The sequence below is a fragment of the Pseudomonas sp. F1_0610 genome (assembly GCF_047470865.1).
In the GTDB taxonomy this organism is placed as follows: domain Bacteria; phylum Pseudomonadota; class Gammaproteobacteria; order Pseudomonadales; family Pseudomonadaceae; genus JAZDRH01.
Genome location: NZ_JAZDRH010000002.1, coordinates 173,015 through 222,980 on the forward strand (window position 1 = coordinate 173,015; position 49,966 = coordinate 222,980).

The following is a 49,966-nucleotide window of genomic DNA, read 5'->3' on the forward strand; positions in this document are numbered from 1 at the left end:
ATGAGTCTTTTACCGAAGAAGAAGCAAGCGCAACGGGGTAAACCACACCGCTACCTGCTTGCTGTAGGAGTGCTGCGATGACCGTCAGCGTCCAGCCTGAATCCACTATGTCATCCACTAACAAAACCGGTTGCCCCTGATAAAGCTGAGTCACAGCAAACGCACCATCCAGATTGCGACATTGGTGGAAGCGATTCTGCTGGCATTTTTGCGGCTGGTTATCTTTGACTTTGCTAACTGCATCCACAAACGGTAGATCTAATCGTGCAGCCAGCCGGCGAGCAAAATCAGGTACCAGTTCAGAATGATTACGCGATGGCACGCAGCACACCCACTGCGGTGCAGGATTGGGTTGCCAACGCCGCTGAATCATTTCCGCCATGGCTTCGACCAATTCATCACTGAAACGCCCTGCATGTTTGTTATCAGCAACCGTTCGCCCCCAACCGGCATCGCCCCAGCGAGATAAAACACGGCCCTCCCGTGCGCGAAGTTGCTGGGGTAGATTGCCGCGAAAGCCGTATTCCAGAAACGCATTGGCCGCCACCTGTGCTTTTGGGGCGATTACCATTTCCGCATGTTTGAGGAAGGTGCCTGCGCGATGCGCCAATGCAGGATCAACTGGTTCATTGATCACCGGCCGCCCCAGGCAAGACGAACATTTACCGCAAGGCGTAGGATCGAGATCATCCAGCGCACGCCTCAGAAAGGTCATTTTGCAGCCAGCACCTTCCAGATAAGCTTGAACCTCTTGCCATTCCTGCACACGTTGTCCGGTTAAGTGAGCAATTCGGGCATGATCCATCTGGTAGCGAACAGGGGTTCTGACCCAGCGACTTCCGTCTTTGATGACAGGAGCCGGATTCTCCACGCTCAGCAGCTTTAATACTTTTTCTATTTGCCCATGACGCAGGTTGGTTTGCTCTTCAATACTGCGAATCGACAACCCATCACTCTGTTCCAGAACCCACAAGATCTCATTCACGTGAGCTTCTGAAGGAAAAGCCGAATCTCGAAAAAAACCGTGAATGTCCTGATCTTCCACACCCGACATCAGCACGCCCACAGCATGATCGATACCGCGCCCAGCCCGGCCCACCTGTTGGTAGTAGGCAACGATAGAGCCTGGCGCTTGATAGTGGATTACAAAGCTTAAATCCGGCTTGTCGTACCCCATACCCAACGCTGTGGTGGCCACCAATACTTTTAATTGGTTGTTGAGTAGCAATTCTTCCAGATGTTGACGGTAGGCGTTGCTGTTTTCAAAACCCTCAGCTTCAACGCTGCCATGATAGGCCCTGGCGTCTATGCCATTAGCACTTAACCACTTAGCAACCTGTTCTGCATCTCGCACCGTCAGGGTGTAGACAATGCCAGTACCTGGCAGCGTGGGTATCACCTGCGCTAGCCAAGCTAAACGAGATGCCTGATCCGGTAACACCATGGTCTGCAAGGCGAGGCTTTCGCGAATCAACGGGCCACGATGGATTTGGATATCTCCTAACTGGGTTTGAATATCTGCAACGACACGGTTATTCGCCGTTGCCGTAGTGCCCAGCACTGGTGTATTGGCAGGCAGCTGACGAAGAATATTCACAATACGGCGATAATCCGGCCTAAAGTCATGGCCCCAGTCAGAAATACAGTGTGCTTCATCGATCACCATCAGGCCGATACGATCAGCAATCGGCTGTAACACAGTTTCGATAAAACTATCGTTGGCCAAGCGCTCAGGGGAAATCAACAAGCAGTCGATTTGATTATTCAGAATCCGCTGAGTTACCGAACGCCAATCATCAGTATTGGTTGAATTCATCGTCTCGGCGACTATGCCAAGTCGAGCAGCAGATTCAATTTGGTTACGCATCAAGGCCAGCAAAGGCGATACGATAATGGTTGGCCCCATACCACGATCGCGGAAAATTTTGGTACTGATAAAGTAAACCGAGCTTTTACCCCAACCGGTTCGCTGCACCACTAACAGCTTCTGCCGATGATTCACCAGTGCATCAATGGCCTCCCACTGTCCATCTCGGAATTCGGCGGCGGGATTAGCTAGCGCGGTTTGTAATAATTGTTGGGCTTGGGAACGGTTCATGATCACTCCTTGATTTACACGGTTAGCTCGCCGCTCATAAGTTTGGGTAGTAGCAGGTCACGTGCTTGGGCTAGCTTCTCGTTATATTCTTTTAGTTTGTCTATCTGTTTGAAAATGTTTTCTACCTGAACTTCGAATTCATTCATTAATTTCGATTCAGGGCACAGAACATCGACCTTATGAACGTCATTTCGATTTAATGTGGGAACAGCCGCACCGCCGTTATAGCCTTCAAGCTTCATTGCTCTTAGCAAATATGTTGCGAATATGGGTGACGCTTTTTTGAATTCCTTCACCCACAATGTCGTATTGAGTGGCCAATAGTCTTTAGCAACATACATTACCGTTCCCAGTGAACCAGATCTTCCCGTGACGACACCAGGGCCTTTTACCTTCGCCACATTATGGAATCCATTAATACCTGTGGATGCATAGATGGGAACGCTTCCTTCTATACGTTTGGAAACAGGCAAGTCGAACCCACGCTGAAGAACCAGTAAGTTCTCTAAAGGTTCCTTTGACCACCCTTCCGGCACATCATCAGTAATCTTAACTTGCTTATGTCCGGGGAAGCGTAGGTGAACAAACCATTCCTGATACAGCAGGCGAGCGGATTCTTCCAGCAACTGAATACGGCGGCGGTTGTTTTCGATGAGGTCGTCGTAGCTCCTTAAAAATTTAACTATATGACTTTGTTGATCTGAGCTAGGTAACCTAATGGGTAGCGAGTAAGCCCTATCACGATTTAAACCAGGTACAGCAGCATCTGAATTTAAACTCGCAAGTGGCAAATTCTTTAAAAGGTAATATGAATACTCTAAAGAAATTTTGTCTAAAAATGGTCGAACGAAATACACTGTATCAATCGGAAAAAAGTCATTCTTCTCAAAATACACCGACCCAACAGTACCCTTTCGTCCAACAATAACTCCTGGACCTTCCACTAAAGGAACACTGTGATAGCCCCCTATGCCGCCTGAGCCATAAACCGGCACTATGCCTTCTTTTCGGTTACGTTCCGGCAGGGACTTTCCGTACGCTAACTCCAATGCATCTTTAAGCTGACATTCGATAATGCTCATACCCCCAACTCCTCAAAGTTACGGGCAATTTTTTCGGCCAGCTCTGCGGCTTCGGCATTTAAACCTTGTAGCTCAATATGAATATCGCGCAGTGCTTCTTCAAAATCGAAGTCTTCATCCACTTCTTCCGGTGCCACACCCACATAGCGGCCGGGCGTTAGGCTCCAGTCGGCGGCTTCAATGTCTTTGATGTCCACCAGTTTGACCAAGCCTTCTACATCACACAGCTTACCTTCCGGGAAGCGGCTTAATAACCAATGGGCTTGCTTGTAGAAGTAACGCACCTGCTTGAGTTGTTCCACCGCCAGCTTGCGCGCTTCATCGGCGGTTTTCTTTAAATTGCTACGGCCACGACCATTTAACAGCGTGTTATCCCAGAGTTCGCTGTCTTTTGCGCCATTGGCTTCGGCCAGTTCAATCACGCGGGTTGCCAACTTATAAGTCAGGTCGATTTCTTTAATCAGGTTGCGGCTTTGTTCGGCCAGGTCTTTTAGGCAGGTATCTTTATCGATGAAGTCCAGCAGGCTGGCAGCATCGTTATAGTCGTATTCGTTCCACCATTTCTGCAGGTCGTTGGTCAGGATTTGAAACGCGGACCAACCGCTTTCGACCGAGCCTTTGGCATTCAGAAAATCGACATAAGGCTCAACACTAACGCCGCCCTGCACCAGTTTGTCCATAAAGGGTTGAAAGGCTTGGCCGAATTTTCCCAACTGAGTGATAAAGTCTGGTATTGGCTCGCAGGCTAACTCTTCAGATTTTTCACCCTGCTTTTCACAGTTATGAGCCTCAAAAATCGACTTGTCGATGTAGTGTTTAACTAATTCAACAAAACGCTCGCCTTCGCCACGGTATAGCCAGACCACGGCAGTCAGGTTCTGTTGCTGCTCTGGGCTGAAGTCGTAAATCTTGCGGGTGACTTTGCGGTAGACGTTGCGGGCATCCAGCATTAGCACCTTGTCTTTCAGATGTGCAGGCTTGTTTTTATTCAGGAACCACAACTGGCAAGGAACTGAACGGGTGTAGAAAAAGTTACCGCGAATATCGACCATGATGTCCACATGACCGGTTTTGACTAGCTGCTCGCGCACCTTAGCTTCATCCCGCCCGGCGCTGGAAGCCTGGGATGACATGACAAAGCCCGCCCGGCCCGTATCATTCAGGTAACTGTAGAAATACTGAATCCACAGATAGTTAGCATTGGAAACTTTATTACTTTTGTTCACGCCTGGCAAACCGAAAGGCAGGCGGCGCTTATCGCCTTTGATTTTATCGGCGTCGACTTCATCCACGTTGAAGGGCGGGTTGGCCATTAGGTAATCGACTGTACCGAACAGGCCTTCGTGGGGATCGTTATAGTAGGTAATGGCGGCTTCACCACCTTCTACATTGCCTTCGAGTCCATGTACGGCCAGGTTCATTTTAGCTAAGCGGGTTGTAACGCGGTTTTTCTCGTGGCCGTAAAAGGTGAGTTCATGTGGGTCTTGCGCGTGACGCTCCATAAAGTGGGCGCTTTGTACAAACATGCCTCCGGAACCGCAAGCCGGGTCAAAAATTTTGCCGTGATCTGGCTCCAACACATTCACAATCAACTGCACTAACGATACCGGCGTGAAAAATTCACCACCATCGTGCGCACCTTGATCGGCAAACTGGGTGAGAAAATATTCGTAAATACGGCCAAAGATATCACCCGTGGCTTTTTTAAGCTCTTCTGGGTTGAGCGTACGCAGCAACATACCTAATACATCATTGGGAATGTTGTTGTATTCCTGTTTTGGTAGTTGATTGCGCAGGTTGGTGTAATCGGCCTCGATGGAGTCCATGGCATGAATAATGGCTTCGGCGCGATTATCAGCATCCGTCAGAGCAATGAGGTAGTCGAACTGTGCTTCTGGCTTGAGATAGATGGCGCTCTTTTTAGAGAAATCTTCTTTTGTAAGCTCGCGGGTTTTACCGCCACGGCTGGGCAGGTTTGCGACAACCTCGTCTTTCACCGCCAGATAGCGGCTGTAGGCATGGCGCAGAAAGATCAGCCCCATCACCGGCAAAAAGTATTCGTTACTGGCCAGCTCGGAGTTGGCGCGTAGGGTATCAGCCGATTTCCACAGGCGTTTTTCAATTGCTTCGATGTTTTCCAGTTGTGCCATGGGGCCAGATTCCTAGTTATCTTCTGATTTACTGTTTGCTGATTTCATTGCTTCGCTGACACCAGCGCGGTTGTGCTGGGCGGCGATGTATTGCTCCAGCTCTCTCTGTTTGAATCGCCAGGAGTTACCCACTTTAAAGCCCGGTAGTTCACCACTTGCGGCCAGTCGATAAATGGTCCGTTCATTCACCTTGAGGTAATCGGCCACGTCTTTGATGGTCAATATAGGGTCACTCATGACGAGATTTCTCAGCTATGTCGAAGGTGTCGAAAAAGTACAAGAATGTCAATATATAGGATCTGGGAGAGAGGTCAAGCAAGAACGGTTTTCAGGCTTATTGATCGCCAAACAGGCGCTGGTAGTCGGCCTTGAAGTTGGCAGGCATGTCTGAAAAGTACTTCCAGAACTCGACCAGGCCATTGATGGTCTTCATGTCTGCATGACCACAGTCCAGCATGATTTTGAGCAGCTCTAAGGTTGGCATGACCTGCGCATCGAAGGCTTTGGCCAAATCAGTCATATCCTGATCGTCCGTCACAACAGGAACACTCAACTCCAATGCATAGGCGATATACCAGGCATCTACGCGGGATGGCCCAGGCAGTTCAGTTTGCACATGATCCCAGACGTATTCGAAGGTTTGCTGAATGGACTTCTTTTGTTTTTTGCTGATTTTGGGGAAATGTTTGCGATTCTCGGCGAATTCCTCGTTATCCACCCAGGGGAACTTGCTTTGTAGTTTTCTGCCAGCCAGCTCTTCATTGAGCTCAGGCAGAATGTACAGGCAATACTCGTTGTCCCCAAAGGGCACGAACAGTAAGGGGCGTATGGTTTTAGCCAACCTTAGGTAGGCGTTGGTATCCACGAGGATTTTCGATTGCGGCATCAGGTCAACTCTGCGTGGATACTCCGTGCATCGAGGAGTGGCATATCCAGCACAGTTTGAACATAACCTGGCCCTTTATCGTGCTCTTTCAGATATTGTCGGAGCAGGTCGAAGAAAGGAGTTTCAAATGCGCCTTCTACTTTTTCGATGTAGTCGCGCGCGCTTGGCTTGCCGTATTCGTCCAGCTCATTATCACCGAACAGGGCTTCGCTGATATTTAGGAATTGCTGGTTAAATTTGGTTACCGCACCAAAGAAGGAATTACCCATTATAATTTCAGCTCTACCAAGCCGCTTTGCGTACTTGTTAACTTGCTGAAGGATAGTATTTGGGGAAATTACCTGCTGCTCTGCCATCTGCTTTAACGTATTGATCTTTGCAGCAGTCGACGGCTTTTTAACCAACACTTCGTAGGTCTGCTCCGCTAATTCATGAGGGTAAAGCAAGCTCGCGGCAAAAGCATCGGCGAAGTCTTCCGCGTCATCACCCTCAAGGCTTGGCGAAAGACAGTGCCCCAACTCATGTGCCATCCAGAACTTGAAGTCATGGGTATTGGTATCCAGATTCAGGTATACCCATGTGCTGCCCGAGTCAGGAAGGTGTATGTGTACTGCATTTTCATGACGCTGCTTTGCTCCCCACATAACTGGGACCACAACGGCCTGTAGTTCGCTGAAGCGGCGAATCAAATGCGTGAAATCCACACACTCCACCGGGCCAAGATTAATATCTTCTCTGACTTTCGCTGTTACCGTTCGAAGATAGTCATAATCACAGCTCGGCGACTTGAGTACCGGCGGCATTTCAAAGGTGTCAAACGGCAAATAGGGCACGAGGTGACGCAAAAAGCGACCAATCTCTTGCGCTTTTTCGATATGGTAATCCTTGGTTTTGGTACCGCGCATTTTGCGGAATGCCACTTTCGGGGCGTGCGGATCTTCCTTGATGACCAAATCATCAAAAGAGAGATTTAACAACTTGCCTAACTGAAGTAGCTTGTTAGGTCGGGGAAAAGACTTGTGCAAAAGCCACTGGGAAACGGCTTCTTTGGTTACGCCTAGAGCATCCGCGACGGCAGTTTGGGTTAACCCTACCTTATCGATCGCCTGCTGTGCTTTATCTGTATTTAGTCTTTTTTGCATGCGCGAAGTATATGCCGCAGTCAAGTTTTGTCAAGTTTAAAATCTCCAGACTAGTGCCTACTAAACCCTCCCTGAAGGTGGAACTTCCTTATCAAACGGCCGGAGTATCTGCGCGGTTTCAGTGTTTGAGGGCAGCTCAGCCCCTTCTGGTGGGGCCTTATCAACGCTAGCCATCTGTATCCCTTTCTGCCGCACATGAAAGGCGATTTGCTGCCAGCGGCGCAGCCATAGCTCTTCTTTTCGCTTGTAGGCATCTAGCTCCGCTTTGAGGCGATCTACCTCTACCTGAAGCTCTTCGGCCTCTTTAGTGGCCTGCTCTTTGGTTTTCACCAATCCGCCCGACAATGCTCGCTTGGCGTTGTCATAGGCGGCCTTGATCTCAGATTTAGCTTGGAGCGACTGGCGACTAAAGCCAAAGCGCTCTTCTAGCACAGCCCAAGTTAGTTTGGAACCAAGTTCTCCCATAGCCCAACGATCTAAATCCGCCACAATGGTATTGATTTCACTATCCGACATACGTCTGAAACGCTTAGCCATGTTTCACCTCGATTAGATATTGCTCAGGGTCAAAATGCTCAACCCCATTGTCCGCTAATTGGGTTTTTAGGGTTTTAAGTTCTTTATCATTGTGCGCAAGCCAGTCGGCACTTTTCTTTGGCTTTTGACTACTCATTTTCTGCTCAGCGTTTTTTCGAGCAATTGCCGTGAGTGCATATTGCCGTTTTAAGTCTTCTAATCGTCCAGCATCGCCTTTTGCCCACACATAGTCCTTGCAGTCTGCTGAACATTGCAAATGGCGCTCACAAGGTGTTTGCGAGAAATTATGGATACAAATACCAGTACCGACATCATGCACCGCCTGAACCCTTGCTTTGAGGAAAGCGTCCTGAACGTCAACCGGAATTGCTTGAATCTGTTCTGCTATTTGTCCGCCGACGAGCCCTTTCTTGATGTCTTGGCGCAGCATAAGCGCTCGCTTTTCTCGTGAGGTATGCTGATACGCTTTTGTGTCGCGTGGATTCGTTCTACCAAACCATTCCGTCTGCAGTAGATCACTCAAACCGCCTTCATCAAGCAAAGTATTGAGAGTGTGTCGAAAATGATGACTGGTGAAATCCACCTCAACGCTAGCAGAGGCATATTCTGCAGCGAGGTCTGGAAAATAACGAAGGAATGTCGAAAACATTGACTGACTGCAGCTGGTCGCCAACCAATGAGCATAAGTGCCACTCGAAAGACCGAGCGGCCGGAGGAATAGTAAATCCTTCAGATAATATTCTTTACCAAATTGATCTGTGTGAATGGCTGATAGATAGGCGTCTGAAAAATCACGAGCGCAGTATTTTCTCAAACCCTCCTTAGTTGTGAAATGAATTGGATTTCGTGAACGTTTTCCTTGTTTGTTTGACGCATCGGCGTCTGCCCAAGCTAGGTTTTGTTTGCGAAGCCAACCCGTTGAAATTAATGCTGTATTACTAATCCCCAGTTCCCTTAGATCGCTAGCATAGAACCGCTGTTCACGCGGAAATCGCTCCAAAAAGCGTAAGTCCGGTCCACGGGTTTTATGCATCTCTTCTGCCGTCTCGCGAGCAGCGTTGGTGAGCTCCGCTAATTCGTTAAGCACTTCTTCAACAATAGGTTTAACCTCTGAAGGTAGGTACAATTTGCGTTTCGGAGTGAATACGTCTCCTCGACTTGCTTTGCGCGGGAGGTACTCGATATAACCGTTCCCTTCGTCATCAACAGACAGTGTTTGATTTGGTAAAAGTGAAACCTCACTAAACCGTCGCCCCGTGCACGCAAGCAAAGTCAATAACAAAACATACAGCCGGTATTTATGACTTTTCGGTACATTTTGATAAAGCTCTCCAATTACACGGAATACTTTTGGCTCAACCAATTTGTCCGATTTAGTCTCAAGAACCTCTGGATCATCAAGCCGCTTGTGGCTTAAACCGCCCGTGCTCGCTGGGCGCTTCATTCGCGCGTATTTAAATTGCAACAGAGCCCGGCACAAACCGTTGGCATCGCAATGTGCTGCGAACTCTGCAATATGTTTATGGAGGTTATATGCCGTCGTCTCGCGGTAATGTTTTGAAATTAACGCGCATGCATTATCAAGTGCTTCGGGAGTCAGGTTGAGTAGTTTCTGGCCCAATTGAGTTGCGGCCGCAGCAACATAACCGACTGCTGTTATGAAGTTACGCTGATTGGGCGTTGACTGATGCTTTCTATGAAATCTTAAAACGAATAATGCCTTACAAACTTCACTCCAACTATCCACTAGAGGCTCGGCGCCTAATTTTGGTGATAAGGTAAAGGCAAAAGACGCAGCTTTGATATTTTTTCCTGTCAGCTTCACAAGTCTGCCAGATGTTATATTCCAATTCGATTCATGCCATTTAACCGACCCGAAACCATCTAACTTCAAAAGCTGTGCTTTGCTGACTAGGGCTTGTAAACTCGCATTCCGATCGCGTTCTAAACGATCAATAAAGGGTATAACTTTAGCTTTGCGTTGCGAGCGACCATCAGACATTCTCTTGACCCTCTTCGCAGATTTTCACAACTTGTGCTACCGCTGATATCACTTCGTCGAGTTGAATCCCTAGGCGAGCGTTCTCGTATTTTTCAAGTCGCTCTTTCCGACTCGCCAATAGGCAATCCAACACCTGCTCATGATCAGCATGTCGGTAGGGCTGAAATTTAGGGCACAAATAACAAGAATATGGCGGGTCGAGGTGGCAAACGCTAGATTCGCCACAAACTCCGATATCGGATTGTACCGTCGGATTTTGTTCGTCAACAAAGATTAGGTGCTTGTCGTCACGATCACCATTGACCGCCTCAATATCGCTATCGACGACTTTACCTTTGAAAAAGTTTAGGTAATTCGAAAAGGCTTTTGTGGTTGCCTTATCAAGGTGCTCGACAATTCTGCCAGCCATTTCAAAATAAACCTGCACATGCTGGGTATCGGTATGATCCAGTATTCTGGCCAGCTCACGCTTACTGATTCCCTCAGCTGCTAAACCAGTTGCCAAGGTATAACGTAGCCGCCTTGGCGTAACGCGCAGTAGCTCGCCAGTAAGCGGCGAGATAATGTTATGACGTTTCACGAACGCACTAAGCAAACGAGCTATATCGCTGCTTGTCAGATTAAATACGTTATCAATGTCTTTGGATAAAATGGCGGCTTTGTTTCCATTCCTGTTAATAAGCAATGGTCGCTCTTCCGGATTCACAAAGGCCCTCTCTGCAAAGCTCAGCGGAACTAACTTACTGACTTCAATCAACTGCTCAATCATGGCACCAAAATGCGGATCGAGATATTCATCCAAAAGATCGTCTCTTGGATTTACAAATCGCTTTTTAATTCTCGGCATGCGAATGATGTAGCAGGGGTCCTCACCTCCGGGAACCAGACATTCAAAATCAGACTCACGCAGAAAAGTTAAGTTAGCTGGATTGCGTCCAAATGCTATTGAGAGCGCAACCACAACCCTCTGCTGCAAATACTCTAATGATCGCCCCTCATCCGATTTAAGTGCATTGATTAACAGAGGTAGCTCAAGAGACTTGTGCAGAGGACCACTTTCGGAATCTTCCATCCGAACAGCCTCTCCTTTCGGATTCCCTGGCAACTCTAATGCCTCAAGTTCTTGCGCATAAATTTCCGAAAAGCCACATTCTGACTTGTTGTCCGCACTCCAAATGTACCACTGTACGGGCCTATACATTGCCCACAACCTTTTTCGTGAGCGGGCGCGATTGATAGCGGTTTCAAACAGACCAATTAAGTGCGACTCAGTATCAACTTGAGATACTGGGCTCCCCCAATGTCTCAGAACTTCTCTCCAAACATCCTGATACGCAGCATAACCCGCATGGGTGGATATTCGTTTAAGTCGGTCAGCAACATGGTCTTTGAACGCTTCTCTGATTTCAGAGTTAGTTATCTTTGTGAAATTCAGGGTTGAATTATCCCTCGCAGAATAGGGCAATCTCCAAGTATCACCGGATATATCAACTTCCTTTCCTTCACGGGTAATTAGCTTCTCTATCTCAGGTCAAGACTGCTCGACGGCCTGAGGTTTCGATAATCTAGTATTCAATCCGGCGTCCTCCCTGACACTATTTCAGCCTGGTACCGCTTCAGTGACTTGATTGCCTGTTCTTCCACTTCCTGGGCTATGTAAGTATCTTGTGAATCCAAACTACTATCGCCGCGAAGCAAGGCTAAGGCTTCCCTTCTGCGCTGCTCATCCATTCCTGAAGCACGCAACACCCGTTCAAGACGGGATGAGAATGTATGCCTGAGAGACTTGGCCGTTAAGTTTTCAGGAAGATCGTCTGCGTATTGCGATCGCAACAATTGAAAGAACTGTGTAATTGAGGATTGCGACAAAGGCGAACCCTCATCACTCAAGATTAAATAGTCTGATTCGTCTTGGCTTTTACTTTCAAGTACTTCACGCCAAGTAACAATGTACTCATTCAAAGCAAATGCAAGCTGCTTATTCTCAATCGGGATGACTCGACCATTGCGCTTTATTTGAGGCCTCGGTCGTCTTACATCTAGTGGGTCCGCAGGTCTACGCTCAACCTTTATCGCCGAAATCGCACCAACCTGGACATCCTCTACCCTGAGGCTAAGCAGCTCACCTGGCCTTAAACCACAAAATAGCATCAGCCCAACAGATACATAATTTCTAAATTTTACAGCAGAATCTCGCCCATAACCCTGCTCAGCATTGGGGTGCAATACCGCAAACAAGAAATCAACTTCTGACTCATTTAGGCCCTTTCGAAGACTCTTTCTCATTGGTGTGGCAGACATAAAGCTACCACCGAGCGTTTTAAGCAAAAATGATTTTCTCTCCCTTAAACGCTCATAGTCCAAGGAAGATAGGGGCAGCTGACTAGTCAGGACGTCCATGCACCAACTGAAAAATTGTCGGATAGTTGTTAACCGTTGATTGAAGGTATTAGGCGCTACTGCACTTATACGCCCTTTTTCCTGATCAATTCTTAACACTTCGATCAAACCACCTTTTAATTCCGCTTCGTTAAATGAGTTTTGAGCCAGCAATTTCGTAGATAGGTCACAATTCGATTTATCCAGCCAGCGATAGAGCACTGAAAGCTCTCTCAAATTCCGAACCAATGTATTTGTACTGAGGGAGCGTCTGGCAAGAATAAACTCATTAGGTAAGACAACAGGCATACCAGAATCATCCAGCATCATTGGTATTTGTTCACCCGTTTTGTGTGTGACTAGCTCTATTTTCATTACACCACCCTTATTGACAAAAAAAGGATAGCCATAAAACTCTATTTTTATAATATTAATTATTATGCGATTTTATAAAGAGACAAAACTATCTAAAACAAAAAAGCCCTTCAAATGTTTACACACTCAAAGGGCTTTATTTTTCACTTATTGCCTGTAAAACCAATCTATTAAACAAACCTGATTATGAATTACTTAACAATAATTACTTTATGTCATTCAGAACGGAATATCGTCATCAAAGCTATCATAATCTGGAGCTGGTTGAGCCGCAGGGCGTGATGACGCTGGCTGTTGTGGTTGCGCAGCAGTAGGTTGTGGTGCTGGGCGTGATGCCGCAGGGCGTGAGCCAGCCTCTTGGTTATCATTACGACCATCCAGCATTTGCATGGTACCGCCCATATCTACCACGATTTCTGTGGTGTAACGTTTCACACCGTCTTTTTCCCACTCACGTGTTTGCAGACGGCCTTCGACATAAACTTTTGAACCTTTACGTAGGTATTCCCCAGCAATTTCTGCTAATTTGCCGAAAAACACTACACGGTGCCATTCAGTACGGTCGACCATCTGTCCTGTTTGCTTATCGCGCCAGCTATCACTAGTGGCTAAGGTAATGTTAGCGACAGCGTTACCATTGGGCATATAACGCACTTCAGGATCATTACCTAAATTACCAATTAAAATTACTTTGTTAATTCCACGCGCCATCTTGCTCTCCTCAGTTACGCTTGCACACAAGGCACAATACGCTCTAGCGATTCTCGATTTACTAATTGTGTATCAAATTTAATATAGACAGCAGATTCTTCTTCAACCCAGCTCACATCTGCTACGCCTTCCTGGGCATTTAGTTCCTTTAGCCAAGCAGCAGTATCCTTTGTATCCACCACATTAAGACGCATGCTAGTTACATACGGTGGTTCTTGCATTGTACATACCAGCAACAGCCAAATAACTGCCAGTACTGCACAGCCAATAAATACCAGCTCAGTTCCACCTATGGCTAAAAGCTTGCCACCTAAAATACCACCTAAGGCCGCACCTAAAAACTGGCTAGTTGAATAAATACCCATTGCAGTACCTTTATTACCTGCTGGTGCCTGCTTACTTATTAAAGAAGGTAATGAAGCTTCTAACAAATTAAATGCACAAAAAAACAGGATAAACCCTATAACCAACAATACTAGATTAATCCCCAGCCAAGCAAAGTAGAGTTCTATCAATAACAGCGCAGTGACTGCTCCAATCAATACTTTCTTCATTTGGCGCTTTTTTTCGCCAATAATAATGAAGGGAATCATACTAAAAAAGCCAAGCAAGACAGCCACAAGGTAAACCCACCAATGCTGCTCTTTAGCTAGCCCACCTTGTTCAACAAGCTGCAAAGGTAGTGCTATAAAGCTGGCCATTAATAAGCTATGCAAAATTAAAATACTAAAATCCAAACGCAATAAATGACGATCTTTCAAGGTTTCCATAAAGACTTGAAGGTTAACGCCAGCCTCGCGATTTCTTAGGCGTTGTTGCGGCTTAGGTACTACCAAGGCCGTTATAACAATGCCTACTAACGCCATTATGCCTGTGGCATAGAATAAACCTGACAATGCAAAATGCTTGGTTAGCAAAGGGCCTATCACCATAGCTATAGCAAAGGATAAGCCTATGCTCATGCCTATCATGGCCATCGCTTTGGTGCGGTGCTGTTCTCTTGTTAAGTCCGATAGTAACGCCATTACAGCGGCGGAAATTGCACCTGTACCTTGCAAAATGCGCCCCAAAATAACGCCCCAGATAGAATCAGAATAGCCTGCTACAAGACTACCTAAAGCAAACAACAGCAAACCTAGATAAATAATAGGCATACGCCCAAAGCGATCAGACAGCATACCAAAGGGAATCTGTAATAACGCCTGGGTTAAACCATAGGCTCCAATCGCAAAGCCTAATAGTGCTGGTGTCGCACCTTGCAACGATGTTCCATAGGTCATCATTACAGGCAACACCATAAACATACCTAGCATGCGAAAAGCAAAAACCAGTGATAAACCGCCTGCGGCACGCATCTCCTGTGGAGTGAGCGTATCATTGCTATACTTCTGCATGATTCCCCCTAAAAATAACTTTGCCGATTCTAACAGGGCAAACGTTTTGCCGCAGCATCACATTGCTTTATACTGGTTACTTTTACAGCACTTGTGCGAGATAGGATAGTGGAAAATATTTCAATTCGTGGTGCACGCACTCACAACTTAAAGAACATCGACTTAACGCTTCCTCGCAATAAGCTGATTGTGATCACTGGACTATCAGGTTCAGGAAAGTCCTCGCTGGCCTTTGATACCTTATATGCAGAAGGACAGCGACGCTATGTAGAGTCACTTTCAGCCTATGCCCGCCAATTTTTATCGATGATGGAAAAACCTGAGGTGGATAGCATTGAAGGCTTATCTCCTGCCATTTCTATTGAACAGAAATCAACCTCGCACAACCCTCGCTCAACCGTTGGCACCATTACTGAAATTTATGATTATTTACGCTTACTCTATGCTCGTGTAGGCATACCCCATTGTCCTGATCATGACTTACCATTAGAAGCACAAACCGTAAGCCAAATGGTTGACCAAGTATTAGCTATCGAGGAAGGCACTAAGCTTATGTTGTTAGCGCCTGTTGTTCGCGAGCGTAAGGGTGAACATCTGGTTCTGTTTGAGAACTTACGCGCTCAAGGCTTTGTTCGCGCACGCATTGATGGGCGTCTGTATGAGCTAGATGATATCCCCAGTTTAGATAAACAAAAAAAACACAGCATTGAAGTTGTAATTGACCGCTTTAAAGTGCGCAGCGATTTACAACAACGCCTTGCTGAGTCATTTGAAACAGCACTTAACTTGGCTGACGGTATTGCTCTGATCGCTCCAATGGAAGGGGAAAACTTAGATGAAATAATTTTCTCTGCCCGCTTTGCTTGCCCTCATTGCGGGCATTCCATTAGTGAACTTGAACCTAAGCTGTTTTCTTTTAATAACCCAGCAGGTGCTTGCCCTACCTGCGATGGTTTAGGCGTAAAACAGTTTTTTGATGCTAAGCGCTTAATCAATGCCGAACTTACTTTAGGTGAAGGGGCTATTCGCGGCTGGGATAGACGCAATGCTTACTATTTCCAAATGCTGAGCTCATTAGCTAAGCATTATCAATTTGATATCGATACCGTATTTAAGCAGCTTAGCAAAACGGATCAAACACGGATTCTGTATGGTTCAGGTAAAGAGGATATTCTGTTCCGCTACCTCAATGACCGTGGCGATATAGTACAACGCGCCCATCCATTTGAAGGCATCATCCCTAACTTAGAGCGGCGCTATCGTGAAACAGAATCCACCAGCGTGCGTGAGGAGCTAAGCAAATACCTGAGCACTCAATCCTGCCCTGACTGTGAAGGTAGCCGTTTACGCCGTGATGCACGCTATGTCTGGGTAGGTGAGAAAGTGCTGCCTACAGTGGTACGCATGCCCGTCGGTGAAGCCTGCCACTATTTTGCGCAACTTAACTTAGACGGTCGCCGCGGAGAAATTGCGGGAAAAATTCTTAAAGAAATTTGCGCCCGTCTGCAGTTCTTAGTCAATGTTGGTTTAGATTATCTAACACTGGATCGCAGTGCGGACACCTTATCGGGCGGTGAAGCTCAACGTATTCGCCTAGCCAGCCAAATTGGTGCTGGCTTAGTTGGCGTTATGTATATTTTAGATGAACCTTCCATTGGCTTACATCAACGCGACAATGAACGCTTACTCAGCACACTTACACATCTACGTAACCTAGGCAATACAGTCATTGTAGTGGAGCACGACGAAGATGCGATTCGCTTAGCTGACTATGTTGTCGATATTGGTCCAGGCGCTGGGGTACATGGCGGACAAATTGTAGCGCAAGGAACACCTGAGCAAATTATGCGCAACCCCGCCTCGTTAACAGGGCAATATTTAAGCCGAGAAAAGAAAATTACCTATCCACAGCAGCGTACCGCTTTTGATAAAAAACGCCTGCTCGAACTCAAAGGCGCAACAGGTAACAACTTAAAAAACGTCAACCTAACTATTCCTGTTGGTTTATTCACCTGCATTACAGGGGTTTCAGGTTCAGGAAAATCGACCTTAATTAACAATACATTACGCCCTATTACTGCCACAGAACTCAATGGCGCAACTACCTTAGAAGCTGCACCCTACACCAGCTTTCATGGTATGCAGCATTTAGACAAGGTTGTCGATATTGACCAAAGCCCTATTGGTCGCACGCCACGTTCTAACCCAGCGACCTATACAGGTATTTTCACCCCAGTTCGCGAGCTGTTTTCAGGCGTACCTGAATCGAGAGCGCGCGGTTACTCCCCTGGCCGTTTCTCGTTCAACGTCAAAGGTGGGCGCTGTGAAGCTTGCCAAGGCGATGGCGTAATTAAAGTAGAAATGCACTTTCTGCCTGATATTTATGTACCTTGTGATCTTTGTAAAGGCAAACGCTATAACCGAGAAACATTGGATATTCGCTATAAAGGTAAAAATATTCATGAAGTATTGGATATGACCATTGAAGACGCTCGCGCCTTTTTTGATGCGGTACCAGCGCTCTCTCGAAAACTACAAACACTGATAGATGTAGGGCTTTCCTATATTCGCTTAGGACAAAGTGCTACTACTTTATCTGGTGGCGAAGCCCAACGCGTGAAGTTAGCCCGCGAGCTGTCTAAGCGCGATACAGGAAAAACTCTTTATATTCTAGATGAGCCAACAACAGGGCTACATTTTGCAGATATTCAACAGTTGCTTGATGTACTCCATCAACTGCGTGATCGTGGCAATACCGTTGTTGTTATTGAGCATAATCTTGATGTGATAAAAACGGCTGATTGGATTGTCGATCTCGGCCCTGAAGGTGGCTCAGGTGGTGGAGAAATCATTGCCACGGGCACACCAGAACAAATTGCACAACATAAAAATTCACACACTGGTCGCTTCCTAAAGCCATTACTTGCACAAGAATGATACACTTTAAGGGTTTTAACTCGTGGTTAAGACCCTTTTTATAACGAGTACTAATTATGGTTCGCAAAAAAAACACGGCTAACTTTGAACAGTCATTAACACAGCTTCAGGCTTTAGTAGAGCAACTAGAACAAGGCGATCTATCACTTGAACAAGCCTTGGCTCACTTTGAACAAGGCGTCACCTTAACCCGTGAATGCCAGCAAGCCTTAAGCCAAGCTGAGCAAAAGGTCACACAACTGTTAGAACGTAATGAGCAATTAGTAGAACAGCCTTTTTCTGCGGAGCAAAGTGAGTGATTCAAGCGTATCAAAAATGCTGCCAAGAAAGAGTAGATAGCGTTTTAACCCGCGTCTTACAAGCCAAACAACCAAAGCTAGCGCGCTTATATGAAGCTATGTACTATAGCGTGATGAATGGTGGAAAACGGGTACGTCCCTTGCTAGCTTATGCAGCTTGTGAAGCTGTTGGTGGTGCCATGGCACAAGCTGATGCCGCCGCCAGCGCTATAGAACTAATCCATGCCTACTCATTAGTGCATGACGATCTTCCGGCTATGGACGACGACGACCTACGCCGCGGGAAACCTACAACCCATATTGCCTATGATGAAGCCTGCGCTATTTTAGCAGGTGATGGTTTACAAAGCTTGGCATTTGAAGTGCTAAGCAGTGCTGAATTTAACCCTTGCCAAGCCCAAACACGCCTTAATATGGTACTACAGCTCGCTCAGGCAGCAGGTCCTAACGGCATGGTTGGTGGGCAAGCGATTGACCTTGGCTCTGTAGGTAAGCATTTAACACCGTCTGATTTAGAGCATATGCATCGCCATAAAACCGGCGCGCTCATCTGTGCCGCTACTTACCTAGGTGCACTAGCCAGTGAAAAGGCCAGTCGACAGCAGCTAGAATCGCTACATGCCTATTCGCAGCATATTGGCCTAGCCTTTCAAGTACAGGATGATATTCTTGATGTCATTACAGACACCTCAACACTAGGCAAGCGCCAAGGTAGCGATATCGAGCATAACAAGCCAACTTACCCTGCGCTTATGGGGCTAGACAACGCTAAAGAGTATGCCCAAGAACTCAAACAGCAGGCTATTTCTGCCATTACAAGAGATGACTTAAACGCTGCGCATCTTATTGATTTAGCAGAATATATAGTTAATCGAAACCATTAAAAATTTCTGTTATTTTGAGCCGCCCCCAAAAAGCATGCACCACTTTTTGGGGTAGTTCAATTTTGGCAGTTATGTTTATCATCACTTTTTAGCAGACGAAAAAAAACGCCTAATAAAATATTAGGCGTTTTTAAATATGGTGGGTCGTGTAGGGGTCGAACCTACGACCAATTGGTTAAAAGCCAACTGCTCTACCACTGAGCTAACGACCCAAAAATGGTCGGGGTAGGGGGACTCGAACTCCCGACATCCTGCTCCCAAAGCAGGCGCGCTACCAACTGCGCTATACCCCGAGTGGCTCCGCAACCTGGACTCGAACCAGGGACCAACAGATTAACAGTCTGCTGCTCTACCGACTGAGCTATTGCGGAACAGCTCCTAACTTTAAGCTGCTTAGTGCTGCTCTCGGCTAGTGGCGGTGCATTCTACTAGAAATCCCTTGAGTGTCAACTACTTATTTAAATTATTTTGATTTTTTTTAACTCACTAGGAAAAACACTAGCGTTTACGCTGCTTTGACACAATAAGCTACATAGCAATAACAATTTACTTAACAAAGCCATTACACTATACCCGTAACAAAGCTGCAGGTATTTCTATGCGTCGCACTAAAACCAATGCTGAACAAACCCGTGCTGACATCATTTTAGCAGCCGAACAACTCTTTTTAAAAAATGGTGTAGCTCATACATCATTAGAGCAGGTAGCACGCGAAGCGGGGGTAACTCGTGGCGCTGTCTATTGGCATTTCAATAATAAAGCACATTTATTCAACGAGATTCTAAACCAAATTCGCTTACCTTCTGAACAGCTAGCGGAGCAAATTGGTCTGTGTTCCAATGAAAGCTCGGCCTATGTCTTGCGCAACCAAATTATTGAGGCGCTGCAAGGCCTAGCCTTAAATGAACGTAAACGCCGCATTTTTACTATTTTATTGCGCCGTTGTGAGTTTACGGATGATATACGCGAAGCCGAGGTGCGCCATGAGATATTTATCAATACCTTTATTGATCTTTGTACTCAGCTCTTTGCCAAGTTAGAAGACCAACAACTGCTACGCGAAGGTATTAATGCACGCCGGGCAGCACTTTCTGTGCACTCTATGGTGGTTGGTTTATTACATGATTGGCTTCGCGACCCTAAACTATTCAATCTAGAAGAAGACATAGCACACATGCTAAACGCCCTATTCCGTGGGCTTATTAAAAACTGGGATTAGGTCAATTATCAGCAATCAGCCATTTTAGATTATAGCTACCTTTTGTTTGCGCTAATTTCTCTGCCAGCCACGGTAATAACTGCTTTAGCTCCTGTTCCAACCCCCAAGGTGCATTACAAATAGCCAAACCTGAACCAGTCAAACGGCTCGCATCATCTGGCTGATGTACAAATAACTCTGCTAACAATAATTTAGGTACGCCCGATTTTTCTAAAGCTTTATAAAAATGCTTTAATTGTTTTTGGTCTTTCACTGGATACCAAATAATTACAACCGCTTGACGCATTCGTTGCACAGCCTCCTGCAAGGCTTGTACACAACGCTTAAGCTCATCCTCTTTTTCAAAAGGGGGATCAATCAGCATTAATAAACGCTTTTGTTGCGTTGGTAATAACGCTTTCGGCGTGTGCCATCCATCACCTTGATGAACTGTTACCCGCCGATCTAGACGCATATTGCCTTTTAACTTAACACTATCTTCTGGATGCATTTCATTTAACTGCAAACGATCCTGAGCACGCGATAGGCTTCTAGCAACTTCAGGTGAACCAGGATAAAAACGCAATTCAGTCTCTGGCTGCATCTGTTTGATTAACTGCAAATATCCTTGCATAGAAGCAGGTGTATCATCACTTTGCCAAATACGCTGAATACCTTGCAAATACTCACCTGTGCGACCAGCTTCTGAGCCATGGAGGTCATACAAGCCAATACCTGAGTGGCTATCTAAATATGCAATAGGCGCCTCTTTATGTGCCATCAATTCAAAACAGTACACTAAAACACTATGTTTAAAGACATCGGCATGATTGCCGGCATGAAACGCATGACGATAATTCACTTAATCTAACTCTTGCTGAATAGTACTGAATGAGCGCGCCCAAGGTTTTGGTGTTTGCATTTTGCTCGGTAACGATGCAATGGCTGCTTGCGCTTGGGCATAGGAATCAAAAGTTCCGTAGGTCACAACAAACCAAGGCTGCCCTTGATGTTGTTTTCTAAAATAATGGCCATTAACCCCTAATTCTTGCACCAGTTCTTTTGCAGCTTGCTCTGAACGTGAACCAAATACTTGTAAGGTGTAATGCGATGTCTTCTGCTGTTTATACCAAGCATTAAGACTTGGCGTTGCATTAGTTGTAGCAGGAACAGTTGGCTGTGGCTGTGGCTGTGGCTGTGGCTGTGGCTGTGGCTGTGAAGGATGTTCGATAACCGTGTATTGTGCAAGCTCTTCTTCTGGTGTAACCGCTTGTGCTATAGGGTCACGCACAAGTGGCTGATCTGGAGCTACTTCTACCGCTGGAGTTTTAGGTATCTCCTCTACAGTTTCAGATGGCGTTACAGGCTGATTCAAAGGTAGTAACTGCACCTTTTGAGGTTGATTGCTTTTAGCAAAATCAACCAAATACCAAGCAACTCCAGCCAAAACAACACAGGCCAATAAGACTAATAGCCAACGTATTGAAGTGTTTTTCTTGGCCGCAATAGGTTCATCTTGCGAGTCTTCCATTACTTCAATCAGTGTTTGGCGCGCTAGCTGATTAATAGCTGCTGGCCAACCATGCGATTGCTCAGCAATCTGTGCAACTTCTTCAGCTGTAAAAAGGTCTTTTTCCGTAGTAACACCAGATAGTCTTAAGGCTAGATATTCCCCAACCTCAGCTTGATTCCAAGGTTGCAAAGCTTCTATATGATAAAGATCTTGATTGTCAGCTACCTCTTGTAATTTCGGCTCAATACTTCCTTGAGCAAACAGAAATACATGCGCAGCACCATCTTCTCGTCCTTGCGCAAGACGCAATAAAAATAATAGCCCTGAATCATCAAGGCGATCAGCATCATCCACCATGATATAGATAGGTTTGCCATCTGCTGCAAGACTTGCAATACGTTCCAATAAAGCTGTTAAATCATCCTCGTCCACCATTAAGGCCTGCGCAACAACGGCCTGAATAGCAGCAGCATCTGCTTTCAGTTCTGCCTGAATATGGATGGTCTGGATAGGCGCCTTGCTACTTACCTGCATGGCTTTGCGTACAATGCTTTTACCACTACCTCGTGGGCCAGTAACAACAAGCAATAAGTTTGAATAACGTGCTAGATGATGAAGCTTTGCTAATAGAGGCTTTCGTTGAGCAGAAAAGAATTTAAAGTTTGGAACAGTCGCTGCAAAAGGATCATGCGCAAACCCGTAATACGCCAAGTAATCTTCATCTCGTAGGGTGTTCATTCTATTTCTCTTAGATTGTTTCAATAAGTGCCAGGTAATCCGTTGCCAACACCTGCTCAAGCACTGTTAACGGATAGCCTGCGGTAACACATGCTTTACCCAAATCTTCAAGTAATACTAAACGTAATTGCCCGTCTAGTACTTTTTTATCCACTGACATATGCTTTAAAAAATCTGCTGGACACATTCCTTGCGGTGGAATTACTGGCAATTTAGCTGCTTGCAAAAGACGAATACCTCTGTTTCGTTGCTCTTGAGTTAGCCAGCCTAGTAAATAAGACATCTGTAACGCCATCACTGTGCCAGCTGCAACAGCTTCACCATGTAACCAATTACCATAGCCTTGCTCGGCTTCGATGGCATGACCAAAAGTATGACCAAGATTTAATGTAGCACGCAACCCTGTCTCACGTTCATCTGCTGCAACAACAGCGGCCTTAGCCGCACATGAGCGCTCAATAGCATACACAAGTGCCTCTGTATTAAGCGCAAGCAAGTCTTCTATATGCTGCTCTAACCACTCTAAAAAACTATAGTCACAAATAAGTCCATACTTAATAACTTCAGCCAAACCCGCTGAGATTTCCCGTTGTGGCAATGTATTTAATGTAGTGCTATCTATTACTACTGCTTGCGGCTGGTAGAAAGCACCTATCATATTTTTACCTAAAGGGTGGTTGATTCCTGTCTTGCCACCTACCGAAGAATCTACCTGAGAGAGCAATGTGGTAGGCACTTGAATAAAGTTAATACCGCGTTGATAAGAGGCTGCTGCAAAACCAGCCATATCACCTATCACACCACCACCTAGGGCAATAATTGTCGTGCGCCTATCATTTTTCTCTGTCAATAAGGCATCAAAAATTAATTGCAAGGTTTCCCAATTTTTAAAACTTTCACCATCAGGCAAAATAATCTCTGTTACTTTGTAGTCTACTAATGTCGACTTAACTGTCTGCAAATAAAGAGGCGCTACTGTTGTGTTAGTCACAATAGCCACCTGCTTACCAGCAATATGCTGCTTAAAACAGGATGTATTACTTAATACATTTTGTCCTATATAAATCGGGTATGCCCGATCCGCTAAATCCACATTCAGTGTCCGCATTACTTCCTCACAGCCAATAAAAAAGCAGGTTGTATAATGCTATACAACCTGCTCAATAATTTCATCGTAAATTGTAGGCTAGCCAATATTTTGCGCTAGTTTACTTAAAAGTTCTTGCACCACAATCTTAGGGGATTGAGTGTCAGTCTCTACAATAATATCCGCAATTTCTCGATAAAACGGCTCGCGTAAGTCGAGTAAACGCTGCAGTATTTCTCGAGGGTTTGGCTGTTGCAACAAAGGTCTGTTCTTATCTCGACTCGTGCGTTCAAGCTGCTGATCCACAGAAGTGTGCAAATAAATCACAATACCTTTACGTAATGCTTGGCGATTTTCCAAGCGCATCACCGCCCCACCACCTGTTGCTAAAACAACACCCTGCTCAGAACAAAGCTCCTCTATCATTGATTGCTCACGATCACGAAACCCTTGCTCACCTTCTAAATCAAAAATTAAAGGAATGATAGCGCCTGTACGCTGTTCAATTTCTTTATCTGAGTCCTTAAAAGGTAATTTAAGCTCTTTTGCAAGTAAACGTCCGATGGTGCTTTTTCCAGCTCCCATCGGACCAATAAGAATGATGTTTTGCAACTGTGCACCTATTACTGAATACTAACTGCCTTTGTATCCATAATACGTGGTGTAATGAAAATTAGAAGCTCTGTTTTTTCATCTTTGATATTAGTGTATTTAAATAGACGACCAAGACCAGGAATATCACCTAATAAAGGTACTTTCTCAGTTTTGCGTTGTTGTTCATTTTTAAATACACCACCAATCACAACAGTTTCGCCATCAGCTACTAAAACTTTTGACGTCACTTCATTTTTCTTGATGCCAGGTACACCGTCATCTCCTGCACCTGCAGTATCAACATCATCATTATTGACTTTAACTTCCATCAAAATGCGATTGTCTGGCGTAATTTGTGGCGTTACTTCTAGAGAAAGTGCAGCCTCTTTAAACGATGTGCTGGTCGCACCACTAGAGGACGCCTCTTGATAAGGCACTTCTTTACCACGAGTAATTTTGGCTGTTTCTTTATCAGAAGTAACTACTTTAGGTTGCGAGACAATTTCACCATGCCCTGCTGCTTCCATAGCTGACAGCTCTAAATCAAGCACAGTATTTTTGGTGATAAAACCAATACCAAAGCCATTTTTAGCAGCACCCCCCATATCCACGAAAGTACCGCCCACATCCGCTGGATTACTTGGTTTAGTACCGTCACCTGTACGGTTACCGCCTTTACCACTAAAGTTATACTTACTATCTCCGACCATGGCGCCTTTCCACTGCACACCAATTTCACGGTTGAAGTTAACACTGGCCTCTACAATACGCGCTTCAATCATTACTTGACGTACTGGGATATCAAGTTGAGCGACAATACGACGTAACTCGTCTAGTTGTTCTTGAGTTTGGTAAGCAATAATGCTGTTTGTACGGTCATCCACTGTGATTGAACCGCGCTCTTCTTTTGCTTTATCGCCTTTTACAGAGCGGAATAAACCAGCAATATCACTTGCCTTAGCGTAATTCACTTGGATCAGCTCACGGCGTAAAGGCGCCAACTCTGCTACTTGCTTACGAGACTCTAACTCTTGACGCTCACGAGCAGCAATTTCATCAGCAGGTGCAACTAAAAGTACATTACCTACTTTACGTGAATCTAAACCTTTGGTTTTCAATACCAGCTCTAAAGCCTGATCCCAAGGTACGTTTTGTAGGCGTAATGTAATGTTGCCTTGGACAGTGTCACTAGCAACCAAGTTTAAGTCTGTAAAGTCAGCAATTAACTGCAGTACTGAACGCACATCAATATCTTGGAAGTTAAGCGAGAGTTTTTCACCTGTATAGGCAAAGCGTTCGGCTGTTTGTTTTTCTTTCTGCTCTTGCGTAAGCTCTTTAACACTAATAACTAGCTGATTGCCACTTTGGTAAGCCAAGTAGTCATAAAAACCTGTTGGCTCAATGGTAATAGAAGCTCCCGCTCCTTTTTGTGCAGCAAGAATGTAATTTACAGGTGTTGCAAAATCTTTTACATCCAAACGTACGCGTAAAGCATCCGGCAACTCTGCTTTTTTAAAGTTAACCTCAATTTTACCGCCACGATCTTGAATGTCTGGCGTAATATCACTACCTGTTAGGTCAATAATAATGTTGCCTTCACCTTTTTCTCCACGTTGGAAATCAAGGTTACTAATACCAGCAGTTTGTACTGCGGCTGGTTTTGTCATAGGTAGTGTTGTAGAAGGCGCTTGAGATGAGCCTTTAACGCCCTCGCCCATGGTGACAAACAAATTATTACCTTCTGCACGAGTGTTATACCCTGTGGCAGAGGTTAAATTAATAACTAAACGGGTACGATCTTGCGATTCAATAATATTTAAATTGCGCGCATTTCCTATACCTATCTCTCGATTTCGAGAGCCCAGCTTATTTTTTACACCCGGCAGATCCAACGCAATACGTGCAGGCTGATCTATTGTATATCCCTTAGGTACAGCAACGGGTTCATCAAAGGTTAATTTAATTTCTACTTTATCACCTGGTAACGCCGCAATATCTACAGCGTTAAGGTTAGCTGCAATTACCATTGGGGAAACGCAGAGAGCGAGAAAAGACAAACTGAGTTTTGGCAGTGTATTCATTATGTTCCGTTCCATTTTCGTCCGGCTAAAATATAAAGGTTATGAGCGTTCTTGTAATACCAAAGTACGTGGACGCTCTAAATAACCTCCTTCCCCGTTTGGTACAATTTCAACAACAGCTATTTCTGATGGTTTAATGGAGATTATTTTTCCATGGTTACGACCTAAATAATCTCCGACTTTAACTCTATGAATACCACCATCAGCACGCACTAGCGCATAATAGTTGCTATCTTTAGTTAAAGTACCCACCATAGTGAAGGTTTCAATATTAAAACCTTCTAAGAACTGCTTAATGCGCGTTTCATCAGGCTTAACATTTTGTGCCACAGCTGCACTACGTAAGGTTTCCAATTTTACTGGCGGCTGAAACGGATTACGTTTTGCTGCTACTGTGTAGGTAAATGGTTCATACACTATTTCTTTAGGAAGAGGTTCAATAGGCGTTTTTGAACGGCCTTTAACTTCCGCAGTATAAGCTTCTAAATCCGAATATCCACCACTACAACCTATAAGGGCAGCAGCAAGACTAGTGACTAGTAATAAGCGTTGCATACGCATTATCGTCTTCCTCCTTGCTCATTATAGCGGTAGGTCTTCAATACAACATCCATAGCAAGTTTAGCTCCTGAAGCACCTTTGCTTGTAGTCGGCTTAATTGTAAAATCATGCACTGTTACAATACGTGGCAGACTGCTCAATACACTAATAAATGTAGCCAACTCGTGATAGCCACCCTCTACTCGTACCTGAATAGGTAGCTCTATATAGAACTGCGAAGTAACTTCGGGTAATAATCTAATTTGGTCAAACTCTAAGCCGCTTTTCAGACCTGCACTAGTGATATCTTCCAGTAAGCCAGGTACTTCTGTATCTGCTGGCAACTGTTTCAAAAGTGCCTCAAATGAGGTCTGCATCAACACCATTTGCTCTGTGTATTCTTTCAGATTGGAGGCTTGACGCGCTTTAGTCTCAAACTCTTGCTTAAGTGTTTCTTCTTTTTGCTCTTCTTGCGCCAAAGTATCAGTGATATCACTGATGTAAAACCAATAACCAGCACCTAAGGTTAAAATAAATACCAGAATGCAAGCAATAATGCGTACGGGTAAAGGCCATGAGCCAACATTGTTAATATCTAGCTCGTTAAAGTTAACCTGCTTTAAACTATCAAGCCAATTGCTACTCATTTTTTAGCTCCTGCCTCAGCTTCAGGCTTAGTCTGTTTAACACTCAGTTGGAATGTATTAGCCTGATCTACTTCACCAGCGGTTGTTGCCTTTACCTCTGTTAAGTTTGGGGAGGTCAGCCAATCAGATTCACTTAAATCCCGCATAAGATTAGAAACCTGATTGTTCGATTCCGACGCACCTTGTAAGGCAATATAGTCACCTTTCATTTCCAGTGACGTAAAGTACACACCTTCTGGCAAGCGAGTTACAAACTGTTCAAGAATACGCGCTGGTATGGCCCTATTACCTTGCAAGTCTTGAATAATTTTCATACGTGCAATAAGTTCTTGGCGCTGCTGTTTTAAGGTTTTGATTTGATCAATAGTTTTATCTAAGTCTGATATCTGACCTTGCAAATAATTATTACGCTCGCGTTGATTATCAACCCACCCATCAAGAATACTACCAGCCACAAAAATCAGCCCTGCACCCACGGCGAGCACTATAATAATAGCGATAAGAAAGTGCTGCTTGCGTTCTTCCCTTAGCTCGTCGCGCCAAGGTAATAAGTTAATATTCGCCATTAGTCAAAACTCCTCATGGCTAGGCCACAGGCTACCATTAGCGAGCTAGCATCCTTTGCTAATGCACTAGTATTTACTTTATTGCTTTTTGCCATTGCTACAAATGGATTAGCTACGCTAGTTGAAGTACCCAATTTTTTCTGAATCATCTTAGATAGACCATCAATGACAGCCGACCCACCTACTAATAAGATATGATCAACTTGCGTGTACTGACCTACCGCATAAAAAAACTGTAACGAACGAGAAATCTGTTGTACTACTGACTCAGTGAAAGGTTCTAGCACTTGAGTATAGTAGTCTTCTGGCAACCCGCCTTGTTTTTTAGCTTGATCTGCTTCCTCGGCTGTTAAACCATAACGGCGCTGGATTTCGTCTGTTAACTGCTTACCGCCAAACAGTTGTTCGCGCGTGTAAATGGATCTTTGACCATGCATCACATTTAGCGTCATCATAGATGCACCAATATCGACCATAGCCACAACCATGTTGTCTGGATTATTACCGCTGGCTAGCTGCGCTGCCTGTACGCCATATGAGCGCTCAAGAGCATGCACTTCAATCTCAACAACTTTGGCTTTAATACCTGCTAAAGACAAAGCGGCTTCGCGCACTTCAATATTTTCTTTTCGACAAGCAGCCAGTAGAACATCATTACGACCTGGAGCCCTAGTACTAGGACCTGTAATTTCAAAGTCGATAGCCACTTCGTCAATTGGGAAGGGAATATATTGATCCGCTTCCAATTTAACCTGTGTTTCCAACTCTTCGTCTGACAGGCCTGAGTCCATCTCTATCATTTTAGTGATTACGGCTGAGCCAGATACAGCTACAGCTGCTTGTTTCAGGCTAGTTCTAGCCTTAGACAATGCACGTGAGATAGCTTCGCCAACCAATTCAATTTCAACAATATTTTTTTCTGAAATAGCATTAGCAGGTAAAGGTTCAATAGCATATGTTTCTAATTTATAGCGCCCAGCAGAACCGCTAAGTTCTACTAGCTTGACTGAGGTACTGCTGATATCAATCCCCAGTAGCGCATTCGATTTTTTTCCGAAGAGCCCTAGCACAGTCTACTTCCTATAGGTCAATTACTTTAAAGTAAAATGCATTATTCATTATTTTTGTGACTAGAGAGCAATGTCTCTAGAAAAAAAAAAATCTATAATGCACACTTTACTCCCATATCAAGCACTACCTAACTCACTTACTTACTTGGAAGCTCGATAGCCTTGAAGCATATTTTTAAGTTCCTATTTTGGTCTCTGATTGCAACAGTCAGCTCAATTGCACTAGGTGTTAGTGGTGCTTACCTGTACCTGAGCCCAAAACTCCCCTCTGTTGAATCGATACTCAAAGTAGAACTGCAAATCCCATTAAGAGTCTACAGCAATGATGGCAAACTAATCGCCGAATTTGGAGAAATGCGCCGCTCTCCAATACAAACTACTGACATACCTCAAAACTTTAAGCTCGCCCTACTTGCTGCAGAGGATGACAACTTTGAAAAGCATTATGGCGTAGATATTAAAAGTTTAATGAGAGCTGCCTCAGAAATTATAAAAACAGGATCCATTAAAACAGGCGGCAGCACCATTACAATGCAAGTAGCCAAGAACTACTTTCTAACTAATGAAAAGAGTTTTATTCGCAAGGCCAAACAGATTTTATTAGCTATTCAATTAGAAAAAATGCTAACTAAAGATCAGATCTTAACCCTATATGTAAATAAAATTTACCTTGGTAACCGTGCTTATGGTATCGAAGCAGCTGCGCAAGTTTATTATGGAAAATCTATTAATGATTTAAATATTGCACAATTAGCAATGATCGCCGGCTTACCCAAAGCACCCTCTGCTTACAATCCAATAATAAACCCAGCACGTAGCTTAGAACGACGCAATTGGATTTTGAACCGCATGCTATTTCTTGGCTATATTGATAAGGCAACACATGATATTGAAATTGCCCGCCCTGAAATTGCCAAGTTACATATAACTCAACCGGACTTAAATGCACCTTATGTAGCAGAAATGGCGCGTGCTGAAATGGTCGCACAGTATGGCGGCGAGGCCTATACTGATGGCTATACTGTCATTACTACAGTAGATTCCGCAAAACAAAGCTTTGCCAACCAAGCGGTATTCCAAGGACTGATTGATTATGATCAACGCCACGGTTTTCGCGGCCCTGAAGCGCGTTTAGGCAACATTGAGCAAGGCTCCGCCCTAAAAGAGCTCGCCAAGTTTATCAATCTTGGCGGTTTAGAGCCGGTACTTGTTACTGAGATCACGACTACAGGTATCACGGTTGTATTGCGTAATGGCAGCCAGCGTCAAGTTGACTGGGCAAGCATGAAATGGGCGCGTCGATACCAAAACGCAAACAGTATGGGACCAGCACCAAAACAACCAGCTGACATTGTACAAGTGGGCGACATTGTTCGCGTCCAGCTAAATGACGATCAAAAAACTGCGCTGTTCTCCCAGATTCCACACGCAGAAGCAGCACTAATATCACTGCACCCGCACGATGGTGCTATTGATTCATTATCTGGAGGCTTCTCATTTGAGCAAAGCCACTATAATCGCGCCTTACAAGCCAAACGCCAACCAGGCTCAAGCTTCAAACCCTTTGTTTATAGTGCAGCTATTGATGCAGGCATGACCGCCGCAACCATTGTTGATGACGCGCCAATTGAAATCTATGAACCTGGTATGCCAAAAGCATGGAAGCCACGTAACTCAACCAACACTTTCCTTGGGCCTATCCGCGTGCGCGAAGGGCTATATCGTTCTAGAAATATTGTCACCATTAAACTGCTAGAGGCCGTTGGTGTAAATAAAGCCATTGACTATATCGCCCGCTTTGGTTTTGATCCTGAAGCGCTACCTCGAAACCTAACGCTAGCACTTGGCACGGCAGACGTCACTCCGATGGAAGTGGCTACAGGATGGGCTGTGTTTGCCAATGGCGGCTATAAAATTGAGCCTTATATTATAGATCGCATCTATGATCGCACAGGCAAACTCATTTATCTGGCCAATCCTGCACGCACTCCGCAAGGCATTAGTAACCACCAAAAACAGCTAGAGGGAAAAGTAACTCAAGTTATACCCCATAGCGAGATCAGCAATGAAACCCCATTAGCACTAGAGCTTCCAAAGCAAATAGAGCCTTATAAAGAAGCCGAACTTATTATTGATGAGCGTACTGCTTATATCATGAATAGCATGCTACAAGATGTGGTTCGACGTGGCACTGCAGGCAGAGCCTTAGCGCTTAAGCGCACAGACTTAGCCGGCAAAACTGGTACCACCAATGACGCCAAAGATACGTGGTTTAGTGGTTATAACCCAGACATCATCACAACCGTTTGGACAGGCTTTGATCAGCCACAGACACTAGGCCGCCGCGAGTGGGGAAGCAACTTTGCCTTAGCTATATGGATTGATTACATGGGTAAAGCACTAAAAGATGTGCCTAATAAGGCCTATAAAGAGCCTGCTGGGATGAAGACGCTACGTATTGACCCAACCTCTGGACTACTCGCCCGCCCTGGCACACCGGGTGCTTATTATGAGTTGTTTAAAAATGAAGACCCAGCACCGCCAATGCAAGGTGAATACGATGATCTACCATCCTTCAACTCTAATCATTCACCTTACGGTGCTCCAGCTCATAATGCACCAATAGACATGTTCTAATTAATTGCCAAAAACTAAAAAGCCCAGTTCACAAAACTGGGCTTTTTATTACCTCCAAACAACTATATTAGTTGCCAAACACATCATCAACAGACTTTAGCGGATAATGCGCTGGGTAGCCTAACTTAGCTACACCTGATTCAATAGCTGCTTTCGCTACTGCATCAGAAATATAGGTAATTAAACGAGAATCTAAAGGTTTTGGAATAATATACTCACGGCCAAATTCTAAGCTTTCTAAGTTATAAGCAGCCAACACTTCTTTAGGTACTGGCTCTTTAGCCAATGATCTTAGCGCTTCAACAGCTGCAATTTTCATTTCCTCGTTAATGCGCGTTGCACGCACATCTAGTGCCCCACGGAAAATAAAAGGAAAGCCCAAAACATTGTTTACTTGGTTTGGATAGTCTGAACGGCCTGTTGCCATAATCACATCAGAACGTGTGGCATGAGCGAGTTCTGGTTTGATTTCAGGATCAGGGTTAGCACAGGCAAATACAATTGGATTTGGCGCCATGCGCTTTAGGTTATCTGCTGACAATAAGTCAGGGCCAGACACGCCCACAAAAACATCAGCCCCATCACAAGCATCCGCTAAAGTACGCTTATCTGTTTCATGCGCAAATACCGCTTTATATTGGTTTAAATCATCGCGACCAGCATGAATTACACCTTTACGATCAACCATATAAATATTTTCTACATTGGCGCCCATACTCACTAACAGCTTCATACAAGCCGTTGCTGCAGCACCTGCACCCAAGCAAACAATTTTCGCGTTTTCTAGGTTTTTTCCTGCAATTTCAAGAGCATTTAGCAAGCCTGCGGCTGTTACAATTGCAGTTCCATGTTGATCATCATGGAATACTGGAATATCGCATTGCTCAATCAGTAGACGCTCAATTTCAAAACACTCAGGTGCTTTAATATCTTCTAAATTAATACCACCAAAGGTAATAGATATGCGCTTAACTGTATCAATAAAGGCTTGTGGACTTTCTGCGTCCACTTCAATATCAAATACATCAACTCCTGCAAAACGCTTAAATAAGACACCCTTGCCTTCCATGACGGGCTTTGACGCCAAAGGTCCTAAATCGCCAAGACCTAAAATGGCAGTACCGTCAGAAACTACCGCAACAAGATTACCTTTACCTGTGTATTTGAACGCTAGGTCTGCATCACGGGCAATTTCACGCACTGGCTCAGCCACCCCTGGGCTATAAGCTAGGGCAAGATCACGCGCAGTGGCAGTTGGTTTTGTTAGCTCAACGCTTAGCTTACCTGGACGAGGCTCAGCATGGTATTGAAGAGCGGCTGTTTTTAGATCTGACATATTAGTATTCCGCTTAAACTGGATATTATTTTTACCTGTCTGAGCATACGCAAGAAGATGCTGAACGACAAGATGCCAATCAAACAAAAGTAGAATACGCACAAAACAGTAAGTTTTTTTATAAATAGCGCAATAAACAGTGCATTTCTCTAAATACAGTTTTTTTATTTTATTTTTTACCTAAGCACTACTAAAAGATACAAAAAAGGCGCTTCTCAAAGCGCCTTTTTTATGCTCCTAGATAACACCTAGGAGATTTGGTATTGGTTGCTTATTTAGAACCGAAAACACCAAAACGTTGCTTAAAGCGATCAATACGACCACCAACGTCTAATACTTTTTGTTTGCCTGTATAGAAAGGATGGCATTCAGAGCACACGTCGATGTTGATGTCTTTACCAATAGTAGAGCTAGTTTCAATTACGTTGCCGCAGCTGCAAGTAGCCTTAATAGCTACGTAATTTGGGTGAATTTCTGGTTTCATAGGTCAATCCTCGGTAGTGTCGTGCCGCCACCTAACCTTATTGCTAAGTACCGCACGAAGAAGCCGAGCATAATAACAGAGGGAAATAATCTTGAAAACAGAATTTATATCGTCTGTAGAAATCAAACAATGTCTACAATTTGCAATAATTTTGTAATCTTTTAGTAATATGATGCTTAGTTATTGAGGATTTATTGGTTAGTATCATGATTGCAACAGACCCCACCAGTACAACTACCTCGCAGCTACCACAAGCAGCCGCGGATACGCCCACGGAGAGCGGCATGAATAATGAAGTAAGAACACGCCCTGTAGCCAATAAAGCAACTGACTCCTCTGCTGCTAACTTGGACGATCCTTCATTTTACACGCACCGTGAACTTTCACAGCTACAGTTTAATATTCGCGTATTAGAGCAAGCACTGGATGACTCCACCCCTCTACTTGAACGTTTAAAATTCTTACTTATTTTCAGCAGTAATTTAGATGAGTTTTTTGAAATTAGAGTGGCTGGCTTAAAAGAGCAAATTGCCTTTGCACGGGAAAAACGTGATGCAGATGGTTTATCGCCAACAGAAGCTTTAGCCCAAATTAGCTTAATTGCTCATGAACAGATCGCCCGCCAATATCAAATCCTAAACGAGGTTTTATTACCTTCTTTGGAAAAAGAAAAAATTCGCTTTATTCGTAGACGCCACTGGACTGCAAAAATAAAAACTTGGGTAAGACGCTACTTTAAGGAAGAAATAGAGCCTATTCTTAGCCCAATTGGCCTAGATCCAACACACCCCTTCCCATTACTTGTTAATAAAAGCTTAAATTTTATTGTAGAGCTTGATGGCACAGATGCCTTTGGACGTGATTCAGGATTAGCTATTATTCCGGCACCGCGCAGCCTGCCGCGAATTATTAAAATACCGGATGAAATCGTAGAAGACGGTGTCAACTACGTATTTTTATCCTCCATGATACATGCTCACGCCAATGATTTATTTCATGGTATGCAAGTTAAAGGCTGCTATCAATTTCGCCTAACACGCAATGCTGACTTATCGCTTGACCCTGAGGAAGTGGATGATCTAGCTCGTGCCTTACGTGGTGAACTGGTCCAACGCCGTTTTGGTGACGCGGTACGTTTAGAAGTCGTTAATAGCTGCCCTACACATCTGGTTGACTACCTTGTACGCCAATTTAACTTAACGCAACAAGAGCTTTATCTGGTTGACGGCCCTGTTAACCTAACTCGTTTATTCAGCGTTACAGGACTTAAAAGCCACCCGCACTTACAATTTCCACCTTTTACACCGGGCTTGCCTAAACCGTTATTAAGCAAAATTACTAATATCTTCCAGCTTATTAGCCGACAGGATTTATTACTTTATCACCCGTTTGAGTCCTTTACTCCTGTTGTCGACATGCTGCGGCAAGCAGCCAAAGATCCAAACGTATTAGCTATAAAACAAACGCTGTACCGTACAGGTGCTAATTCAGAAATCGTAGATGCATTGGTAGAGGCAGCACGTAATGGCAAGGAAGTTACTGCCGTTATTGAAATTCGTGCACGTTTTGATGAGGAATCAAACCTCGCTCTGGCTGCTCGCTTGCAAGCAGCAGGCGCGGTGGTTATTTATGGCGTAATTGGTTTTAAAACCCATGCAAAAATGATGCTTATCTTGCGCCGAGAAGGCTCTGAATTAGTTCGATATGCGCACTTAGGCACAGGTAACTATCACGCCGGAAACGCACGCCTTTATACCGACTACAGCTTGCTAACTTCTGACGATGCCCTGTGTGAAGATGTTGCTAAGCTCTTTGGTCAGTTAATTGGGATGGGAAAAATTTTACGCATGAAGAAGCTTTTGCATGCGCCCTTTACCTTACGTAAAACACTACTTGACTTAATTGCTCGCGAAACTAACAACGCACTACAAAATAAGCCTTCACGGATCATTATTAAAGTCAATTCATTGACAGATGCACGCATGATTAAGGCACTCTATAAAGCCAGCCAAGCAGGCGTGCCAATTGATTTAATTGTGCGCGGCATGTGCTGTTTAAGACCCGGAATTCCTGGTGTTTCAAGCACCATTACCGTTCGCTCTGTCATTGGCCGTTTTCTAGAACACAGTAGAGTCTATTACTTTCTTAATGCAGAAGCGGATGAGCAGATTTATTTATCTAGCGCTGACTGGATGGAACGCAACCTGGATCGTCGTGTTGAAACCTGCTTTCCCTTAGAAGGTAAACGTCTTATCAACCGTGTCAAAAAAGAGTTAGAAACCTATTTAGCAGATAATATTCGTGCTTGGGTGCAAAATAGTGATGGTTCTTATACCGCTATCAGCCCTACAGGTACTCAGCTAATACGCAATTCGCAGCAAAGTTTGCTGGAAAAATTAACCTCCGTAGCTAAATAGCAAAACAACCAACAAAAAGCCGAGCTATTTAGCTCGGCTTTTTGGTTTTACTATCTATTATTTAGGTAGCATTTGACCTGTTGCTTCTAGGTTTGCATACCACTGGAAAGCTTCTTGTAGCAAATGCGGTGTTTGGCCGCCTTTGGCACAAGCACGATCAAAGTAATCATTTAGCGCTGCACGATATTGCGGGTGAGCACAGTTATCAATAATAACGCGTGCACGCTCACGTGGAGCTAAACCACGCAAGTCAGCCAAGCCTTGCTCTGTCACAATCACATCAACATCATGTTCATTATGATCAACATGCGGCACCATAGGCACTACGCTAGAAATTGAACCACCTTTAGCCAGCGACTTAGTTACATACACAGAAATATGCGCATTACGTGTAAAGTCACCAGAGCCACCAATACCGTTCATCATCTTGGTGCCGCTAACATGCGTTGAGTTTACGTTGCCATAAATATCCACTTCAAGTGGTGTATTCACTGCAATAATGCCTAAACGGCGAACAATTTCTGGATGGTTCGAAATTTCTTGCGGACGCAGTACTAGCTTATCTTTGTACTTATCAAGATTAGCCATCACTTGTTTGTTCATTTCTTCCGATAATGTGAATGAACAACCTGAAGCGTGCTCTAATTTTCCTGCATCAAATAGCTGGAAAGTTGAATCTTGCAGCACTTCAGAGTACATGGTTAAACCTGTGAAATTTGACTTCATCAGGCCATGCATTACAGCGTTAGCAATGGTACCTACACCCGCTTGCAGTGGTAACAAGCTGTTTGTTAAACGACCTTGCTCTACTTCATTCTCTAAGAACTTAATCAAATGATCGGCAATAGCCTGAGTTTCTTCATCTGGTGGCAGCACATTAGAGTAAGAGTCTGGCATATCATGCACAACAATAGCCGCAATCTTTGCAGGATCTACAGGAATGTACGGCAGGCCAATGCGTTGCTCCACTGTTTTCAGTGGGATTGGGCTACGATTTGGGCGCATTTCTGGGTAGTAAACATCATGCAAACCTTCAAGCTCAGCTGGGTGGCTAAGATTTAGCTCAATGATTACTTTATCTGCATTTTCAACAAAGTTAGCTGAGTTGCCTACTGAAGTGGTTGGTACAATGCCGCCATTTTCAGTAATAGCACAAGCTTCAACAATAGCTACGTTTACTTTTGGAATTTGACCATTACGTAATGCTTCAGCTGTATCTGACAAATGCTGATCAATAAACATAACTTCGCCATTGTTCATGGCTTTACGTAATGCTGCATCTGACTGGAATGGCATACGGCGCGCCATTAAGCCAGACTCTGTCATAATCTTATCCAGATCGTTACCCAAGCTTGCGCCTGTCAAAATGGTAACTTTAAGTTTTTCTTTTTTTGCACGTTCAGAAAGTGCAATAGGTACAACCTTGGCTTCACCAGCACGGGTAAAACCACTTAAACCTAGAACCATTCCATCGGAAACGTGTTTTGCAGCTTCTTCAGCTGAAACAATTTTGCTCTGCAGAGCAGGCATGCGAATACGATCACTGTGCATCGGGATACCTCTGACACCCGTGGTAAGGGGAAGTATATTCTTCCCTCTTAATGGATTTTATGGACATCCTTAAGTAAAAGCTGTGCCTTTACTTAAGCATATTCAAGGCAAGACAACTCAGTGTTAGCCCCATAATGTTTATGTAAGCACATAGCGAACTAACAAGTCAGTTATACAATGGTCACCCTTGCCTGAAATAAAAAAACCCAACTCCGCAGCGAAGTTGGGTTCTGTTCAACAAGCAAAGGCTACTACTTACTCAATAGATTTTATCATATCTTCTAATACTTTTTTCGCATCGCCAAATACCATCATGGTTTTATCCAGATAGAACAGTTCATTATCTAAACCGGCGTAGCCACTTGCCATTGAGCGCTTGTTGACAATGATGGTTTTTGCTTTATAGGCTTCTAGAATTGGCATGCCTGCAATAGGTGACTTTGGATCATTCTTTGCAGCAGGGTTAACTACATCGTTAGCGCCCAATACCAATACCACATCCGTTTGCCCAAATTCGGCGTTGATATCGTCCATTTCAAAAACTTGCTCATACGGTACTTCAGCTTCTGCTAATAGCACGTTCATATGCCCTGGCATACGCCCAGCCACGGGATGGATCGCATATTTTACGTTCACACCTAAAGCAGTTAGCTTTTCTGACAACTCCATTAAAGCATGCTGAGCACGAGCAACGGCTAAACCATAGCCTGGTACAATAATGACAGAGTCAGCATTGGTTAGTAAGAATGAAGCATCATCCGCAGAACCTGATTTAACCGGACGTTGCTCTTGCGCAGCCTGAGTACTTGAGGTGTCGTCAGCACTAGCACCAAAGCCTCCTAGAATCACATTCAAAAAAGAGCGATTCATAGCTTTACACATGATGTAAGACAAGATAGCTCCGCTTGACCCCACTAAAGACCCTGCCACAATCAGCATAGAATTATTGAGTGAAAAGCCAATACCTGCAGCGGCCCAGCCTGAATAGCTATTAAGCATAGAAACCACAACTGGCATATCAGCACCACCAATTGGGATTATAATCAGCACGCCAATGACAAAGGCTAACAGCACCAACACAAAAAATGAAAATAAGGAGCCTGTTAAGGTGAAATGAATACCAAACAGTACAATCACAACACCTAAAATCAGGTTAATTCTATGCTGATTCGAAAATACCACAGGCGCACCTTGGAACACGCGCAGCTTATATTTTCCTGAAAGCTTACCGAAAGCAATCACAGAGCCCGAAAAGGTAATGGCACCAATGGCCGCCCCTAAAAATAATTCTAAGCGATTACCTGTAGGAATAGCATCTTGAATATGCGCCACAATACCTAAGGATTGCGGTTCGATAACAGCGGCAATAGCAATACAAACAGCTGCCATACCAATCATGCTATGCATAAAGGCTACTAGCTCAGGCATTTTGGTCATTTCGACACGTTTAGCCATCATGGCGCCAACAGCGCCACCTACTAGCAAACCAAAGAACACATAACTAACGCCTGCGGCAAAGGAGCTTTCTTGTAACTGATCACTTAGATTGGCAATTAAAAATAGCGTTGTCACAACAGCTATCGCCATGCCTACCATGCCAAATAGGTTGCCTTGGCGCGAACTCGTTGGATGAGATAAGCCTTTTAATGCTTGGATAAAACAAACGGAAGCAACCAAATACAACAGGGTAATAACATTCATACTCATAGCCATAACCCCTTAGCGTACTTTTTTCTTAAACATTTGCAGCATTCGGCGCGTCACTAAAAAACCGCCAAACACATTAACTGCCGCTAACACTACAGCTAACAACCCCATGATTTTGCCAAATGGTGTTACTGTTAATGCCGCCGCCATCATCGCACCTACAATAACAATGGCTGAAATTGCATTTGTCACAGCCATTAAAGGTGTATGTAACGCTGGCGTTACATTCCATACCACGTGATACCCAACATAAATGGCCAGCACGAAAATAATCAGGTTGAAGATTCCGTCAGAAATTTCCATGGTACACCTCACTCAAACAGGTTTACGGACGACTTCACCGTCACGGCACATAAGGCAGGCAGCAACAATATCGTCTTCTAGATTAATAACGAGCTGCCCTTCTGCAGTGAAGATCAGCTTTAAAAAGTCAAGCACGTTGCGTGCATACAAAGCCGAGGCATCTGCAGGTACTAACGCCGCTAAATTAGTATGCCCGACAATGGTTACCCCATGTGCTTGGATAACTTTATTAACCTGTGTTAAGGGGCAGTTTCCACCCTGAGCCGCGGCCAAATCGACAACTACAGAGCCAGCTTTCATCTGCGCAACAGTTTCTTCGCGCAAGAGCACAGGGGCCTTTCGCCCAGGAATCAAAGCTGTAGTAATAACAATATCTGCCTGCTTGGCTCGCTCATGTACTGCTTTAGCTTGGCGTTCCATCCAAGAGGCCGGCATAGGGCGGGCATAGCCACCTACACCTTCTGCGCATTCACGCTCTTCCTCGGTTGCAAAAGGCACATCAACAAATTTTGCGCCTAGAGATTCAATTTGCTCTTTTACCGCTGGGCGTACATCAGAAGCCTCAACCACAGCACCTAATCGCTTAGCTGTAGCTATAGCTTGCAAGCCTGCAACACCCGCACCTAAAACTAAAACTCGCGCTGCTTTTACTGTGCCAGCCGCTGTCATTAGCATAGGCATAAAACGTGGATAGTGCTCAGCCGCAACCAGTACAGACTTATAACCTGCAATATTGGCTTGTGATGAGAGCACATCAAGACTTTGTGCTCGGCTATTACGCGGAGCCGCCTCCAGCGCAAAAGCTGTAATGCCATAACCATTCATTTTTTCAATAGCTTCACTGTCAAATGGGTTTAGCATCCCTATTAACACAGTTTTAGCCGGAATTTGAGCTAACTCAGCCTCCGTTGGCGCCTGTACTTTCAAAACTATGTGAGCATCATATGCATGCTGTTTGGCAACAATTTTTGCCCCTACAGCTTCATAGGCTTCATCCAAAATACTGGCAGACAAGCCGGCTCCTTTTTCCACGCTAACTTGGTGGCCTTGAGCAATTAGTTTTTTTACGGTTTCAGGCGTTGCGGCAACACGTGTTTCGCCCGCTCTCGTTTCAAGTGGAACACCTATGTGCACTACATATCTCCTTGCAAAAGAAGTTGGCAAGCTGATTAGTAAATACTGTGATTGTTATTCCTTGTGAGCAGTATTTTCTCAATCAACATTTTAAGCTGCTGAGAAACAAAACTATAATTTACAGTTTTGTATCATTTGTGACTTTATTTTTATTTCGGTCACATTGCAATATTTAGTTATAGTTTTCATGTTTTTTACTAAATAGCAAATTTTTAATTTTTATGATCCGCTTTTACAAAAGCACCAGCAGCTTTCACTAATAAAAATAAAAAAGGCGCATTTCAATAGAGTCAAAATGCGCCTTAATTTATCTTAAAACTAGCGTAATAGAGGCTTAGCCTGGGTTCCCATCAACACGTGCCTTACATAGCATTGGGGTATAACCAATAACAAATAATGCAAAGCTCAGCACCCAAAATGTAGTGGCACTATGCCATCCTGCAATAGCATTTAGCTCAACCACAAAAATTCGGCAAAAAGCCGCAATATTCAAGGAGATGAATGCGATTACCATAAATTTAGGTGGTTCTAGTTTACGTCCTGTGTGACCTAATGTCACACGGGCTAACATGGCCAGAATCATGCCGCTCATTGCTCCAATGGTAAAGCTGTGAATGGCAGAACTAAAATTATTTAATAAGGAAAAGTGCCAAGCCGCTAAAGCACTACAGGCTATTACCAACCACCAATAAGACAAATGCAAAGACCAGAGTAGATTAACTCGCCAAATACCTTTGTCATACCAACGAAAAGCGCGTATTCCATGACCAATAGCCAAAGCGCAGAGTAATATTCCCATCAGTATATTTTGCTGTAGGTTAAAGCCTGTAAGTGTTGCCAAGGCGAGTAATACCATTCCTACTAGCAAAGCATTATCTAGCCAAACCCAAGGTTCAACGCCCTCTTCACGCAACAAACCTCGGCGCGTGAAGAAGGGAATAACACGCCCACCAATAACCGTCATTAATGCAGCCACTAAAAACAAGGCAGATAAGGCTGCATTTCGCTGTATTAACTCACCACCTTGGTATAAATCATAAAGACTTACAATGTTAGCTACTCCAAGGAGTAATAAAACACCTACTATTGGGTAATTACGGTACTGCTTTACCTTTCCAACCATTAGCCACATACACCAAGCAACAGTGGGATAAAAAAGCGCATCCACCACCAATAAAACAGGCAGTGCACTGGGTATAAACCAGAGCACTCGTGCTGCCAACCACAAAACAAACAGCGCCAGTAGTGGCTTACCAGAAAGACCAGGTTGTCCTGTCCATGTTTGCCCAGCGGTGAGCAAAAAACCTGTCACTATAGCGCCAGCAAAACCAAACACCAGCTCATGTCGATGCCAAGCGAGCCAGCTACCTGCGGGTAAATAGGTAATTTTCCCCGTATGCGCCAAGATCCATATAGGCACAGCCAATAAAGCCAGTATGGCACCTGCTAAGAAAAAAGGACGGAACGCTAAACGCAAAATAGGCGTAATAGTTAATGCTTGGCGACGATCGATAATATTCATAACGAGCCACACAAAATAAAAGAGACTGTTTCACAGCCCTGAAAGTAAAAAAGCGCTTAACCTAGAACTAGGTAAGCGCTTTCTATGAATTGGCTAAGCGTATTACTTAACTAAGTCTGCCTTAGTTACAGGCTTTAAACCTTGAATATAGCTAGATAGCGCTTGAATATCCTTATTGCTTAATTTAGCAGCTACAGCACGCATCGTCATAGCATCGCCATCATTTGTGCGATCGCCTTCACGGAAGTCTGTAAGCTGTTTAGCAATATAGGTTGAATGCTGGCCTGCTAGGCGAGGGTATTTTGCAAGATCAAGACCTGTACCATCAGGTGCGTGACAACCTATACAGGCTGGCATGCCTTCAGTTAGCTTACCACCACGAAATAATGCTTCACCACGCTCAACCAAGGCTTCATCTGCTGTACCTTGGCTAGTTTTTTGACTAGCAAAATAAGCTGCAATATCTTTTAAATCTTGTAACTTAGCTTCTGGCGTTGAACTGCCTGCAGTTACCATGTCCAGCATACCTGTCATCTCTAGCACAGGACGCTTACCAGATTGAATATCCTGCATTTGCTTAAGCAGGTACTGTTCCCCTTGCCCAGCTAGTTTAGGAAAGGTTGGCAACGCGCTGTTGCCGTCTGGGTTATGACATGCCGAGCAAATTGCGACTTTTGCTTCGCCTGCTTTAGCATCGCCTGCAGCATGCGCTAGGCCAGTCAAGCCCACAGTCAACAGCAGACTCACGAGAAGTTTGTTCATCAGCTAATCCAAATACGGCTAAAAAGTGTAAGTTATCCCGGAGTTACTTAGCGATTAACCTCTAGTAACATCTCGGCCATGCAGTTCTGCAGCATTAAGAATTACCTAAACAACCACAAAAAAGGTTAAATTTAAGACAATGCGTGCATAGAATCCCAAGCATTATATACTGCTACACGAAAAACGGAAATGTTGCATACCCTCTTAATTCATTATTTGGATTATTTATGTCAGTTAAAAACCCCATTATTGGCTTGTGTCAACAAGCTAGCTTCCTAATTAGCGCTGCGCGTGTTGAACAGTGTCCTCCTGACGAAGGTTTAGAAATTGCCTTTGCTGGGCGCTCTAATGCGGGGAAATCTAGTGCCTTAAATACGCTCACTCACGCTAACTTAGCAAGAACCTCAAAAACACCGGGGCGCACACAGCTACTCAATTTCTTTACACTTGACCAGCAGCGCCGCCTTGTTGACCTACCTGGTTATGGCTATGCCAAAGTGCCTATTCCATTAAAACAGCACTGGCAAAAACACTTGGAAGCTTACTTAAGTAGCCGTGAAAGCTTGGCTGGACTTGTATTACTTATGGATATTCGCCATCCATTAACCCCTTTTGACTGCATGATGCTTGACTGGGCACAAAGTAGCGATATGCCCTTGCACATACTGCTTACCAAAGCGGACAAACTCACATTTGGCGCTGCAAAAAATGAACTCTTAAAAGTACAAAAAGAAATTAACAGTCGCTGGGGAGATAATGTCAGTATCCAACTATTCTCTGCCACAAAGCGAACAGGCATTGAGCAAGCACGCGAAGTATTAGCAACATGGCTTGAGTTAACAGCAACAGAATAAAACTGGCTGTTCTATATTGAACTTGCATATTTTTAAGCGTTTATAACAGCTGCTCATATTCGCCAGCGTTAGGCTTTTAATACTAAGCTAGGTATTTAGGCAGCGCTCTTAAACTCTAACAACCAAGGGCGTAACAGCCTTAAATATGGAAGTGTTCAATGCTATGTTAAGCGTTACTTAGCGACAAACGCAGAAGCAGAAGCCAAACAATTGGCAACTCTTACACCTAGCAACATTAAGCTATGCTCTATCTTTACTGTTAGCCGCGCATGGTTAGCCATACGCAATAATTTACCATTTTGGCTATTCAACAGCTTATGAAAAACTCTACTAGCGCAAAACAACTACTTACCAGACAGCTACCGCAAGTACGCGATAAAACTAAGAAAGATATTTTATTACATGCCCTTGATTTGTTTAATACACAAGGCATTTCGCAAACCACTATTGAACAAATAAAGCAAGCAAGCGGCAATAGCATAGGCACTATTTATCATCACTTTAAAAGCAAACAAGGATTGATTGCTTATCTTTACCAGCTGCTACTACATGATCAGCAACAAGCGTTAGAGGCTTATACACTCACAAACGCCACCGTATCTCAAACAGTTGAATACATTATCTATAGTTATATTGACTGGGCTAGTGAGTATCCTGACTTTGCCATTTTTCAATTTAATGCCAGCGCCAGCACCAGCTGTGGAGAGTTTAGTAATGAGCTTAATATACTCATCAAACAACGTGTAGAAAGCTTACTGCTGCACCTCACTGCTTGCCCCGATGCCTCAATGCTTAGCGAGCACCCACCTGAGTTACTGCCCGCTCTTATTATTGGTACAGCTCACCATTACGCAAGAGCTTGGCTAGAAGGTAGGACTAAGCAGCCCCCAACTACCTACCGTGAATATTTTGCCCAAGCAGCTATTAATGCCTTAACTTTAAACAAGCCAACTCTCTAGACAAGAAAAGAGGAATAGAATAATATTCTAGAGAATTATTCTAGATCTTGATTTGTCATGCTAAATCTAATTTTATGTGCTCTCGCACTAGGCGTAGGTGCAACCTTATTTATGGACTTGGCCGCTCTTATGCATAAAGCACTTGGCCTTAGTACACTCAACATGAGATTTGTTGGTCGCTGGTTAATACACCTTATGCATGCCAACAAAACAAGAAAAAACAGTGTAATCTGGCAATCTCCAGCTATGCCACTGGAGCATTTAACAGGCTGGCTGGCACACTATCTTATTGGCATTGTATTTGCCCTTCTTTTGCTTCTTTTTACAGGCACTCAATGGCTTTACCAACCCACATTAGAACCGGCTCTTGTTGTTGGCATAATTAGTTTAATTGCACCGTTTTTCATTATGCAGCCAGGTTTTGGTTTAGGTTTTGCTGCAAATAAAACAGCCAATCCAAACCTATCACGATTAATGAGTTTACTTGCCCATACAGAATTTGCGTTAGGCCTATACCTAACAGCCTTACTTATTAGTCACTTAGCTCACTAATCAAATAGTCATATTACCAGTCGCATTCAGAGTTATTCTTTATATTTCTTCTACTGCATAAAAAATACATCATACTCAATCGCTATCCAGTGACTGAGCGTTTTATTAACTGTACTGCCAACCCCTATTGGGGTAAATAATAGAACTTTTAGCCAAACAATAAAAAGAGTACTAGATAGAAACTATCTACTTCACAATAGCAAGACTGAAATCAACAACTTGATTATAAAGCCAACTTCCCTGATGGTTTGCCTGCCGCCCGCTGTGCATCTTTTTATAAGCTCATTCCTATTTGTAGATCCACATTAAAAGGGGGATTTATAAGATAGACTTATCGACAGGGTTATGGCACTATTAGTTTCAATAGTAGGTTACTTTATAAAGTAACACCACCACATTAATATTGAAATAAACAGTGCATTTCTATCAGATTAAACCTACTAAAATATCGACTTCACACTGTACCTTCGTCTTAAAAAGAATGACCCAAGTTTAAATACACTGCATTTTGATGAAACGTATTTAGACCATAATTAAATGTTAAAGGCCCTAAAGGGGTTTCTACTCCAACAAAAATACTGGCTGCGTTAATGCTTCCTGTATCAAATTGGCGACGATCTATATTCCAAATTCGCCCCGTTTCTAATGACGCTCCCAAGTAGTACGGCATTGCAATAGGTAACACTTGATCAGGCGTCATACGACGATAATAAACAAGACGAACATAGTGTAGATTCTGCCCTGCCATTGAGTTCTTTTTAAACCCTGAGAGATTTAACGCGCCCCCAATCTGAAAGCTTGAATCAATAATTTCTTTAGCATCTAAAGTGCGTGCGTAACGGCCACCGACCATAAGGGTATTGCGCTCAAAACTAAATACCTTGTTAACAACAGCTTCCCATTGCCGATAGCTTTCATCGGCACCTAAGGCTTTTGTATGTTTCATAAAGCTGATTTTTAGCTCCTCACCTTTAGTTGGAAACTGCAAGCTATCCAAGGTATCAAAGGCATATGTCAGCTCGTAAAACCCTTCTTTAAAACTATAGCTGTCTAAAGCAGGATCACCAATATGCACATTGGCATTCCCCCAACCTGAGCCTAGATTAAGTCGCAACTCGCCATTTTTATTAATTTCACGCCCCAGACTTAAACCATACTGAAAACGTTTCAAACGGTATTCAGCAATAGCATCACTATCATCCATCAAGCTTATTTGATTAACCGAAAAATCCACCCAAGGCGAAATAAAGTAAGGCGAACCTACTGCCAAAGGTTGATAAAACTCGCTAAACAACTCTTGAGTATCGCCTAACTGTAAACGTGTAAACCATTCCGCACCTAAACTATTCACACCATTCATTCTAAAGCTAGCCCCAAGATTAAAGGTGCTTTGCCCATTAAAATCATCTGCTAGGTTCAAACCTAATCTCAAATAATCAGTACCTGCCTCACGCTTTTGCGCCAAGATAACAAGGGTTGCTTCATCAGCTTGACGATCCTCAAGACGATAATGCACGCTATTAAAATACTCCAAACCATAAAGTGTGCTTAAATCGCGCTGTAAACGCTGTAAATTTAGCATTTCCCCAATAGGCTGGCGAATATGATGCCGAATCAAGGCATCGCTTACCTTAGCTGTATTTTCAATACGAATTGCTCGAATAATAGGCGGCTGATTATCTGCAATAAATTGCTGGTGACTAACCTTGCCTTTAGGAAAACCCGCTAACTGTGCCGACATTGCCATAGTTGATTGATAGCCAATATCAATCATAGCCTTCGCTTGCCCGAAATCAGTCACAGTGTAGCCTTCAAGTGCTGGCTGGATCAGTAAATCTTTGACCTCAAGCGTTTCAATCTGAGCGTCTGTATTATTACGCGTCAATAACGCCATTGTTTGATTAAGTACGCTCAAAACATTTTTTAGCTGGCTCTGGTCCATCAATGGCGTACCAATATCCACAGCAATCACACGATCTACACCCATAGCTTTAGCCACACTAATCGGCAGATTATTTGCCATGCCGCCATCAGCAATTAATTTGCCTTCAATTTTAACTGGCTCTAATAAACCAGGTAGCGACATGCTAGCGCGTAACGCTTGTGGTAAATGCCCTTTCGCAAAAACCACTTCTTTCCCTGTTGCCAAATCAGTACCTACGGCACGAAAAGGAATCATCAACTGATCAAAATCTTCAATATTGCTACGGTTAATCAGCAACTCTTCAAGTACCAAATCTAAGTTTTGCCCCTGAATAATACCCATTGGCAAACCTAAACTACCGTCATCTTTAAAACTGAGCTTTTGTCTGACTAAAAAATCGCGATCATCTTGCTTACGCCGAAACGGTCTATCCTTACGATCTGGCTCATCAGACAAGGCATATGCCCAATCTAAGGTTAGAGCCAATTGCTCTAATTCATCAACACTATAACCTGCAGCATATAAACCACCAATAATAGCTCCCATGCTAGTGCCTGCAATCACATCAACCTTAATATTCTGTTCTTCTAATGCACGTAAAACTCCAACATGAGTTAACCCTCGTGCTGCACCACCTGAAAGAACAAGCCCCACTTTTTCAGCATAAGCGGGAGTATGTGCTAAAATAGCAGTGCAAAGAATTAAGATGACACGCAGCACTAAAGACATAGAAAATCCAAAGAAAAGACATGACAAGTTAGCTAGTATAAGTTGAATGCTGATATTTTCACTAACAGCTAATAGTTTTTTATTGTTACTAGATTACATAAAATCTAATAAAAATTAGATAGGTATAAACTAGTAAAGTTTTCAACTATTATTGAAAACTAGCTCACCACTAACTATTAAGGAAGATAGAGTATGTTTAAAAAACTAATGGCAGCGCTCACTTTAGGGCTTAGTTTTTTACTGATTGGCTGCTCCAGCATACCTATGGAAACCGCACAGCGGGATCATGAGCTAAAACGTTTTCCAAAACCTCCAGAAGGAAAAGCAGCAGTCTATATCTACAGAGACAGTTTTGCAGGCCAAGCATTAAGAAAAAAACTAACTATTGATGGCGAAGTTATTGGAAAAAGTGCCAATAAAGTTTTTTTCTATCAAGTTATCTCGCCTGGCCAACACCGTATAACAACTGAGTCAGAATTTGGTGATAACGAACTTATTCTAGATGCCAGTGCAGGTGTTAACTATTTTGTTCGTCAATATATGAAAATCGGCGTTTTTGTTAGCGGGTCAGCTCTTGAACTGATGGATACACGGGAAGGGAAATATGCCATTTTTAAGACAAAACTTGCAAAAAGCCTAAATTCAAAATAACCCAAATTTAATAACCCCTTTTGCTGATTGCCATAATGACTAGCAACAACTAGATTTGCATGGTTTTATTGACAGGTGCGTCGATAAAACCATGCTCAGTATAGTTACCTACACGCAGAGCAACAATAGGAATTCAGCACGTGACAATGTCGCCCGTTTTCACCTGCAAAGGGGTTACACAGGATCACTAAAGTTGACCGCGACTATGGTGCCACGGCGAACAATGTTATCTAATAGGCGTCGGTGTTCGATTGTATTCATGCGCCCATGCTGCGACAGGTCGCGCGCGGGCTAGGCAGTAAACTTGTATCTGTTAAAGCTACAAGCTAACACGCCTAAAAAAGTCCCATTAAATGGGGTTTTAGCTTACTTGGTGTAGTGGTAGCGGCACTGCAAAATAACCAAACTATCGGCTTGCACTTCATACACTAGGCGATGCTCTAGGTTGATACGCCTTGACCAGCAACCTTGCAGTTGGCCTATTAATGGCTCTGGTTTGCCTATACCTGTGAAAGGGTCACGCTTTACGGCTTCAACTAATTGGTTAATTTTCTTCAGCATTTGGCGGTCGGTTGTAAACCAATATTGGTAGTCTTCCCAGCCGAGTAAAGTGAAGGCAATTGTATTAATCCCGATGATTTTTTTCTGATTCATCAATCAAGCCTTGAGTGAGAATTTGACCTGAACGGGCTTGAGCTAAAGAGTCTAATAAGCGACTGGCATTATGAGGTGAGCTCATAAGATGCAAAGTTTCTTGCATGCTATTAAAGTCATCTAATGACAGCATGACCACATGCTGACCACGTTGGCGCGTGATGACTGTTGGCGTATGCTGCTCGCATACTTGATCCATAGCGGCTTTCAAGCTTGCTCGGGCTTCACTGAAAGTGACTATATTCATATATTTCCCCAGTGTACTGTTTATTGTACAATGTATTGTACATATAAAGATTACGCATTCTATTTTTTGTTGTCAAATACAAGAAAGCCCTCAGTTCACTTGAGAGCTTTTTTGTGTTCAGTATTTAGCTTTTTGTTTTCAGCAGCGCTTGTAAGATTCTGGCAACGATTTGTTGGTCTTTACTGCTGAGTAAACGGAAGATGGCAACATTAGGAATCCAGCGCGTGACAATGTCGCCCGTTTTCACCTGCAAAGGGGTTACACAGGATCACTAAAGTTGACCGAAATATAGTGCCACGGCGAACAATGTTATCTAATAGGCGTTGGAGTTCGACGGTTTTCATACGCCTCATGCTGCGACAAGTCGCGCGCAGGACTAGTGGGTAGGGTTGTAAGAGATCACTATACTACTTGAGGTATTTCTATGAGTCACGAAAAAGAACCTGTAAGGCGTTGTCATTATATTGCCCAATCTTATATTGCTAATTTTTCTTTCAATCAAGAAGCAGAATTAGAAAACAGAAAAAATAATCCAAAGTATAAACCGAAATATAGGACATATTGCATAAAAAATATTCTGAAACAGCTGTAACTAAAGAGCTAGCTAGAGAAATATGTCAGGAAGATAAATTA

At 43.9% G+C, this 49,966-nt stretch carries 44 protein-coding genes and 3 tRNA genes (2 of these 47 cut by a window edge); 11 read left to right on the forward strand and 36 right to left on the reverse strand.

All coding sequences use genetic code 11. The annotated features are described in order from the left end of the window. Positions 1–2 carry a 2-nt sliver of a DNA-processing protein DprA gene (locus tag VQ643_RS02095; RefSeq protein ID WP_414197610.1) on the reverse strand. 1,390 nt of this gene lie to the left of the window's left edge, so just 2 of its 1,392 coding nucleotides fall inside the window; the start codon is cut by the window's left edge — 2 of its three bases fall inside, at positions 1–2; the stop codon falls past the left edge of the window. Continuing rightward, positions 1–2,098, reverse strand: the 5' portion of a protein-coding gene (locus VQ643_RS02100) for a RecQ family ATP-dependent DNA helicase (RefSeq protein WP_414197611.1). Its footprint begins 2 nt before the window's first position; the window shows 2,098 of its 2,100 coding nt (coding positions 1–2,098); its start codon is at positions 2,096–2,098; the stop codon is cut by the window's left edge — 1 of its three bases falls inside, at position 1. Before VQ643_RS02100 ends, VQ643_RS02095 begins: the two co-directional genes overlap by 4 nt. Before the next feature lie 14 nt (positions 2,099–2,112). Further along, entirely contained in the window at positions 2,113–3,180 is a 1,068-nt protein-coding gene (locus tag VQ643_RS02105; RefSeq protein WP_414197612.1) for a restriction endonuclease subunit S, read from the reverse strand. Next, positions 3,177–5,330: an N-6 DNA methylase gene (locus tag VQ643_RS02110; RefSeq protein WP_414197613.1), complete on the reverse strand. Its 2,154-nt coding sequence runs from the start codon at positions 5,328–5,330 to the stop codon at positions 3,177–3,179. Before VQ643_RS02110 ends, VQ643_RS02105 begins: the two co-directional genes overlap by 4 nt. A 12-nt stretch (positions 5,331–5,342) precedes the next feature. After that, complete coding sequence (locus tag VQ643_RS02115; protein ID WP_414197614.1) at positions 5,343–5,567, reverse strand: helix-turn-helix domain-containing protein; 225 nt, start codon at positions 5,565–5,567, stop codon at positions 5,343–5,345. A 97-nt stretch (positions 5,568–5,664) separates the two neighbouring features. Then, on the reverse strand, positions 5,665–6,216 hold the full coding sequence (locus VQ643_RS02120) for a DNA-binding protein (protein WP_414197615.1): 552 nt from the start codon (positions 6,214–6,216) through the stop codon (positions 5,665–5,667). Then, the gene (locus VQ643_RS02125) at positions 6,216–7,358 is read right to left on the reverse strand and encodes a helix-turn-helix domain-containing protein (RefSeq protein ID WP_414197616.1); all 1,143 of its coding nucleotides are present in this window, start codon (positions 7,356–7,358) and stop codon (positions 6,216–6,218) included. The genes VQ643_RS02120 and VQ643_RS02125 overlap by 1 nt, the downstream gene beginning before the upstream one ends. A 60-nt stretch (positions 7,359–7,418) precedes the next feature. After that, the gene (locus tag VQ643_RS02130; RefSeq protein ID WP_414197617.1) at positions 7,419–7,895 is read right to left on the reverse strand and encodes a protein kinase; all 477 of its coding nucleotides are present in this window, start codon (positions 7,893–7,895) and stop codon (positions 7,419–7,421) included. Then, a complete protein-coding gene (locus tag VQ643_RS02135; RefSeq protein WP_414197618.1) occupies positions 7,888–9,897 on the reverse strand; it encodes an integrase in 2,010 nt (669 codons plus the stop codon). Before VQ643_RS02135 ends, VQ643_RS02130 begins: the two co-directional genes overlap by 8 nt. After that, positions 9,890–10,969 carry a tyrosine-type recombinase/integrase gene (locus tag VQ643_RS02140; RefSeq protein ID WP_414197619.1) on the reverse strand — a complete coding sequence of 360 codons (1,080 nt, stop codon included), beginning with the start codon at positions 10,967–10,969 and terminating at the stop codon, positions 9,890–9,892. The genes VQ643_RS02135 and VQ643_RS02140 overlap by 8 nt, the downstream gene beginning before the upstream one ends. 500 nt (positions 10,970–11,469) lie before the next feature. Then, the gene (locus tag VQ643_RS02145; RefSeq protein ID WP_414197620.1) at positions 11,470–12,651 is read right to left on the reverse strand and encodes a tyrosine-type recombinase/integrase; all 1,182 of its coding nucleotides are present in this window, start codon (positions 12,649–12,651) and stop codon (positions 11,470–11,472) included. 219 nt (positions 12,652–12,870) lie between these two features. Further along, positions 12,871–13,362, reverse strand: coding sequence for a single-stranded DNA-binding protein (locus VQ643_RS02150; protein WP_414197621.1), 492 nt, complete (start codon positions 13,360–13,362; stop codon positions 12,871–12,873). A 14-nt stretch (positions 13,363–13,376) separates the two neighbouring features. Beyond that, entirely contained in the window at positions 13,377–14,756 is a 1,380-nt protein-coding gene (locus tag VQ643_RS02155) for an MFS transporter (RefSeq protein ID WP_414197622.1), read from the reverse strand. Positions 14,757–14,864: 108 nt separating this feature from the next. Between VQ643_RS02155 and uvrA the strand changes: the two genes are divergently transcribed. Genes uvrA through ispA form a run of 3 tightly spaced genes read left to right on the forward strand, consistent with a single transcriptional unit; the run spans position 14,865 to position 18,876 of the window. Then, positions 14,865–17,693 (forward strand): excinuclease ABC subunit UvrA, encoded by a 2,829-nt coding sequence (gene uvrA, locus VQ643_RS02160; RefSeq protein ID WP_414197623.1) that lies wholly within the window; start codon positions 14,865–14,867, stop codon positions 17,691–17,693. Between the two features lie 56 nt (positions 17,694–17,749). Beyond that, a complete protein-coding gene (locus VQ643_RS02165) occupies positions 17,750–17,992 on the forward strand; it encodes an exodeoxyribonuclease VII small subunit (RefSeq protein ID WP_414197624.1) in 243 nt (80 codons plus the stop codon). Then, a complete protein-coding gene (ispA, locus tag VQ643_RS02170) occupies positions 17,989–18,876 on the forward strand; it encodes a (2E,6E)-farnesyl diphosphate synthase (protein ID WP_414197625.1) in 888 nt (295 codons plus the stop codon). The genes VQ643_RS02165 and ispA overlap by 4 nt, the downstream gene beginning before the upstream one ends. A gap of 137 nt (positions 18,877–19,013) precedes the next feature. Here the strand turns inward: ispA and VQ643_RS02175 are convergent. From VQ643_RS02175 to VQ643_RS02185, 3 genes are all read right to left on the reverse strand, one after another. After that, positions 19,014–19,088, reverse strand: a tRNA-Lys gene (locus VQ643_RS02175). Positions 19,089–19,093: 5 nt separating this feature from the next. Beyond that, positions 19,094–19,169, reverse strand: a tRNA-Pro gene (locus VQ643_RS02180). A 2-nt stretch (positions 19,170–19,171) separates the two neighbouring features. Continuing rightward, positions 19,172–19,247, reverse strand: a tRNA-Asn gene (locus VQ643_RS02185). A gap of 227 nt (positions 19,248–19,474) precedes the next feature. Here VQ643_RS02185 and VQ643_RS02190 point away from each other — a divergent pair. Further along, positions 19,475–20,095: a TetR family transcriptional regulator gene (locus tag VQ643_RS02190; protein WP_414197626.1), complete on the forward strand. Its 621-nt coding sequence runs from the start codon at positions 19,475–19,477 to the stop codon at positions 20,093–20,095. Position 20,096: 1 nt separating this feature from the next. Here VQ643_RS02190 and VQ643_RS02195 read toward each other — a convergent pair whose 3' ends face one another. From VQ643_RS02195 to VQ643_RS02235, 9 genes are all read right to left on the reverse strand, one after another. After that, positions 20,097–20,936 carry a 23S rRNA (adenine(2030)-N(6))-methyltransferase RlmJ gene (locus VQ643_RS02195; RefSeq protein WP_414197627.1) on the reverse strand — a complete coding sequence of 280 codons (840 nt, stop codon included), beginning with the start codon at positions 20,934–20,936 and terminating at the stop codon, positions 20,097–20,099. After that, positions 20,937–22,325 carry an SPOR domain-containing protein gene (locus VQ643_RS02200; RefSeq protein ID WP_414197628.1) on the reverse strand — a complete coding sequence of 463 codons (1,389 nt, stop codon included), beginning with the start codon at positions 22,323–22,325 and terminating at the stop codon, positions 20,937–20,939. 10 nt (positions 22,326–22,335) lie between these two features. Beyond that, entirely contained in the window at positions 22,336–23,433 is a 1,098-nt protein-coding gene (aroB, locus tag VQ643_RS02205) for a 3-dehydroquinate synthase (protein WP_414197629.1), read from the reverse strand. Positions 23,434–23,511: 78 nt separating this feature from the next. Then, on the reverse strand, positions 23,512–24,024 hold the full coding sequence (gene aroK, locus VQ643_RS02210) for a shikimate kinase AroK (protein ID WP_414197630.1): 513 nt from the start codon (positions 24,022–24,024) through the stop codon (positions 23,512–23,514). Positions 24,025–24,035: 11 nt separating this feature from the next. Beyond that, positions 24,036–26,087: a type IV pilus secretin PilQ gene (pilQ, locus tag VQ643_RS02215; protein ID WP_414197631.1), complete on the reverse strand. Its 2,052-nt coding sequence runs from the start codon at positions 26,085–26,087 to the stop codon at positions 24,036–24,038. A 39-nt stretch (positions 26,088–26,126) separates the two neighbouring features. Continuing rightward, entirely contained in the window at positions 26,127–26,648 is a 522-nt protein-coding gene (locus tag VQ643_RS02220) for a pilus assembly protein PilP (protein WP_414197632.1), read from the reverse strand. Beyond that, positions 26,648–27,274: a type 4a pilus biogenesis protein PilO gene (locus VQ643_RS02225; protein ID WP_414197633.1), complete on the reverse strand. Its 627-nt coding sequence runs from the start codon at positions 27,272–27,274 to the stop codon at positions 26,648–26,650. The genes VQ643_RS02220 and VQ643_RS02225 overlap by 1 nt, the downstream gene beginning before the upstream one ends. Beyond that, entirely contained in the window at positions 27,271–27,840 is a 570-nt protein-coding gene (locus VQ643_RS02230) for a PilN domain-containing protein (protein WP_414197634.1), read from the reverse strand. The genes VQ643_RS02225 and VQ643_RS02230 overlap by 4 nt, the downstream gene beginning before the upstream one ends. Further along, complete coding sequence (locus tag VQ643_RS02235; protein ID WP_414197635.1) at positions 27,840–28,910, reverse strand: pilus assembly protein PilM; 1,071 nt, start codon at positions 28,908–28,910, stop codon at positions 27,840–27,842. The genes VQ643_RS02230 and VQ643_RS02235 overlap by 1 nt, the downstream gene beginning before the upstream one ends. A gap of 162 nt (positions 28,911–29,072) precedes the next feature. Here VQ643_RS02235 and VQ643_RS02240 point away from each other — a divergent pair, with 162 nt between their 5' ends. Then, the gene (locus VQ643_RS02240; RefSeq protein WP_414197636.1) at positions 29,073–31,547 is read left to right on the forward strand and encodes a penicillin-binding protein 1A; all 2,475 of its coding nucleotides are present in this window, start codon (positions 29,073–29,075) and stop codon (positions 31,545–31,547) included. A 67-nt stretch (positions 31,548–31,614) separates the two neighbouring features. Here the strand turns inward: VQ643_RS02240 and VQ643_RS02245 are convergent, their stop codons facing one another. Further along, on the reverse strand, positions 31,615–32,883 hold the full coding sequence (locus VQ643_RS02245; RefSeq protein WP_414197637.1) for a malic enzyme-like NAD(P)-binding protein: 1,269 nt from the start codon (positions 32,881–32,883) through the stop codon (positions 31,615–31,617). 271 nt (positions 32,884–33,154) lie between these two features. Then, complete coding sequence (rpmE, locus tag VQ643_RS02250) at positions 33,155–33,367, reverse strand: 50S ribosomal protein L31 (RefSeq protein ID WP_414197638.1); 213 nt, start codon at positions 33,365–33,367, stop codon at positions 33,155–33,157. A 206-nt stretch (positions 33,368–33,573) separates the two neighbouring features. Between rpmE and ppk1 the strand changes: the two genes are divergently transcribed. Beyond that, positions 33,574–35,784 (forward strand): polyphosphate kinase 1, encoded by a 2,211-nt coding sequence (gene ppk1 / locus VQ643_RS02255; protein ID WP_414197639.1) that lies wholly within the window; start codon positions 33,574–33,576, stop codon positions 35,782–35,784. A 57-nt stretch (positions 35,785–35,841) separates the two neighbouring features. Here ppk1 and VQ643_RS02260 read toward each other — a convergent pair whose 3' ends face one another. The 6 genes from VQ643_RS02260 to VQ643_RS02285 form a co-directional block, all read right to left on the reverse strand. After that, positions 35,842–37,335 carry an acetyl-CoA hydrolase/transferase family protein gene (locus tag VQ643_RS02260; protein ID WP_414197640.1) on the reverse strand — a complete coding sequence of 498 codons (1,494 nt, stop codon included), beginning with the start codon at positions 37,333–37,335 and terminating at the stop codon, positions 35,842–35,844. A 255-nt stretch (positions 37,336–37,590) separates the two neighbouring features. Then, positions 37,591–39,042 carry an NAD(P)(+) transhydrogenase (Re/Si-specific) subunit beta gene (locus tag VQ643_RS02265; protein WP_414197641.1) on the reverse strand — a complete coding sequence of 484 codons (1,452 nt, stop codon included), beginning with the start codon at positions 39,040–39,042 and terminating at the stop codon, positions 37,591–37,593. A gap of 12 nt (positions 39,043–39,054) precedes the next feature. Then, a complete protein-coding gene (locus VQ643_RS02270; RefSeq protein ID WP_414197642.1) occupies positions 39,055–39,345 on the reverse strand; it encodes an NAD(P) transhydrogenase subunit alpha in 291 nt (96 codons plus the stop codon). Positions 39,346–39,357: 12 nt separating this feature from the next. After that, a complete protein-coding gene (locus VQ643_RS02275) occupies positions 39,358–40,479 on the reverse strand; it encodes a Re/Si-specific NAD(P)(+) transhydrogenase subunit alpha (protein ID WP_414197643.1) in 1,122 nt (373 codons plus the stop codon). 334 nt (positions 40,480–40,813) lie between these two features. Further along, complete coding sequence (locus VQ643_RS02280) at positions 40,814–42,001, reverse strand: NnrS family protein (RefSeq protein WP_414197644.1); 1,188 nt, start codon at positions 41,999–42,001, stop codon at positions 40,814–40,816. Positions 42,002–42,103: 102 nt separating this feature from the next. After that, positions 42,104–42,763, reverse strand: coding sequence for a c-type cytochrome (locus VQ643_RS02285; protein WP_414197645.1), 660 nt, complete (start codon positions 42,761–42,763; stop codon positions 42,104–42,106). Positions 42,764–42,990: 227 nt separating this feature from the next. On the opposite strand from VQ643_RS02285, the gene yihA reads away from it, so the two are divergent. The 3 genes from yihA to VQ643_RS02300 all read left to right on the forward strand — a co-directional run bounded on the left by yihA (position 42,991) and on the right by VQ643_RS02300 (position 45,128). Then, the gene (gene yihA, locus VQ643_RS02290) at positions 42,991–43,617 is read left to right on the forward strand and encodes a ribosome biogenesis GTP-binding protein YihA/YsxC (protein WP_414197646.1); all 627 of its coding nucleotides are present in this window, start codon (positions 42,991–42,993) and stop codon (positions 43,615–43,617) included. 317 nt (positions 43,618–43,934) lie between these two features. After that, entirely contained in the window at positions 43,935–44,576 is a 642-nt protein-coding gene (locus VQ643_RS02295) for a TetR/AcrR family transcriptional regulator (protein ID WP_414197647.1), read from the forward strand. 57 nt (positions 44,577–44,633) lie between these two features. Then, entirely contained in the window at positions 44,634–45,128 is a 495-nt protein-coding gene (locus tag VQ643_RS02300) for a DUF2938 family protein (RefSeq protein WP_414197648.1), read from the forward strand. A gap of 472 nt (positions 45,129–45,600) precedes the next feature. Here the strand turns inward: VQ643_RS02300 and VQ643_RS02305 are convergent, their stop codons facing one another. Next, a complete protein-coding gene (locus tag VQ643_RS02305; RefSeq protein WP_414197649.1) occupies positions 45,601–47,781 on the reverse strand; it encodes a patatin-like phospholipase family protein in 2,181 nt (726 codons plus the stop codon). A gap of 192 nt (positions 47,782–47,973) precedes the next feature. Here VQ643_RS02305 and VQ643_RS02310 point away from each other — a divergent pair, with 192 nt between their 5' ends. Then, the gene (locus VQ643_RS02310; protein ID WP_414197650.1) at positions 47,974–48,432 is read left to right on the forward strand and encodes a DUF2846 domain-containing protein; all 459 of its coding nucleotides are present in this window, start codon (positions 47,974–47,976) and stop codon (positions 48,430–48,432) included. Between the two features lie 366 nt (positions 48,433–48,798). On the opposite strand, the gene VQ643_RS02315 is transcribed toward VQ643_RS02310, so the two are convergent. Continuing rightward, positions 48,799–49,086: a Txe/YoeB family addiction module toxin gene (locus VQ643_RS02315; RefSeq protein ID WP_414197651.1), complete on the reverse strand. Its 288-nt coding sequence runs from the start codon at positions 49,084–49,086 to the stop codon at positions 48,799–48,801. Then, positions 49,058–49,333, reverse strand: coding sequence for a type II toxin-antitoxin system Phd/YefM family antitoxin (locus VQ643_RS02320; protein WP_414197652.1), 276 nt, complete (start codon positions 49,331–49,333; stop codon positions 49,058–49,060). Before VQ643_RS02320 ends, VQ643_RS02315 begins: the two co-directional genes overlap by 29 nt. Before the next feature lie 424 nt (positions 49,334–49,757). Between VQ643_RS02320 and VQ643_RS02325 the strand changes: the two genes are divergently transcribed. Further along, on the forward strand, positions 49,758–49,925 hold the full coding sequence (locus tag VQ643_RS02325; RefSeq protein WP_414197653.1) for a hypothetical protein: 168 nt from the start codon (positions 49,758–49,760) through the stop codon (positions 49,923–49,925). The last annotated feature ends 41 nt before the right edge of the window (positions 49,926–49,966 follow it).

Excerpts from the sequence above, each read along its gene's own strand:
- VQ643_RS02105 (WP_414197612.1), bottom strand. The coding sequence starts at position 3,180 with ATGAGCATTATCGAATGTCAGCTTAAAGATGCATTGGAGTTAGCGTAC.
- VQ643_RS02110 (WP_414197613.1), bottom strand. The coding sequence starts at position 5,330 with ATGGCACAACTGGAAAACATCGAAGCAATTGAAAAACGCCTGTGGAAA.
- VQ643_RS02115 (WP_414197614.1), bottom strand. The coding sequence starts at position 5,567 with ATGAGTGACCCTATATTGACCATCAAAGACGTGGCCGATTACCTCAAG.
- VQ643_RS02120 (WP_414197615.1), bottom strand. The coding sequence starts at position 6,216 with ATGCCGCAATCGAAAATCCTCGTGGATACCAACGCCTACCTAAGGTTG.
- VQ643_RS02125 (WP_414197616.1), bottom strand. The coding sequence starts at position 7,358 with ATGCAAAAAAGACTAAATACAGATAAAGCACAGCAGGCGATCGATAAG.
- VQ643_RS02130 (WP_414197617.1), bottom strand. The coding sequence starts at position 7,895 with ATGGCTAAGCGTTTCAGACGTATGTCGGATAGTGAAATCAATACCATT.
- VQ643_RS02135 (WP_414197618.1), bottom strand. The coding sequence starts at position 9,897 with ATGTCTGATGGTCGCTCGCAACGCAAAGCTAAAGTTATACCCTTTATT.
- VQ643_RS02140 (WP_414197619.1), bottom strand. The coding sequence starts at position 10,969 with ATGGAAGATTCCGAAAGTGGTCCTCTGCACAAGTCTCTTGAGCTACCT.
- VQ643_RS02145 (WP_414197620.1), bottom strand. The coding sequence starts at position 12,651 with ATGAAAATAGAGCTAGTCACACACAAAACGGGTGAACAAATACCAATG.
- VQ643_RS02150 (WP_414197621.1), bottom strand. The coding sequence starts at position 13,362 with ATGGCGCGTGGAATTAACAAAGTAATTTTAATTGGTAATTTAGGTAAT.
- VQ643_RS02155 (WP_414197622.1), bottom strand. The coding sequence starts at position 14,756 with ATGCAGAAGTATAGCAATGATACGCTCACTCCACAGGAGATGCGTGCC.
- VQ643_RS02165 (WP_414197624.1), top strand. The coding sequence starts at position 17,750 with ATGGTTCGCAAAAAAAACACGGCTAACTTTGAACAGTCATTAACACAG.
- VQ643_RS02190 (WP_414197626.1), top strand. The coding sequence starts at position 19,475 with ATGCGTCGCACTAAAACCAATGCTGAACAAACCCGTGCTGACATCATT.
- VQ643_RS02200 (WP_414197628.1), bottom strand. The coding sequence starts at position 22,325 with ATGAACACCCTACGAGATGAAGATTACTTGGCGTATTACGGGTTTGCG.
- aroB (WP_414197629.1), bottom strand. The coding sequence starts at position 23,433 with ATGCGGACACTGAATGTGGATTTAGCGGATCGGGCATACCCGATTTAT.
- pilQ (WP_414197631.1), bottom strand. The coding sequence starts at position 26,087 with ATGAATACACTGCCAAAACTCAGTTTGTCTTTTCTCGCTCTCTGCGTT.
- VQ643_RS02220 (WP_414197632.1), bottom strand. The coding sequence starts at position 26,648 with ATGCGTATGCAACGCTTATTACTAGTCACTAGTCTTGCTGCTGCCCTT.
- VQ643_RS02225 (WP_414197633.1), bottom strand. The coding sequence starts at position 27,274 with ATGAGTAGCAATTGGCTTGATAGTTTAAAGCAGGTTAACTTTAACGAG.
- VQ643_RS02230 (WP_414197634.1), bottom strand. The coding sequence starts at position 27,840 with ATGGCGAATATTAACTTATTACCTTGGCGCGACGAGCTAAGGGAAGAA.
- VQ643_RS02245 (WP_414197637.1), bottom strand. The coding sequence starts at position 32,883 with ATGTCAGATCTAAAAACAGCCGCTCTTCAATACCATGCTGAGCCTCGT.
- rpmE (WP_414197638.1), bottom strand. The coding sequence starts at position 33,367 with ATGAAACCAGAAATTCACCCAAATTACGTAGCTATTAAGGCTACTTGC.
- ppk1 (WP_414197639.1), top strand. The coding sequence starts at position 33,574 with ATGATTGCAACAGACCCCACCAGTACAACTACCTCGCAGCTACCACAA.
- VQ643_RS02260 (WP_414197640.1), bottom strand. The coding sequence starts at position 37,335 with ATGCACAGTGATCGTATTCGCATGCCTGCTCTGCAGAGCAAAATTGTT.
- VQ643_RS02265 (WP_414197641.1), bottom strand. The coding sequence starts at position 39,042 with ATGAGTATGAATGTTATTACCCTGTTGTATTTGGTTGCTTCCGTTTGT.
- VQ643_RS02270 (WP_414197642.1), bottom strand. The coding sequence starts at position 39,345 with ATGGAAATTTCTGACGGAATCTTCAACCTGATTATTTTCGTGCTGGCC.
- VQ643_RS02280 (WP_414197644.1), bottom strand. The coding sequence starts at position 42,001 with ATGAATATTATCGATCGTCGCCAAGCATTAACTATTACGCCTATTTTG.
- VQ643_RS02285 (WP_414197645.1), bottom strand. The coding sequence starts at position 42,763 with ATGAACAAACTTCTCGTGAGTCTGCTGTTGACTGTGGGCTTGACTGGC.
- yihA (WP_414197646.1), top strand. The coding sequence starts at position 42,991 with ATGTCAGTTAAAAACCCCATTATTGGCTTGTGTCAACAAGCTAGCTTC.
- VQ643_RS02295 (WP_414197647.1), top strand. The coding sequence starts at position 43,935 with ATGAAAAACTCTACTAGCGCAAAACAACTACTTACCAGACAGCTACCG.
- VQ643_RS02300 (WP_414197648.1), top strand. The coding sequence starts at position 44,634 with ATGCTAAATCTAATTTTATGTGCTCTCGCACTAGGCGTAGGTGCAACC.
- VQ643_RS02305 (WP_414197649.1), bottom strand. The coding sequence starts at position 47,781 with ATGTCTTTAGTGCTGCGTGTCATCTTAATTCTTTGCACTGCTATTTTA.
- VQ643_RS02310 (WP_414197650.1), top strand. The coding sequence starts at position 47,974 with ATGTTTAAAAAACTAATGGCAGCGCTCACTTTAGGGCTTAGTTTTTTA.
- VQ643_RS02315 (WP_414197651.1), bottom strand. The coding sequence starts at position 49,086 with ATGAATCAGAAAAAAATCATCGGGATTAATACAATTGCCTTCACTTTA.
- VQ643_RS02320 (WP_414197652.1), bottom strand. The coding sequence starts at position 49,333 with ATGAATATAGTCACTTTCAGTGAAGCCCGAGCAAGCTTGAAAGCCGCT.
- VQ643_RS02325 (WP_414197653.1), top strand. The coding sequence starts at position 49,758 with ATGAGTCACGAAAAAGAACCTGTAAGGCGTTGTCATTATATTGCCCAA.